At 63.4% G+C, this 57,671-nt stretch carries 47 protein-coding genes (2 of these 47 cut by a window edge); 26 read left to right on the plus strand and 21 right to left on the minus strand.

All coding sequences use genetic code 11. The annotated features are described in order from the left end of the window. The 9 genes from QUH67_RS04205 to QUH67_RS04245 all read left to right on the plus strand — a co-directional run. Positions 1–201: the 3' end of a TRAP transporter substrate-binding protein gene (locus tag QUH67_RS04205; protein WP_300945389.1), read on the plus strand. 816 nt of this gene lie to the left of the window's left edge; the window shows 201 of its 1,017 coding nt (coding positions 817–1,017); its start codon lies off the left edge, out of view; the stop codon is at positions 199–201. A 78-nt stretch (positions 202–279) separates the two neighbouring features. After that, entirely contained in the window at positions 280–789 is a 510-nt protein-coding gene (locus QUH67_RS04210; RefSeq protein WP_300945390.1) for a TRAP transporter small permease, read from the plus strand. 5 nt (positions 790–794) lie between these two features. Then, positions 795–2,111 (plus strand): TRAP transporter large permease, encoded by a 1,317-nt coding sequence (locus tag QUH67_RS04215; protein ID WP_300945391.1) that lies wholly within the window; start codon positions 795–797, stop codon positions 2,109–2,111. An 8-nt stretch (positions 2,112–2,119) separates the two neighbouring features. Next, entirely contained in the window at positions 2,120–2,581 is a 462-nt protein-coding gene (locus tag QUH67_RS04220) for a DUF3237 domain-containing protein (RefSeq protein ID WP_300945392.1), read from the plus strand. Between the two features lie 274 nt (positions 2,582–2,855). Next, a complete protein-coding gene (locus QUH67_RS04225; protein WP_300945393.1) occupies positions 2,856–3,656 on the plus strand; it encodes a crotonase/enoyl-CoA hydratase family protein in 801 nt (266 codons plus the stop codon). Between the two features lies 1 nt (position 3,657). Next, a complete protein-coding gene (locus QUH67_RS04230; RefSeq protein ID WP_300945394.1) occupies positions 3,658–5,538 on the plus strand; it encodes a feruloyl-CoA synthase in 1,881 nt (626 codons plus the stop codon). A 38-nt stretch (positions 5,539–5,576) separates the two neighbouring features. Beyond that, the gene (locus tag QUH67_RS04235) at positions 5,577–6,338 is read left to right on the plus strand and encodes an SDR family NAD(P)-dependent oxidoreductase (protein ID WP_300945395.1); all 762 of its coding nucleotides are present in this window, start codon (positions 5,577–5,579) and stop codon (positions 6,336–6,338) included. Between the two features lie 10 nt (positions 6,339–6,348). Beyond that, positions 6,349–6,768, plus strand: coding sequence for an acyl-CoA thioesterase (locus tag QUH67_RS04240; protein ID WP_300945396.1), 420 nt, complete (start codon positions 6,349–6,351; stop codon positions 6,766–6,768). 85 nt (positions 6,769–6,853) lie between these two features. Next, positions 6,854–8,005, plus strand: a complete 1,152-nt coding sequence (locus QUH67_RS04245) for an ABC transporter substrate-binding protein (protein WP_300945397.1) — start codon at positions 6,854–6,856, stop codon at positions 8,003–8,005. 67 nt (positions 8,006–8,072) lie between these two features. Here the strand turns inward: QUH67_RS04245 and QUH67_RS04250 are convergent, their stop codons facing one another. The 4 genes from QUH67_RS04250 to QUH67_RS04265 all read right to left on the minus strand — a co-directional run bounded on the left by QUH67_RS04250 (position 8,073) and on the right by QUH67_RS04265 (position 14,370). Beyond that, positions 8,073–10,646 (minus strand): EAL domain-containing protein, encoded by a 2,574-nt coding sequence (locus QUH67_RS04250; RefSeq protein WP_300945398.1) that lies wholly within the window; start codon positions 10,644–10,646, stop codon positions 8,073–8,075. A gap of 180 nt (positions 10,647–10,826) precedes the next feature. Beyond that, entirely contained in the window at positions 10,827–11,558 is a 732-nt protein-coding gene (locus tag QUH67_RS04255) for an ABC transporter ATP-binding protein (protein ID WP_300945399.1), read from the minus strand. Further along, the gene (locus tag QUH67_RS04260; RefSeq protein WP_300945400.1) at positions 11,555–13,324 is read right to left on the minus strand and encodes a branched-chain amino acid ABC transporter ATP-binding protein/permease; all 1,770 of its coding nucleotides are present in this window, start codon (positions 13,322–13,324) and stop codon (positions 11,555–11,557) included. The genes QUH67_RS04255 and QUH67_RS04260 overlap by 4 nt, the downstream gene beginning before the upstream one ends. A gap of 5 nt (positions 13,325–13,329) precedes the next feature. Next, positions 13,330–14,370 carry a branched-chain amino acid ABC transporter permease gene (locus QUH67_RS04265; RefSeq protein WP_300945401.1) on the minus strand — a complete coding sequence of 347 codons (1,041 nt, stop codon included), beginning with the start codon at positions 14,368–14,370 and terminating at the stop codon, positions 13,330–13,332. Positions 14,371–14,542: 172 nt separating this feature from the next. Here QUH67_RS04265 and QUH67_RS04270 point away from each other — a divergent pair, with 172 nt between their 5' ends. Continuing rightward, a complete protein-coding gene (locus QUH67_RS04270) occupies positions 14,543–15,061 on the plus strand; it encodes a MarR family winged helix-turn-helix transcriptional regulator (protein WP_300945402.1) in 519 nt (172 codons plus the stop codon). Here QUH67_RS04270 and QUH67_RS04275 read toward each other — a convergent pair. The 9 genes from QUH67_RS04275 to QUH67_RS04315 form a co-directional block, all read right to left on the minus strand. Further along, positions 15,058–16,347, minus strand: coding sequence for a glycerate kinase type-2 family protein (locus QUH67_RS04275; RefSeq protein ID WP_300945403.1), 1,290 nt, complete (start codon positions 16,345–16,347; stop codon positions 15,058–15,060). The genes QUH67_RS04270 and QUH67_RS04275 overlap by 4 nt on opposite strands. A 126-nt stretch (positions 16,348–16,473) precedes the next feature. Further along, positions 16,474–17,700 carry an ABC transporter substrate-binding protein gene (locus QUH67_RS04280; RefSeq protein WP_300945404.1) on the minus strand — a complete coding sequence of 409 codons (1,227 nt, stop codon included), beginning with the start codon at positions 17,698–17,700 and terminating at the stop codon, positions 16,474–16,476. A gap of 156 nt (positions 17,701–17,856) precedes the next feature. Next, complete coding sequence (locus tag QUH67_RS04285) at positions 17,857–19,086, minus strand: ABC transporter substrate-binding protein (protein WP_300945406.1); 1,230 nt, start codon at positions 19,084–19,086, stop codon at positions 17,857–17,859. Positions 19,087–19,266: 180 nt separating this feature from the next. After that, on the minus strand, positions 19,267–20,493 hold the full coding sequence (locus QUH67_RS04290; protein ID WP_300945408.1) for an ABC transporter substrate-binding protein: 1,227 nt from the start codon (positions 20,491–20,493) through the stop codon (positions 19,267–19,269). A 29-nt stretch (positions 20,494–20,522) separates the two neighbouring features. Further along, positions 20,523–21,539 carry a branched-chain amino acid ABC transporter permease gene (locus tag QUH67_RS04295; protein WP_300945411.1) on the minus strand — a complete coding sequence of 339 codons (1,017 nt, stop codon included), beginning with the start codon at positions 21,537–21,539 and terminating at the stop codon, positions 20,523–20,525. A gap of 2 nt (positions 21,540–21,541) precedes the next feature. Beyond that, a complete protein-coding gene (locus QUH67_RS04300) occupies positions 21,542–22,420 on the minus strand; it encodes a branched-chain amino acid ABC transporter permease (RefSeq protein WP_300945413.1) in 879 nt (292 codons plus the stop codon). Between the two features lie 10 nt (positions 22,421–22,430). Continuing rightward, positions 22,431–23,144 carry an ABC transporter ATP-binding protein gene (locus tag QUH67_RS04305; RefSeq protein ID WP_300945414.1) on the minus strand — a complete coding sequence of 238 codons (714 nt, stop codon included), beginning with the start codon at positions 23,142–23,144 and terminating at the stop codon, positions 22,431–22,433. Next, positions 23,141–23,938, minus strand: a complete 798-nt coding sequence (locus tag QUH67_RS04310) for an ABC transporter ATP-binding protein (protein WP_300945415.1) — start codon at positions 23,936–23,938, stop codon at positions 23,141–23,143. The genes QUH67_RS04305 and QUH67_RS04310 overlap by 4 nt, the downstream gene beginning before the upstream one ends. 69 nt (positions 23,939–24,007) lie before the next feature. Further along, positions 24,008–24,871 carry an IclR family transcriptional regulator gene (locus QUH67_RS04315; RefSeq protein ID WP_300945416.1) on the minus strand — a complete coding sequence of 288 codons (864 nt, stop codon included), beginning with the start codon at positions 24,869–24,871 and terminating at the stop codon, positions 24,008–24,010. Between the two features lie 176 nt (positions 24,872–25,047). Here QUH67_RS04315 and QUH67_RS04320 point away from each other — a divergent pair, with 176 nt between their 5' ends. The 8 genes from QUH67_RS04320 to QUH67_RS04355 all read left to right on the plus strand — a co-directional run bounded on the left by QUH67_RS04320 (position 25,048) and on the right by QUH67_RS04355 (position 35,596). Next, on the plus strand, positions 25,048–27,144 hold the full coding sequence (locus tag QUH67_RS04320; protein WP_300945417.1) for a 3-hydroxyacyl-CoA dehydrogenase NAD-binding domain-containing protein: 2,097 nt from the start codon (positions 25,048–25,050) through the stop codon (positions 27,142–27,144). A gap of 143 nt (positions 27,145–27,287) precedes the next feature. Continuing rightward, a complete protein-coding gene (pimA, locus tag QUH67_RS04325) occupies positions 27,288–28,973 on the plus strand; it encodes a dicarboxylate--CoA ligase PimA (protein WP_300945418.1) in 1,686 nt (561 codons plus the stop codon). 185 nt (positions 28,974–29,158) lie between these two features. After that, a complete protein-coding gene (gene pimC, locus QUH67_RS04330) occupies positions 29,159–30,349 on the plus strand; it encodes a pimeloyl-CoA dehydrogenase large subunit (RefSeq protein WP_300945419.1) in 1,191 nt (396 codons plus the stop codon). 213 nt (positions 30,350–30,562) lie between these two features. After that, positions 30,563–31,705: a pimeloyl-CoA dehydrogenase small subunit gene (gene pimD, locus QUH67_RS04335; protein WP_300945420.1), complete on the plus strand. Its 1,143-nt coding sequence runs from the start codon at positions 30,563–30,565 to the stop codon at positions 31,703–31,705. Between the two features lie 165 nt (positions 31,706–31,870). Then, a complete protein-coding gene (locus QUH67_RS04340) occupies positions 31,871–32,644 on the plus strand; it encodes an SDR family NAD(P)-dependent oxidoreductase (protein ID WP_300945421.1) in 774 nt (257 codons plus the stop codon). 256 nt (positions 32,645–32,900) lie between these two features. Then, on the plus strand, positions 32,901–34,412 hold the full coding sequence (gene glpK / locus QUH67_RS04345; protein ID WP_300945423.1) for a glycerol kinase GlpK: 1,512 nt from the start codon (positions 32,901–32,903) through the stop codon (positions 34,410–34,412). Then, positions 34,409–34,915, plus strand: coding sequence for a hypothetical protein (locus tag QUH67_RS04350; protein ID WP_300945424.1), 507 nt, complete (start codon positions 34,409–34,411; stop codon positions 34,913–34,915). The genes glpK and QUH67_RS04350 overlap by 4 nt, the downstream gene beginning before the upstream one ends. Before the next feature lie 87 nt (positions 34,916–35,002). Continuing rightward, the gene (locus QUH67_RS04355; protein WP_300945425.1) at positions 35,003–35,596 is read left to right on the plus strand and encodes a GNAT family N-acetyltransferase; all 594 of its coding nucleotides are present in this window, start codon (positions 35,003–35,005) and stop codon (positions 35,594–35,596) included. Positions 35,597–35,755: 159 nt separating this feature from the next. On the opposite strand, the gene QUH67_RS04360 is transcribed toward QUH67_RS04355, so the two are convergent. Continuing rightward, positions 35,756–36,172, minus strand: a complete 417-nt coding sequence (locus tag QUH67_RS04360) for a DUF6636 domain-containing protein (RefSeq protein WP_300945426.1) — start codon at positions 36,170–36,172, stop codon at positions 35,756–35,758. Between the two features lie 130 nt (positions 36,173–36,302). Between QUH67_RS04360 and QUH67_RS04365 the strand changes: the two genes are divergently transcribed. Then, positions 36,303–36,932, plus strand: coding sequence for a glutathione S-transferase family protein (locus QUH67_RS04365; protein ID WP_300945427.1), 630 nt, complete (start codon positions 36,303–36,305; stop codon positions 36,930–36,932). On the opposite strand, the gene QUH67_RS04370 is transcribed toward QUH67_RS04365, so the two are convergent. The 5 genes from QUH67_RS04370 to metF all read right to left on the minus strand — a co-directional run bounded on the left by QUH67_RS04370 (position 36,929) and on the right by metF (position 45,822). Then, entirely contained in the window at positions 36,929–39,481 is a 2,553-nt protein-coding gene (locus tag QUH67_RS04370; RefSeq protein WP_300945428.1) for an HWE histidine kinase domain-containing protein, read from the minus strand. The genes QUH67_RS04365 and QUH67_RS04370 overlap by 4 nt on opposite strands. Then, positions 39,478–40,080 (minus strand): biliverdin-producing heme oxygenase, encoded by a 603-nt coding sequence (locus QUH67_RS04375; protein ID WP_300945429.1) that lies wholly within the window; start codon positions 40,078–40,080, stop codon positions 39,478–39,480. Before QUH67_RS04375 ends, QUH67_RS04370 begins: the two co-directional genes overlap by 4 nt. A 147-nt stretch (positions 40,081–40,227) precedes the next feature. Beyond that, positions 40,228–40,890, minus strand: a complete 663-nt coding sequence (gene maiA / locus QUH67_RS04380) for a maleylacetoacetate isomerase (RefSeq protein ID WP_300945430.1) — start codon at positions 40,888–40,890, stop codon at positions 40,228–40,230. A 170-nt stretch (positions 40,891–41,060) separates the two neighbouring features. Then, the gene (metH, locus tag QUH67_RS04385) at positions 41,061–44,903 is read right to left on the minus strand and encodes a methionine synthase (protein ID WP_300945431.1); all 3,843 of its coding nucleotides are present in this window, start codon (positions 44,901–44,903) and stop codon (positions 41,061–41,063) included. A 4-nt stretch (positions 44,904–44,907) separates the two neighbouring features. Next, on the minus strand, positions 44,908–45,822 hold the full coding sequence (gene metF / locus QUH67_RS04390) for a methylenetetrahydrofolate reductase [NAD(P)H] (protein ID WP_300947936.1): 915 nt from the start codon (positions 45,820–45,822) through the stop codon (positions 44,908–44,910). A gap of 384 nt (positions 45,823–46,206) precedes the next feature. Here metF and QUH67_RS04395 point away from each other — a divergent pair, with 384 nt between their 5' ends. Together QUH67_RS04395 and QUH67_RS04400 are read left to right on the plus strand one after the other, a co-directional pair. Next, positions 46,207–47,226, plus strand: coding sequence for an LLM class flavin-dependent oxidoreductase (locus QUH67_RS04395; RefSeq protein WP_300945432.1), 1,020 nt, complete (start codon positions 46,207–46,209; stop codon positions 47,224–47,226). A 263-nt stretch (positions 47,227–47,489) separates the two neighbouring features. Next, positions 47,490–49,697 carry a HAMP domain-containing methyl-accepting chemotaxis protein gene (locus QUH67_RS04400; RefSeq protein ID WP_300945433.1) on the plus strand — a complete coding sequence of 736 codons (2,208 nt, stop codon included), beginning with the start codon at positions 47,490–47,492 and terminating at the stop codon, positions 49,695–49,697. A gap of 61 nt (positions 49,698–49,758) precedes the next feature. Here QUH67_RS04400 and QUH67_RS04405 read toward each other — a convergent pair whose 3' ends face one another. Then, positions 49,759–50,619 carry a prephenate dehydratase gene (locus QUH67_RS04405; protein WP_300945434.1) on the minus strand — a complete coding sequence of 287 codons (861 nt, stop codon included), beginning with the start codon at positions 50,617–50,619 and terminating at the stop codon, positions 49,759–49,761. Positions 50,620–50,725: 106 nt separating this feature from the next. After that, entirely contained in the window at positions 50,726–51,472 is a 747-nt protein-coding gene (locus QUH67_RS04410; RefSeq protein WP_300945435.1) for a 3-deoxy-manno-octulosonate cytidylyltransferase, read from the minus strand. 209 nt (positions 51,473–51,681) lie between these two features. Between QUH67_RS04410 and QUH67_RS04415 the strand changes: the two genes are divergently transcribed. From QUH67_RS04415 to QUH67_RS04435, 5 genes are all read left to right on the plus strand, one after another. Then, positions 51,682–52,236, plus strand: a complete 555-nt coding sequence (locus QUH67_RS04415; protein WP_300945436.1) for a c-type cytochrome — start codon at positions 51,682–51,684, stop codon at positions 52,234–52,236. Between the two features lie 288 nt (positions 52,237–52,524). Next, on the plus strand, positions 52,525–54,423 hold the full coding sequence (locus QUH67_RS04420; protein ID WP_300945437.1) for an ABC transporter substrate-binding protein: 1,899 nt from the start codon (positions 52,525–52,527) through the stop codon (positions 54,421–54,423). A 14-nt stretch (positions 54,424–54,437) separates the two neighbouring features. Then, the gene (locus QUH67_RS04425) at positions 54,438–56,318 is read left to right on the plus strand and encodes an extracellular solute-binding protein (RefSeq protein ID WP_300947937.1); all 1,881 of its coding nucleotides are present in this window, start codon (positions 54,438–54,440) and stop codon (positions 56,316–56,318) included. Then, positions 56,318–57,430 carry a microcin C ABC transporter permease YejB gene (locus QUH67_RS04430; RefSeq protein ID WP_300945438.1) on the plus strand — a complete coding sequence of 371 codons (1,113 nt, stop codon included), beginning with the start codon at positions 56,318–56,320 and terminating at the stop codon, positions 57,428–57,430. Before QUH67_RS04425 ends, QUH67_RS04430 begins: the two co-directional genes overlap by 1 nt. Next, on the plus strand, positions 57,430–57,671 hold the 5' portion of the coding sequence (locus QUH67_RS04435; RefSeq protein WP_300945439.1) for an ABC transporter permease. It continues 937 nt past the right edge of the window; only the first 242 of its 1,179 coding nucleotides appear in the window; its start codon is at positions 57,430–57,432; its stop codon lies off the right edge, out of view. The genes QUH67_RS04430 and QUH67_RS04435 overlap by 1 nt, the downstream gene beginning before the upstream one ends.

Genomic DNA, 57,671 nt, shown 5'->3' on the forward strand with positions numbered 1-57,671 from the left:
TCCGGCATCGAGAAGATCAAGGCGATGTCCGACCACGAGGTCTACAAGATCACCCCCGAGCAGACCGCGGCGTGGAAGAAAGCCTCGGAACCGCTGGTCAAGACCTGGGGCGAGGGCGTCAAGAAGAACGGCGGCGATCCGGACGCGGCGCTCTCCGAGCTCAAGGCCTCGTTGACCAAGTACAACGCGCTCGCGCAGTAACAATCAGCTGCGTGTAGCGGCGGCAGGAACGCTCCTGCCGCCGCTATCCCCAAACATTGCCAGCCGTTCGGAGCGGACATGAATCGCGCGTGGATGGATCGTTTCATCGACACCATCGAATGGATCGCCGCCGGCTTCGTCGGCATCGTGGCGCTCAACATCTTCATCGGCGTGCTGTTGCGCAACACGCTGAACTACTCGATCCCGGATTCCTTCGACATCGGGCGCATGCTGCTCGGCATCCTGATCTTCTGGGGCATCGCCGCCACCAGCTATCGCGGCGGCCACATCACGGTCGACCTGATCTGGGCCAATGTCGGCCCGAAATACCAGCGCATGATCGACGTGTTCGCGACGCTGGTGCTGCTGTTCGTGGTGTTGGTGCAGACATGGACGCTGTTCGACAAGGTGCACGGCACGTACAACGACAACGTCCTGACCTTTGACATGCGCATGCCGACATGGCCGTTCTTCGCCATTGCCTGGGCCGGCGACGCCGCCGCCGTACTGCTGATTGCAATTCGCACTTACCGGCTGATCTTCCATCCGGAAGATATCCATGATGCCAAAGTGAAGACGGTGGAGTAGGTCGCGTGGGTACAGACGCCGTCGCAGTTCTCGGATTTGTCGCACTGTTTGTGCTGATGCTGCTGCGCGTGCCCGTGGGCATGGCGATGGGGCTCGTCGGCGTCTGCGGCTTCGGCTACCTCGTCGGCTTCACGCCGGCGCTCAAGATGGTCGGTCAGACCTCGATGCGCACGGTCACCGACTATACCTTCGGCGTGATCCCGATGTTCCTGTTGATGGGGGCGTTCGTTACCAATTCCGGCATGAGCCGCGAACTGTTCCGCGCGGCCAACGGTTTTGTCGGCCATTTGCGCGGCGGGCTCGGCATTGCAACGGTCGGAGCCTGTGGCGGCTTTGCCGCTATCTGCGGGTCGTCGGTCGCGACTGCCGCGACGTTTTCCGCGGTGGCCTATCCGGAAATGCGGCGCTATGGCTATCCGCAATCCTTCGCCACTGGCGTCATAGCGGCCGGCGGCACACTGGGCGCCATGCTGCCGCCGTCGACCGTTCTCGCGGTCTACGGCATCATCACCGAGCAGGACATCGGCAAGCTGTTCATCGCCGGCATCGTCCCCGGCCTGCTCGCCATCGCCATGTACATGCTCACGATCACGCTGATCGGATGGTTCCGGCCGGACTTCCTGCCGAAGGGGCCGCATACCGAATGGCGCGAGCGTTTTGCCGGCCTGAAAAACATCTGGGCGCCGGTACTGCTGTTCGTCTTCGTCATCGGTGGGCTTTACGGCCTGCCATACCTGCCGCGCTTCACGCCGACGGAAGCCGGCGGCGTCGGCGCCACCGGCGCGTTCCTGATCGGCTTGCTCACCGGGCGGCTGGACAAGGAAAAAATCCTGGCCTCGCTGCTGCAGGCGACCCGCACGGCCGCCGCCGTCTTCACCGTGCTGATCGGCGCGCTGATCTTCGGTTACTTCCTGACGGTGACGCAGACCCCGCAGAAGGTCACGGAGCTTCTTACCGGCCTCGGCCTCGGCCCGTACGGCATCCTGGCGCTGATTATGGTGATGTATCTGGTGCTGGGCTGCCTGATGGATGCGATGGCCATGATCATCCTGACGGTGCCGATCATCTTTCCCGTGATCATCCATCTCGGCTTCGACCCGATCTGGTTCGGCGTCATCATCGTGATGACGGTGGAGCTTGGCCTCATCTCGCCGCCGATCGGCATGAACGTCTTTGTCATCAAGAGCGTCGTCAAGGACGTATCGTTCTCCACGATCTTCCGCGGGGTGATGCCCTTTGTGGTGACAGACCTGATCCGGCTGGTAATCCTGATTGCATTTCCGATGCTCGCGTTGTGGCTGCCGCAACGCATGGCGGGATAGGGCAGAACATGATCCCTCAGCTTTCGACGAAATACGTCTTCACCATCACCGCGCGGATCGGCGAGGTGACTTCGGCCGGCGAGATCGGCACCGGCGTGCGCCGGATCATTCCGATCCTGGGCGGCGAAGTGAAGGGCGAGGGCATCAACGGCAAGGTCTGTCCATTTGGCGCGGATTTTCAGATCATCCGCCCCAACGAACTGATCGAGCTCGAAGCCAAATACGCCTTCGAGACCGACGACGGCGCGGTGGTTTATGTCGAGAACAGGGGCCTGCGCTTCGGCCCGCTGGACCTGCTGCAAAAACTCAAGCGCGGCGAGCCGGTCGACCCCAAACTGATCTACTTCCGCACCGTGCCCCGGTTCGAGACCGGCGCGGAAAAATACCGCTGGCTGATGGAAAACCTCTTCATCGGCTCCGCCGCCCGCCACGCCGACCGCGTCGTGATCGACGTGCATCAGGTGTTGTGACGCCATTTCCTGCCGCGGACCGCGACGTCGCACCGCGTCGTCGTCACCCGTCTTGTGCCCAATTGCGCGCTGGGGCGGCTGACCCAATATCCCAGAGGCGGCAGTGATTGAACCGATTACGCCGCGGCGTACCGGACCCGCCTGCGCGGCGATGACAACCGCGTATGAACCTCGTGCCCGTCCAGGCCGCAGCAGGGGCGCAACCCCACCTTGACTTGCTTGCACCCAGATCGTTATAAATCATAACTATTCTGGACAGGAAACAATGTCGCCCATGGGAAACGCCACCTCCGCCGCCGCGGGTTCATCCGACCTGCTCATGATCGAGCAGAAGGGCGCGGTGCTGACCGTGGGCCTCAACCGTCCAGCCAAGCGCAATGCGCTGAACGACGGCATCATCCTCGCGATCCAGGATTGCTTTTCCAATCTGCCGGACGACGTCGGCGCGGTGGTCATCCACGGTGTCGGCGATCATTTTTCCTCCGGCCTCGATCTCTCCGAACTGACCGAGCAGGACGCCACCGAGGGCCTGCGGCACTCGCAGATGTGGCACCGGGTGTTCGACCGCATTCAATATAGCCGGGTGCCTGTCATTGCAGCGCTCAGGGGGGCCGTGATCGGCGGCGGGCTTGAGCTCGCCTGCGCGGCGCACATCCGTGTCGCCGAGCCCTCGGCCTATTTCGCCCTGCCCGAGGGCCAGCGCGGCATCTTCGTCGGCGGCGGCGGATCGGTGCGGCTGCCGCGCCTGATCGGCGTGGCGCGGATGGTCGACATGATGCTGACCGGGCGGGTCTATTCGGCGACCGAGGGGGCGGCCTACGGCTTCTCGCAGTACCTCACGGAAGCCGGCAATGCGCTGCCCAAGGCGCTGGAACTGGCGGAAAGGGTAGCTGCGAACGCGCCGTTGACCAATTTCGCGGTGCTGCAGGCATTGCCGATGATCGCAGAAGCCAATCCGCAAGCCGGCCTGCTGATGGAATCGCTGATGGCGACGGTGGCGCAGAGCGACAAGGAAGCCAAGCGCCGCATTCGCGCCTTTCTCGACCACAAGACCGCAAAGGTGAAGCCGACCTGACATGAGCGCCACGCCGTTCGCCTCATCCGACAAAGCTGCGCGCGACAATCATCCGCTGCGCCCGATTTCGTTCGGCACGCCCGCGGTGCATGTCGAACGCCGCGGCGACGGCACCGTCTATCTGCGTCCGAAAGCGCAACTGCTCGACTATCCGGTGCGCATCACCGACCGCCTGCATCACTGGGCCGCGACAGCGCCCGACCGTGTCTTCATGGCCGAGCGCAACGCCGCGCAGGGCTGGCGGCAGATCACCTATGCCGAACTGCTGGTGTCATCGCGGCACATCGCGTCCGCGCTGCTGGCGCGCGGCCTTTCCGCCGAAAAGCCGGTCGTCATTCTCTCCGGCAATTCGATCGACCATGCGCTCGTCGCGTTCGGCGCGCTCTATGCCGGCATTCCCTTTTGCCCGGTATCGCCGGCCTATTCGCTGGTGTCGCGCGATTACGGCAAGCTCAGCTACCTGATGAAGCTGCTGACGCCGGGCCTGGTCTTTGTCGATGACGCCGGCAAGTTCGCTGATCCACTGGCAGCCAACGTATCCCCAGGAGTCGAGATCGCCGCGTCGTTCGGCGCGATGCCGGGACGTGAGGTCACGACGCTCGCCGATCTGATGGCGACGCCATTGCATCCGAGCCTCGACGCCATCCATGCGGCCATCGGCCCCGACACGATCGCAAAGTTCCTGTGCACCTCCGGCTCGACCGGCAGCCCCAAGGCGGTCATCAACACCCAGCGCATGATCTGCGCCAACCAGGTGATGCTGCGCGAGACGCTCGCGTTCCTGAAGGACGAGCCGCCCGTCATCGTCGACTGGCTGCCGTGGAATCACACGTTCGGCGGCAACCACAATATCGGGCTGACGCTGTTCAATGGCGGCTCGATGTATCTCGACGAGGGCAAGCCGATGCCCGGTGGCATCGAGGAAACCGTACGCAATCTCCAGGAGATTTCGCCCACCGTCTATTTCAACGTGCCCAAGGGCTATGAATCGCTGCTGCCCTATCTGCGCGACGACTCAGCCTTGCGCAGAAAGTTCTTCGCGCGCCTCCACGCGATGTTCTTCTCGGGTGCTGCGCTGTCGGCCTTCGTCTGGAACAGTCTTGACGAGCTTTCGGTGCGGGAGACCGGCTACCGGGTGCCGATGCTGACCGGTCTCGGCGCCACCGAGACCTCGCCGTTCTTCATGTCGGTCAATCCGTTCACCAGCCGGTCGGGCCATGTCGGCCTGCCGGTCGCGGGCAACGACGCCAAGCTGGTGCCCAACAACGGCAAGCTCGAGGTTCGCGCCAAAGGGCCGAACGTGATGCCGGGCTACTGGCGTCAGCCTGACATGACCGCGAAGGCGTTTGACGAAGAAGGCTTCTACAAGTTCGGCGATGCGCTGAAGCCGGCCGATCCCGACAATTTCGATGCCGGCTTCGATTTCGACGGCCGCATCGGCGAGGATTTCAAGCTTGCCAGCGGCACTTGGGTCAGCGTCGGCCCGCTGCGCGCGCGCTTCGTTGCGGCCTGCGCGCCCTTGGTACGCGACGTCGTCATCGCCGGCATCAACCGCGACGAGATATCGGCGCTGGTCGTGCTCGACCTCGATGGCTGCCGGCTGATCAATCCGACGCTGCCATCCGGCGATATCGCCGCGGCGGCTTCCGACCCGCTGATCCGGGACGCTTTTCGCGAACGCTTCCAGAAGCTGATGGAAAACGCCACGGGCTCGTCGACCCGGATCGTGCGCGCGGTGCTGCTCGATACGCCGCTGTCGATCGATCGCGGCGAGGTCACCGACAAGGGTTCGATCAACCAGCGCGCGGTTCTGGACAACCGCAGCGCGCTGATCGAGGAGATCTATTCACCCGTGCCACTCGCGCATGTGATTACGCCGTAGCCGAATAATTTATAACCAAGCCTGTCAGGGAGAACGCCATGCAGTTGAAGGACCAGGCCGCCATCGTCACCGGCGGCGCATCGGGACTGGGCGCGGCGACCGCGCGCCGCCTCGCCGCGCAGGGCGCCAAGGTCGCCGTCTGCGATCTCAACGAAAAGCTTGCCGAGAGCGTTGCCGCGGAGATCGGCGGCGTCGCCGTGATATGCGATGTCTCCGATGGAGCGTCGGCGGAAGCGGCGGTCGCCAAGGCCGCGGCGGCGCACGGCCCGGCGCGCGTACTGGTGAACTGTGCCGGCATCGGCGTCGCCAAGCGCGTCATCGGCAAGGAAGGCCCGATGGCGCTCGGCGACTTCGACAAGGTGATCAAGGTCAATCTGATCGGCTCGTTCAACATGCTGCGGCTGGCGACGGCGGCGATGTCGAAACTGGAGCCGCTTTCGACCGGCGAGCGCGGTGTGGTGATTTCCACCGCGTCCGTCGCGGCCTATGACGGCCAGATCGGTCAGTCGGCCTATTCGGCCTCCAAGGGCGGCATCGTCGCCATGACGCTGCCGATCGCGCGCGAGCTGGCGCAGTTCGGCATCCGTGTGCTGACGATCGCGCCCGGCCTTTTCCTCACGCCGCTGCTCGCCAACCTGCCGCAGGAGGCGCAGGACTCGCTGGCCGCCGCGATCCCGTTCCCGCGCCGGCTCGGCCACGCCGACGAGTTTGCCTCGCTGGCGCTGCACATGATCGACAACCCCTATCTCAATGGCGAGGTGGTTCGGCTCGATGCCGCGCTTCGTATGGCGCCGCGATAGGATCATTGTCATGTTCGTCAACAAGCGTGACGTGCAGATCCAGTGGGGCGACTGCGACCCCGCCAACATCGTCTATTACCCGCGCTATTTTGCGATGTTCGACGATTCGACCTCGATCATGTTCGAAGCCGCCGGTTTTTCGAAGCAGGACATCGTTCACAAATACGGCCTGGTCGGCATCCCCATGGTGGATACGCGGGCGAAATTCCACATCCCGTCGACCCATGGCGACTGGATCAGGATCGAGAGCCGGATCGAGAGTTTCAAGCGGTCCAGCTTCGAGGTGCTCCACAACGTGTTCAAGGGCGAGGCGCTGGCGATTGAGGCGTTCGAGACCAGGGTGCTGGTCGGCAGGCATCCCGACGACCCCGAAAAGCTGAAATCGGCGCCGATGCCGGCGGAGATCATTGAGCGGTTCATGCGGGGCTGACACGCGTCCCCGCATCACCTAAAGAAGGGGCTGAATTGAGCGCAGGTTCTGCTTAAAACCATAAATAGAAATCAGGGAGGAATGAATGAAGAAGGTTTTTCTGTCCGCCGCAGCCGTTGCCGCGGCTCTCGCGTTGCCGGGTTCGCCCGCGCTCGCGCAGACCAACGAAATCACGATCGGCATTTCCGTCACCACGACGGGGCCGGCGGCAGCGCTCGGCATTCCCGAGCGCAACGCGCTGGACTTCGTGCCGAAGGAGATCGGCGGCGTGCCGCTGAAGCTCATCGTGCTCGATGACGGTGGCGATCCGACGGCTGCAACCACCAATGCGCGGCGCTTCGTGACGGAATCCAAGGCCGACATCATCATGGGCTCGTCGACGACGCCGCCCACGGTCGCGGTGTCCACCGTGGCGAACGAAGCCGGCATTCCGCATTTCGGCCTTGCGCCGTTCCCGATCAATGATGCGCGCATGAAGTGGTCGGTGGCGATGCCGCAACCGATCCCGATCATGGGCAAGGTGCTGTACGAACACATGAAGGCGCACGGCATCAAGACGGTGGGCTATATCGGCTACTCCGATTCCTATGGCGACCTCTGGGTCAACGACTTCAAGGCGCAGGCCATTCCGATGGGCCTGACCATGGTGACCGAGGAGCGCTTTGCCCGACCCGATACGTCCGTCGCCGGACAGGTGCTGAAGCTCGTCGCCGCCAATCCGGACGCCGTTCTGGTCGGCGCTTCCGGCACTGCGGCGGCACTGCCGCAGACCACGCTGCGCGAGCGCGGCTACAAGGGGCTGATCTACCAGACCCATGGCGCCGCCAGCATGGACTTCATCCGGATCGCGGGACCAGCGGCAGAAGGCGTGATCATGGCCTCGGGCCCGGTGATGTCGCCGGAAACCCAGCCCGACAGCGCGCTGACCAAGAAGCCTGGCCTGGCGCTCAACACCGCCTACGAGGCAAAATACGGCGTCAACAGCCGCAGCCAGTTCGCCGGACACTCCTATGACGCGTTCGAAGTGCTGAAGCGGATCGTTCCGGTGGCGCTGAAGACGGCGAAGCCCGGCACGCCGGAATTCCGCGATGCGCTGCGTCGGGCCATGACGACGGAAAAGGATATCGCGGCAAGCCAGGGCGTCTACAACTTCACGGAAAAGGATCGCTACGGTCTCGACGACCGCTCGCGCATCATTCTGACCGTGAAGGACGGCAAATACGTTCCGGCGAAGTAGAGGGCTTGGGGTCGTAGGGTGGGCATGGCGTAAGCGCGCCTTCGCCCACCCTACTTTTTTGAACTTCCTAACCGCCGGTCGAAGCCATAGATTGCGACGGTGCCGTTTGCGGGCGGGCCTGCTCGATGCGCTCGCGCATCGCCCGCGCCTGACCTGCTACATGGTCGAGCAACCATCGTTCGAACGCTTCGGGCGGCATCGCGGGTGCGTACAGATAACCCTGCACGACATCGCAGCCGAGTCCGGCCAGCAACTGGCGCTGCCCCTCTGTTTCGACGCCCTCGGCGACCACAGTCATCTTCAGGCTTTGGCCGACCCGGACGACGGCGGTGGTGATGGCGAGCGCGCTGGCGTCGCGCTCGATGTCGCGCATAAAGCTGCGATCGATCTTCAATTCGCGGATCGGCAGGTGGGCGAGCCGGCTCAGGCTCGAATAGCCGGTGCCGAAATCGTCCAGCGACAGGCCGACGCCGAGTGTGCGGATCGCGTTCATCGTTGCGATCGCCGCCGATCTCTCGTTCACGAGCACGCCTTCGGTGATCTCAAGCATCAAAGCTTCGGCCGGCAGGCCGTTGGCCGCAATGGTCTCCTCGACCACGGTGGCGAGTTTTGTATTCTGGAAATTCAGCGGCGACAGGTTAACTGCCACGCAGGGGATATCCAGTCCGGCGCGGCGCCACGCGGCCATTTGCCGGCACGCCTCGCGGATCGACCACAGGCCGATCTGCTCGATCAGGCCGACTTCCTCCGCCAGCGGGATGAATTTCGAGGGCGGCACCTCGCCGAGGTCGGGGTCATGCCACCGCGCCAGCGCCTCGACGCCGTACAGCGCGCCATCGACGGTCCGGGTCTGAGGCTGATAGAAAAGCTTCAGCCGGTCGTCGGCGATGGCGTGACGCAGCGCAGCGCTCAAGACGAGACGCTGTTCGGCAAGGCGGTTCATGTCGGCACTGAAGAAGCGGTGGGTGGAACGGCCCGCCTGCTTGGCCTTGTACATCGCGGCATCGGCCTGCTGTATCAGGGCATCGAGATCGGTGGCGTTGTCGGGGTAAATGCTGATGCCAATACTGGCGGAAATCGGTACCTGCCTGTTGTCGATCCACAGCGGCGATGCCAACGCTTCGGTGATGTGGGAGGCAACCCGCGAGGCGCGGGCCGGATCGCAGTCCGGCAACATGATAACGAACTCGTCGCCGCTCAGGCGTCCCAGCAGGTCGGACGGCTGAATACAGGCGCGCAGCCGCTTGGCAAATTCGATCAGCAATGTGTCTCCGGCCGAGTGTCCGAGGGTGTCGTTGACGTCCTTGAAATGATCGAGATCGAGGAACAGAAGTGCGAGCTGCCCGCCCCTGCAATCCTCGATCGCCTGGTCGACCAGATATCGAAGCTGTGTGCGGTTCGGCAGCCCGGTCAGCATGTCGTGGAAGGCGAGCCGGGCGATCTGCGCCCGCGCTTCCTTGCGCTCGATCGCCAGCGCACCGAGATGAACGCAGGCGTCGACGATGTGCTTATGCCAGCGGCTTGGCGCGCGCGGTTCCCTGAAATAGAAGGCGAAGGTTGCGATTACCCGGCCGTCGTTCGCCTTGATCGGCGTCGACCAGCAGGCCTTGAGTCCGGCGGCAAGCGGCATCGCCTTGAAGGGCTGCCAGCGTGGGTCGTTGTCGATGTCGGACGCCAGCACCGGCTCGCCGTAATACGCCGCCGATCCGCACGAGCCGACATCAGGCCCGATGGCGACACCGTCGAGCGCACGGGAGTAGGCTTCGGGCAGGCTCGGTCCGCCCAGCGGATGAATTCGGCCGTCGGCATCGATATGCAGCAGCGAGCAGACGACGTCGGGAGCGATCACCTCGACACGCCGGCAGAGTTGCGCTGCAATCTCGGTAAGCGGCAATTCGTCTGCCAGTGCGTTCGTGATGAGTTGCTGCAGCGACCTCAACTGCTTGTTCTCGGTGATGTCGGTCAGCAGGGCGAACACGGACTTGATCCGCCCGCGCTTGTTGCGGAACGGCCTGACGGACGCCGAGATCCAGACCTCATCGCCGTTCTTGTCGTAGGTGAGAATTTCCTCCTCGTCATCGCTTCCCGTGCAGAGATGCCGCAGCAGGCGCCTCCGGGTCTTGCCGTCGGTGTAGCGGCCCGCAAGTAAATGGTCCGCACGCCGCCCCAGCACATCCGCGGGCGAGTATCCGTATATTCCGGAGAACGCGGCGTTAGTGTAGATGATCCGCATGCGGCGGTCAGTGATGACGACGGCGCGGCTGGTCTTGTCGGCCACCAGGTTCATCATCGCCAATCGCTCGCGGCGTTCGACTTCCGTGCTGATGTCCCGGACAAACGCCAGATAGCTGCTTCGGCCGTCGACCTCGACGCGCGACACCGACTGCGCGGCCCGCAGCCGGCTGCCGTCGCCACGCTGCAGCGTGATCTCCGAATGCGGCCCGAGATCAATGATGCCGAGAAGGTTGGCGTGAAGCCCGAGCACTTCCTCGCGGGGAACGCCCCAGATCTGCTCGGCCGCGGCGTTGAAATGAGCGATGTGCAGATCACTGTCGATGAGGATAACGGCTTCACTGGCCTGCTCGAGCGCCGCCAGTAAAAATCCGGAAGTCTCAACCGTCGTACGATCGAAAACGCGCATCACCCCGTCCTGAAGTACCTTTCAGCCGCCTTCGGCGGCCCGGCGCCGGGAAAAGGGACTGCATTCGCAAAAATGATAGGAGGGGTGGGTATTCAGGAAGTTCTACACCCCCCAACAGGGCGTTGTGCATCCCGACATGCTCAAGGAAGCGTTAAGCGCAATCGACGGGGGATGGCCAGGCTAGCTCTCGCTGGCGCCTTCGTGCTGGAACCCGAGATAGCTCGCCGCGACGCGCTGGTTGCCGGCGATCTCGCCGGCCGACCCGGACAGGATGAATTCGCCGAGTTCCATGACGTAGGCGCGGTCGGCGATCTGCAGGGCGGCTTTTGCATTCTGTTCGACCAGCAGCACCGACACGCCGGCGGCACGCAGTTCGCCGATGGTGCGGAAGATGTCGGCGACGATGATCGGCGCCAGTCCGAGGCTCGGTTCGTCCAGCATCAGCAGTTTCGGCGCGCCCATCAGCGCGCGGCCCATCGCCAGCATCTGCTGCTCGCCGCCGGATAGCGTGCCGGCCAGTTGCTTGCGCCGTTCCTTCAGCCGCGGAAACAGCGTGTAGACCCTTTCGAACGATTGGCCGGCGGCAGACTTTGGAATCCGGAATGCGCCGAGCAGGAGGTTGTCCTCGACATTCATGGTGCCGAACAGCTCGCGATGCTCGGGCACGAGGCTGAGGCCGGCCGCGACGCGGTCCTCGATGTCGAGTGTCGCCACGTCGCTGCCGGAGAAGACGGCTGCGCCCTTCAGCGGCAATACGCCCATGATGGCGTTGAGCAGCGTGCTCTTGCCGGCGCCGTTGGCGCCGATGATGGTGACGATTTCGTTGTCGGCGACGTCGAGCGATACTGAACGAACGGCTTCGACTTTGCCGTAGGAAACGTGAATGTCGGAGACCGAAAGCAGCGCGCTCATGCGGTGGCTCCGAGATAGGCCTTGATCACGTCGGGATTGGTCTTGATTGCGGCCGGTGTGCCCTCGGCGATCTTGGTGCCGAAATCCAGCACCACGATGCGGTCGGCGAGATCCATCACAAAACCCATGTCGTGCTCGACCAGCAGCACCGACATGCCGCCGTCGCGCAATTGACGAAGCAGCGCCGCGAGCCGCTGCTTCTCCATGTGACGCAAGCCCGCCGCCGGCTCGTCGAGCAGCAACAGCAGCGGATCGGCGCACAGCGCCCGCGCAATCTCGACGATGCGCTGCTGGCCGAGCGACAGGCTGCCCGCGAGCTGGTCGATCTGCTCGCCGAGGCCGACGCGCTCGATCTGGCGGGCGGCTTCCGCCAGCAGCTTCGCCTCGTCGGCGCGGTCGAGCCGGAACATGCTCGATATCGCGCCCGAAAACCCGCGCAGATGCGTGCCGATCGCGACGTTCTCCAGCACGGTCATGTCCGGAACCAGCTTGACGTGCTGGAAGGTGCGCGCGACGCCGAGCTTGACGACCTCCTGCGGCGGGGCGTTGTCGACCTTGTGGCCGAGCACCGAGATGCTGCCGCCGGTGGTCGTCAGCACGCCGGTGATCAGGTTGAAGGTGGTGCTCTTGCCGGCGCCATTGGGCCCGATCAGGGCCACGATCTCGCGCGCTCCGACCTCGAACGAGACGTCGTTGACGGCGATCACACCGCCGAATTGTTTGCGCGCCTTTTCGATCTGCAGCAATGCGGCGGCAGAGGCCGGCGCGCGCTCGCGCCTGGCGAGAGGAAGCGATGTGTCGGGCACCTTGCGACCCGGCTTTAGCGGTAGCCGCGCCATCAGCCACGGCCAGACGCCGGTCGGCGCCAGTTGTAGCAACACGACCAGCAGGATGCCGAACACGATGGTCTCGAGCTGGCTCTGGCCGCCAAAGACATAGGGCAGGTAGCTCTGCAGGATTTCCTTCAGGATCACGACGATGCCGGCGCCCAGCACCGCGCCCCAGACATAGCCGGCGCCGCCGACCACGGCGATGAACAGATATTCGATGCCGGCATGTGCGCCGAACGGGGTCGGGTTGGCCGCGCGCTGGAAATGCGCATAGAGCCAGCCGGACAGGCCGGCGAGAACAGCCGCGTAAACGAACACCAGCAGCTTTGCGCGCGGGGTCTGCACGCCGAACGCTTCGCCGGCGATATGACCGCGCCGCAGCGCGCGGATGGCGCGGCCGGTGCGGGAGTCCAGCAGGTTCATGGTCAGCAGGGCCGAGATCAATACTCCGATCCAGATCGCGTAGTAGATCGTGCCGGGATCGAGCATCTTGAAAGTGCCGACCGAGAGCGGCGGAATGCCCGAGATGCCGTCGTTGCGGCCGAGAAATTCCAGCTTGCTGAACAGATAGAACAGCCCGATGCCCCAGGCGATGGTGCCGAGCGGCAGGTAATGGCCGGATAGTCGCACGGTGACGATGCCGAGCAGCACCGCGGCGATGCCGGAGACCAGGAGCGATAGCGGCAGCGTCAGCCACGGCGAAAAGCCGTAGGCCGTCGTCAGCACCGCCGTGGTATAGGCGCCGAAGCCGCAGAACGCGGCCTGGCCGAAGGAAGTGAGGCCGCCGACGCCGGTCAGCAGCACCAGCCCCATCGCCACCAGCGCGGCGAGGCCGATATTGTTGAGCAGCACGATCCAGAACGGCGGGATGCCCGGGATGAACGGGATCGCCGCCATGACGAGTGCGAAGATGAGGACGGGAAGCCGCTGATGCATCGCCGTCAGTCCTTTTCTTCCTCGACCGCGGGCGCTGCGAGCGAGCGCAGCACCAGCACGGGGAGGATCAGCGTGAAGACGATGACCTCCTTGAAATTACTGGCGTAGAACGAGGAGAAGGCCTCGACGCTGCCGACGATCAGGGCCGCGACCGCGGTCAGCGGATAGCTCACGAGACCGCCGATGATCGCGGCGATAAAGCCTTTCAGACCGATCAGGAAGCCGGTGTCGTAGTAGAGCGTCGTGATCGGCACGATCAGGATGCCGGAAATGGCGCCGATCAAGGACGCCAGCAGGAACGCAATCTGCCCCGACAGCGTGGTGCGGATGCCGACGAGGCGGGCGCCGAGCCGGTTGACGGCGGTGGCGCGCAGCGCCTTGCCCATCACGGTGAAGCCGAAGAACAGCCACAGCGCGATGATGAAGGCGATCGTCAGCCCGTACACCGCAAGGCTCTGGCCGGTAAAGCGCAACGGACCGACCGTGAGCGCCGCATTCGACAGCGCCGGGCCGCGCAGGCCCTCGGCGCCGAAGAAAACGAGCCCAAGACCCTGCAAGGCCAGGTGCGAACCGACGGAAGCGATCAGCAGCACCAGTACCGAGGTGTGCGCGAGCGGCTGGAAGGCGATGCGATAGAGAAACAGGCCGATCGCCGCCACGATCAACAGCGACAGCGCGATGTTGACCGCGATCGGCGTTTTCGGACCGGCCAGACCGAAGGTCAGGGCCAGGATGGCGGCGGGCAGCACGATGTTGATGGCGAGGGAACGCAATATGCGCCCGAGCCGAAGCGATCGCCGCGCGTCGAAGAGGTCGAGGGCAAAGGCGACCAGACCCATTGCCAACGCGAGCCACGCTGTGCCCGGCACCTTGCCGGTCGCCAGCACCGCATAGCTCAGCGCGCCGTAGGTGACGAATTCGCCCTGCGGAATCAAAATGACGCGCGTGACGGCAAATACCAGCACCAGCGCCAGCCCGAGCAGCGCGTAGATCGCGCCGTTGGTAATGCCGTCCTGCAACAGGAACAGCATGATCGTGGTATTCAAGACTGGCGCTCCCCCTCAAGCGTCGCCGGCCCGGCGTCGCGCGGACCCCGGACATGCCGTGTCTCGGCAGTTGAAAGCCGCCGATAATTTGATATGTTCAATAACAATTATCAAATATAACATCAAGGCCGGCCATCGGCTGGGCCTCCGTTTCGGGTGCGAGCCTCACGCGATGACAGTTTCCAAGGCAGCGACCGATCCCGTCAAGCCGTCGCGCAGCACCGGCCGGGAGATCGCCGACGGCGCCGCCGACCATGCCGGTTTGCACCTCGGCGAACTGGCTGAGCTGCTCGGTTATTCGCTCAAGCGCGCGCAGCTCAAGGTGTTCGAGGATTTTTTGCGCTGCGTCGCGCCGTTGCAGCTGACGCCGGCGCAATTCTCGGTGCTGTTGCTGCTCGACCGGAATCCCGGCCGCAACCAGACCGAAATTGCCAACACGTTGGGCATTCTCAGGCCGAATTTCGTATCGATGCTGGATGCGCTGGAAAGCCGCGGCCTGTGCGCCCGGATGCGCTCGACCAACGACCGCCGCTCGCACATCCTGGCCCTGACCGACAAGGGCAGGGCGGTGCTGGCGCGCGCCAAGAAGCTGGTCGCCACCAAGCACGAGGCGCGGCTCAACGAACTGCTGGGCCCGGCCAATCGCGTCGCGTTGCTGGAAATGCTGACCAAGATCGCGGCTGAGTTCTAGCCGCGGTCCACCAGGACCACCCTGACGTCGTTGACGTTGGTGAGCGTCGGGCCCGTCAGCAGCAGATCGCCGGTAGCAGAAAAGAACCCGGTGGCGTCGTTGTTGGCGAGATAGGCCGCGGGCGAGAGGCCGAGCGACTTCATTTTTGCAAAGGTGCTTTGGTCGATCACGGCGCCGGCCGGATCGGTGGCGCTGCCGGCGCCACCATCGGCGCCGTCGGTGTCGGCGGCGAGCGCCGCGATGCCGGGACTGTCCTTCAGCAGGTCCGCCAGCGCCAGCGCGTATTCCTGGTTCGGCCCGCCACGGCCGTTGCCGCGTACGGTCACCGTCAGTTCGCCGCCCGAAAGGATCGCGACCCGCTTGCCTTCGCTGCGCGCCTGCAACGCCATGCGCGCATGCTCGGCCGCGACATCGCGCGCCTCGCCTTCGAGATCAGCGCCGAGGCCGATGACTTCGTATCCGGCGTCCTTCGCAACCTTGATCGCCGCGTCGAGCGAGGCCTTGGGTTTTGCGATCATCTCGAATTGCGCGCGGGCAAACGCGGCGTCGCCCGGCTTGCAGCTCTCGTTGTCAGGATTTTCCAGGGCGCGCCTGACGGCGTCGTCGATTGCCAGATCATACCGCGCCACCAGCGCGCGGGCGTCCGCCAGCGTGCTCGGATCGGGCACCGTCGGCCCCGATGCGATCGCGGAGGGATCATCATGCGGCACGTCCGAGATCGCCAGCGTCACGATCTCTGCGGCGCGCTGCCCGGCGCGGGCGAGCCGGCCGCCCTTGATCCGCGACAGGTGCTTGCGGACGACGTTCATCTCGCCGATCGGCGCGCCTGACCGTAGCAGCGCGCGGTTCACCTGCTGCTTCTGCGCGAATGAAACGCCATCGGCCGGCGCAATCCAGTTCGCCGAGCCGCCGCCGGACAGCAGCACCAGCAACAGATCGTCAGCGGTTGCATCGGCGGCGAGGCGCAGCGTTTCGTCGGCCGCCTTCAGTCCGGCCTCGTCCGGCACGGGATGGCCGGCCTCGATCACCCTGATCCGCCGTGTCGGCACGCCGTGGCCGTGGCGCGTGGTGGCAAGGCCGGTCAGCCGTGCGGGATCAAGGCCGAGCGCGTCGAGATAGTGCCGCTCGGCGGCAGCCGCCATGGCCCCTGCGCCCTTTCCGGCGGCAAGGCAGATCACGCGGCCTTTCGGTGCGGGCCGCAGATGGGCTGCGAGCATGACGTCGGGATGCGCTGCCGCGACAGCCGCATCAAAGATCGCACGCAAGAGGGGACGTCGGTCGGTCATGGTTGCACGGATGCTGCATGGGACGGGGTCTGGTTATCCATCCAATCGCCAAAAAAGAAAACCCCCGCGGCTGGCCGCGGGGGGATGCTTCAGACCCGCAAATGGGCCGATCGGAATGCGAAATGACTATCCGCCGACGTCGCCGCTCATGATCTCACCGAACAGCTCCCAGGCTTCGCCCTTGAACTTCTGCAGTTGGACCTGCGAGATCGGAGCGAAGTCGGTCGGTGAGGTGTTGACCTTGATGCCGGGCAACAGGCCACCGAGCTCGAGCCCCTTGATGTTGGCGGCCTGCTTCATGACGTTTTCACGCGTCAGATCATCGCCGCACGCCTTGAGGACCTGAACAAGCCCCTGGGCTGCGGTGTAACCATACATCACATTTGCATCGATCCGGTTACCTTCCGGGAAATACTTCGTCAGGAACTCATCGAAGGCCTTCATGCCGGCGTCGTCCTTCCACTGCGGGTCGGACGTGTCCTTCAGGTAGGCGGAGGAGATGATACCTTGACCGGCTTCAAAGCCGGCGGGCTTCATGACGGCGCCGATCGAGGCCGAGACGTTGTTGAGGAAGTGCGTGGGCTTCCAGCCGATCTCGGCGTTTTTCTTGATCGCCTGTGCCGCGAACTTCGGTGTGGTGATGTTGATGAACACGTCGGCGCCGGTCGACTTCAGCTTGACGATGTGGGAGTCGATCGTCGGCTCGGAGACTTCGTAGCTCTCCTCCATGACGATCATCGAGGCGGCCTTCGCACCGAGTCCGTCCTTGAAGCCCTTCAGGTAGTCCTTGCCGTAGTCGTCGTTCTGGTAGAGTACGCCGATCTTGGCATTCGGAAGATTCTTCAGGATGTACTTGGCGTAGATGATGGTTTCGCTCTGGTAGTTGGGCTGCCAGCCCATGGTCCACGGAAAGGCCTTCGGATCGTTCCACTTGGTGGCGCCGGTCGCGACGAACAGTTGCGGGACTTTCTTGCTGTTCAGGTACTTCTGGATCGCCGTGTTCGGGGGCGTGCCGAGCGGATTGAAGACCAGCAGGACTTCATCGCTTTCTACCAGCTTGCGCGCCTGCTCGACCGTCTTCGGCGGGCTATAGGCGTCGTCATAGCTGATGAAGTTGATCTTGCGGCCGTTGATGCCGCCCTCCGCATTGACCTTCTTGAAGTAGGCCTCTTCGGTCTTGCCGATCACGCCATAGGCCGAGGCAGGGCCGCTGTAGGGCATGATGTTGCCGATCTTGATTTCGGTATCGCTTGCGCCGGGATCGTATTTCTTCTGTGCCAGGACGCCGCTCGACGATGCTGCAAGCAATCCAGCCGCCGCCGATAGAACCGCCAGTTTTTTGATTGTGGACATTTCTGTCTCTCCCTTTTCATTTAAAACAACGTTAGTCGTCCGGCCCCTTGAACGAAGCTCTATTAGTGTCGCGTGCTTACCATCTTGGCGAAAACGTCACAACAAGAAGCCCCTGCGGCATAGCCGCAGGGGCTGCTGCTTTAGTAGGCTGCGCAACTAGCCGCCGACGTCGCCGGAGAGGATTTCGCCGAAGCGCTCCCAGGTGTCGCCTTTGAACCTCATCAGTTGCACCTGCGAGATCGGCGCGAAGTCCGTCGCCGAGGTGTTTACCTTAATGCCGGGCAGCAGACCGCCGAGTTCGAGGTCCTTGATGCTGGCCGCCTGCTTCATGATGTTGGCCCGCGTCAGGTCGTCGCCGCATGCTTTCAGCACATGCACGAGACCCTGTGCGACGGTATAGGCGTACATCAGCGAGGCGTCCGCACGGTTGCCTTCCGGGTAATACTTATCCAGGAACTGGTTCCAGGCGATCATCCCGGCATCCTTTTCCCACTGCTTGTCGGTGGGGTCCTTGAGGTATGCGGAGGAGATGATGTCCTGGGCATTCTCGAAACCGGCCGGCTTGATGACGCTGCCGATCGAGGCCGAGACGTTGTTGAGGAAGTGCAGCGGCTTCCAGCCGATTTCGGCGTTCTTCTTGATCGCCTGCGCCGCGAATTTCGGCGTGGTGATGTTGATGAACACGTCGGCGCCGCTCGACTTCAGCTTGACGATGTGGGAGTCGATCGTTGGCTGGGAGACTTCGTAGCTTTCTTCCAGGACGATCATCGAGGCCGCCTTGGCGCCCAGGCCGTCCTTGAAGCCCTTCAGGTAATCCTTACCGTAGTCGTCGTTTTGATACAGGATGCCGATCTTGGCGTTCGGCTTCTCCTTGAGAATGTACTTCGCATAGATCTGCGTTTCGCTCTGGTAGTTGGGCTGCCAGCCCATCGTCCACGGGAAATCCTTCGGATCGTTCCATTTGGTGGCGCCGGTGGCAACGAACAGCTGCGGCACCTTCTTCGTATTCAAGTATTTCTGGATCGCCGAGTTTGGTGGGGTGCCCAGCGGATTGAACACGACCAGCACTTCGTCGCTTTCGACCAGCTTGCGTGCCTGCTCGACCGTCTTCGGCGGGCTGTAGGCGTCATCGTAGCTGATGAAGTTGATTTTCCGCCCGTTGATGCCGCCCTCGGCGTTGATCTTTCTGAAATAGGCTTCTTCGGTTTTGCCGATGACGCCGTAGGCGGAAGCGGGTCCGCTGTAGGGCATGATGTTGCCGATCTTGATTTCGGTATCGCTGGCGCCGGTGTCGTATTTCTTTTGTGCCAATGCGCCGCTGCTGGATGCGGCAAGCAATGCGAGGGCAGCCGCGAAGGCTCCCGGTCGCAAATTGAGAACGGACATTTTGATCTCCCTAGGATCAGGATGAATGTGTCATCGTTTTTTGATAGGAGCACTTGGCGGCTCTTGGACTCGCATTGAATACCTTTCGGTTGCGCCCAGCAACAAAAAGCCCCGCGCAACGGCGTTGCGCGGGGCGGTATTTGGTTCGGCGCGATGGGAAGCTGCCCGTCGGGCGGAATATTAATGATTGCCGGTTTCGCCGCTGATGACGTCGCCGAACAGGTCCCACTTCTCGCCCTTAAAGCGCATCATCTGAAGTTGCTCGATCGGCGCGAAGTCGGTGGCCGAGGTGTTGATCTTGACGCCTGGCAACAGCGTGTCCGGCGTGAAGTCCTTCAGGTTCGCGGCCTGCTTCATGATGTTGGCGCGGGTCAGATCGTCGCCGCACATCTCCAGGATTTTCGTGAGGGTTTGCGCGGCGCCATAGCCGTACACCACCGAGCTGTTGAGCCTGTCGGCCTCGGGATAATATTTGTCGAGCAGGGCGAAGAACCTCTTCATCCCGGCGTCGTCATTCCACTGCGGGTCGGCGGCGTCCTTGGCGTAGGCCGCGGACAGCAGGCCTTGCGCGTTCTCGTAGCCCGCGGGCTTGATCACGCTGCCGACCGAGGCCGAGACATTGGCCACGATCTGGAGCGCCTTCCAGTCGATCTCGGCCATCTTCTTGATGGTCTGCGCCGCGAATTTCGGCGTCGTGATGCTGATCAGGACGTCAGCGCCGGTGGCTTTCAGCTTGACGATATGGCTATCGATCGTCGGTTCCGAGATCTCGTAGCTTTCCTCGGCGACGATGGAAGATGACTTGGCGCCGAAACCGTCCTTCAGGCCCTTGAGGTAGTCCTTGCCGAAATCGTCGTTCTGGTAGAGCACGGCGACCCTGGCATTCGGCTTTTCCTTCATCAGGTATTTCGCGTAGATCAGCCCTTCGCTTTGATAGCTGGGCTGCCATCCGATGGTCCATGGAAAATGCTTCGGATCGTTCCACTTGGTGGCGCCGGTTGCGACGAACAATTGCGGCACCTTCTTGGCGTTCAGATATTTCTGAACGGCGGTGTTGGACGGCGTGCCGAGCGGATTGAATACCACCAGTACCTCGTCGCTCTCGACGAGCTTGCGCACCTGTTCGACGGCCTTCGGCGGACTGTAGGCGTCGTCGTAGGAGACGAACTTGATCTTGCGTCCGTTGATGCCGCCGTTTTCGTTGACCATCTTGAAGTAGGCTTCTTCGGTCTTGCCGATGACGCCATAGGCGGAGGCGGGGCCGCTGTAGGGCACGATGTGACCGACCTTGATCTCGGTATCGGTCGCACCGGTGTCATATTTCTTTTGGGCGAGGGCGCTACCGGAAGCGAAAACGAATGCAGAGACCGCCGCCCCGAGGGCGGCAGTCCGAAGTAGTGCAGGCATAGTGTCTCCTGAGTTTGTTCTTTAGTTTCTTAGTTCTTCTTGAGTTTACCGAGCATTTGCTGGGCAACCATTGCCACCTGCCTTGCGCCATGCGGCACAAGGAAGATGACGAGGAACAGAAGCACGCCGAATACGGCGCCGGAGAGACCTTTGGAGATCCCTTCGGCGATATTCGGCACGAAGATGATGAAGGCGGAACCTACGATCGAGCCCGGCAGCCAGCCGACACCGCCGACCACCATGCCGAGGAACAGCGAGATTGCCAGCGTGATGGTGTAACCGTCGGGGGCCACGAACTGCACCGCGATGGCGCCGAGGCCGCCGGCGACGCCGGTGATACCGGCCGAGACGCCGAACGCCAGCGTCTTGTACAGCGCGACGTCGACGCCCATCGCGGACGCCGCGATCTCGTTGTCGCGGATCGCCATGAAGGCGCGGCCCGAGCGCGAGCGCAGCAGGTTCACCGAGGCGATATAGATCCCGATCCCGATCGCGAGCGTGAAGTAATACAGCCACATGTCCTGCGACATCGGCAGGCCGAACGGCGCGTCGGGCTTGGTCACGACCAGGCCCTGCACGCCGCCGGTCCAGTGCTCGAAGAAGCCGAGCTTGAGCAGTTGCGGCATGGCGACCGCGAGCGCAAAGGTCGCCAGCGCCAAATAGACGCCGGAGAGCCGCAGCGCCGGCTGGCCGAACACGAAACCGAACGCAAAGCAGATGATGCCCGCGATCGGCAGCGTCAGCGCGTAGTTCATCCCGACATGTTCCATCAGGATCGCCGACGTATACGCGCCGACCGCGTAGAACGCGCTCTGGCCGAGCGAGAACTGCCCGCTTCCGCCGGTCAGGATGTTCAGCGCCAGCACGGCAAGGGCGTAGATCAGGAGCATCGTCATCTGGAAGATGATGAAGTTCTTGACGAACAGCGGGGCGATGACCAGCGCGGCCAGCACCACCAGCGAGGTGCCCAGCCCGAGCGTCATCGCCCGTTTCGGAGCGGCCTCGACGGCCGGTGCTTCTGTGACGATTTCCTCGGCAGCGCTCATGATCAAACTCGCTTCACGATGGGCCGGCCGAGCAGGCCTGCCGGTTTGACGACCAGGACGGTGATGATCAGCGCAAGCGCGATCGGCAGTTTCAACTCGTTACCGACGCCGGGAATGTAGGTTCCGGCGAGATTCTCAAACACACCGACCAGGAAGCCGCCGAGCACGGCGCCGAGCGGCGAAGTCAGCCCGCCGAGGACGGCCGCGGCAAATCCGTAGATCAGCACGCCGCCCATCATGTTCGGCTCCAGGAACACCACGGGTGCGATCAGGATCCCCGCAATCGCGCCGATGGCCGAAGCCATGCCCCAGCCCAGCGCGATCATCCACGAGGTGTTGATGCCGACCAGGCGGGCCGATTCCGGCATGGCGGCAGCGGCGCGCATCGCAAGCCCGATCCGGGTGAACTGGAAGAAGAAGTAAAGCGCGATCAGCAGCCCCAGCGTCACGCCGATCATGCCGGCCTGATGGGTCGAGATCAGCTGACTGCCGAGGAAGGGCGAGGATCCGAACGGCGACGGATACTGCTTGATGGTGAAGTCCCAGATCAGGCCGGCCACCGAGTTGACGATCGCAAACAAGGCGATGAAACCCGCGACATTAGTCAGGACCGGCGCCTTGGCCAGCGGCTTGAACAGCAGCCGCTCGATGGCGATGCCGCCGACAAAGGAGATGATCAGCGTGGCCAGGAAGGCCCACCAGTAGGGAAGGCCCCACTGCATCAATTGCCAGGAAATGAAGGTCGAGAACATCGCCATTTCGCCCTGGGCGAAATTCAGATGGTCGATCGCCTGGTAGATCATCACGACCGCGAGCGCCATACAGGCGTAGATCGCGCCCGTGGCGATGCCGGCCAGGACTTGGTTGGTAAACAGCTCCATGGCCTGCTCCTCAGTAGCCGAGATAGGATTTGCGGACGTCTTCGTTGTTCGCGATGTCCTTGGCGTTGCCCGACATCACGATCTTCCCGGTTTCGATCACATAGGCCTGATCGGCGAGTTCCAGCGCCAGCTGCGCGTTCTGCTCGACCACCAGGATGGTGACCTTGTCCTCGCGGTTGATCTTGCCGAGGATCTTGAACAGCTCGCGCACGATCAGCGGCGCAAGGCCGAACGACGGCTCGTCCAGCAGCATCAGCCTCGGCCGCAGCATCAGCGCGCGCGCGACCGCGAGCATCTGCTGTTCGCCGCCCGACAGCGTGCCGGCCTGCTGCGTGTGCCGCTCCTTCAGCACCGGGAAGTGCTGGTACATCCGTTCGATGTCGGCAACCACGCCCTTCTTGTCGCTGCGAGTGATGGCGCCGAGTTGCAGGTTCTCCTCCACCGTCATGGTGGTGAAGGTGCCGCGGCCCTGCGGCACATGCGCGATGCCGAGACGGACGACGTTCTCGGTCGATTTTCCCGAGAGTGCCTTGCCCTCGAACTCGATTGCGCCGGTGGAACGCACCATGTTGCAGATCGCGCGCAGCGTGGTGGTCTTGCCGGCGCCGTTGGCGCCGAGCAGCGTGGTCAGAGAGCCCTCGTTGAGCGAGAAGCTGAGGCCATGAAGCGCCTGGACCTGGCCGTAATAGGCGCGCAGATCCTTGATGTTGAGCATCGCGGTCATTGGTCCTTGCTCCCGAGATAGGCCTTGATGACATCCGGGTCGGCCTGGACCTGGGCCGGCGTTCCCTCAGCGAGCTTGCGACCGAAGTTGAGGGCGACGACGTGGTCGGCGATCGACATCACGAGGCCCATGTGATGCTCGACCAGCAGCACCGTCATGTGACGCTCGTCGCGGATCCGTCGGATCAGATCGCCGAGCACGTAGACTTCCTCATGGTTGAGGCCGCCGGCTGGCTCGTCGAGCAGCAGGATTTTCGGGTCGGCGGCGAGCGCGCGCGCCAGTTCCACGCGCTTCTGGGTGCCAAACGGCAGGCCCGACACCACGGTGTGGGCGACGCTTTCGAGATCGAGATAGGCGAGGATTTCCTGCACCTTCTTGTTGATCGCGGCCTCGCTGCGGCGGACCCAGGCCAACCTCAGCGAATCCGAAATGATGTCGCTCGAGGTGCGCGCGTGGCAGCCGATGCGGACGTTGTCCATCACCGAAAGGTTGGGGAACAGCGCGACGTTCTGAAACGTGCGGCCGATGCCGATCTCGGCGATCTTGTGCGCCGGGCGAGTCAGGATGCTCGCGCCTTCCATCAGGATATCGCCGGAGGACGGCTGATAGAGCCGGGAGAGACAGTTGAACAGCGTGGTCTTGCCGGCGCCGTTCGGCCCGATCAGGCCGAGGATGGCACCCTTGTGCATGTCGAAGGACACGCCATTCAGCGCGATGATGCCGCCGAACACGACGCTGACGTCGCGAACCGCGAGCAGGGGAGCGTGTCCCTGCGCGAGCTGTGCTTGCGTCATCGCGTCCCGCCCGCCCTGAGCACGGCGGGGGAATGACCGGCCGAAGGTTTTCGCCGGTCATGGTGAACGCTATCTGATCCCCTCGGACAAACGTGCAACTCTTCCTCCTGCTTTCACTTTTTTGTTGTCTGCTTTTTTTGATTGCGGCGCTGCGCCGCCGAGCGCTGCCTCGATGTTCCTTACCATCGTCACCAGGCGCGGTCCAATGTCGTTGATCAGGCGATCTTCCGTGAAGCGGAAGGCGGGTGCTCCGCAATTGAAGGCATAGGGTCCGGTTCCGTCGCTCAGCTTCAACGACACACCTACCGCGTGCACATCGTCTTGCCATTCGCCCGCGGAGATCGTGAATCCCTGACGCGCGACCATTTCGCCCGCGCGTTCGATGCCGTCGCGCATTCGCGACCAACGGCTGCCATAATGGTCGCGCAGTTCGCGCAACAAGGAGGCGCGCTCGTCGTCGGGCAGTGCCCAGATATAGGCGCGTCCCATCGCCGTGGTCGCGATCGGTACCCGCGAACCGACGTCGAGTTGCACGCCGAGCAACCCGTTACGGCTCTGCCCGAAATAGATCATGCTGTGACGATCGCGTCCGCCGACCGCGACGGCGCCGCCGGTCTCGCGCATCAGTTCTTCACGATAAGGTTCGGACAAATGCCGAACGCCAAGATTGGCCAGCGCGGCATACCCCAGCGCCATGGCTGATGGCGCGAGTTGATACTTCTCGAAGCGCGGAACGGGTGTAAGATAACCGAGCTTGGTCAGGGTGTAGGTCAGGCGGGAAATGGTCGGCTTCGGCAGATTGGTACGGGCGGCGAGTTCTTGATTGCCGAGAAGGCCATCGTTGGGATGAAATGCGCGCAAGACATCCAGTCCGCGGGAAAGCGCGACGACGAAGCTGCGATCGGTCGCCACTTTTTTCCCTGGACGCTTCATTACCCGTTACTGCTGATGAGCTCGTTGACAACGGACGTGCTTCAAAATAACCCTCCGTGTCAAGATGTGGAATTAAATTTCGCAGTGCGAAATTGGCTAAACGTAGCCACTCAACGCAAGTTGCGTGGCGTCCAATAACAAACGATCCAGAGAACAAACTGAACAGGGAGAGTGCCGTGAGTGAAGTGGTAAAACTCGAGCGTCACGACATCGTCGCCATCGTCACGGTCGACAGCCCTCCGGTAAATGCGCTGAGCGCTGCGGTGCGCGGTGGCATTTTCGAATGCATGAAGAGCGCGATCGCGGACCCCGAGGTGAAGGCCATCGTGCTGACCTGTGGCGGCCGCACCTTCATCGCCGGCGCCGACATCACCGAATTCGGCAAGCCGCCGAAGCCGCCCGGCCTTGCCGAGGTGCTCGAGCTCATGGAGAAGTCGCCGAAGCCGATCGTTGCCGCCATCCACGGCACCGCGCTCGGCGGTGGCCTCGAAGTCGCGCTGGCATGCCACTATCGCGTCGCCGTCAAGGAGGCGCGGCTCGGCCTGCCCGAGGTGAAGCTTGGATTGCTGCCCGGCGCCGGCGGAACGCAACGTTTGCCGCGCGCGGTCGGCCCCGAACTCGCGGTCAAGATGATTGTCGGCGGCGAACCCATCAGCGCGGCGGAAGCGCTCAAGAGCGGCCTGATCGAGGAGATCGTCGAAGACAGGGTCTCGGGCGGCGAGGCGTTTGCCCGCAAGCTGGTCGCCGAAAAGCGTCCGCTGCGAAAACTGCGCGACGACGATTCCAAGCTGGCGGCGGCGAAGGCCGATATTTCGATCTTCACCAACGCGGTTGCCGCGATGACCAAGAAGGCGCGCGGGCTCGAAGCGCCGTTCGCCGCCGCGGACGCCGTTCGCGCCGCCATCGAACTGCCGTTCGATGAGGGCCTGAAGAAGGAGCGCGAAGGTTTCCTCAAGCTGGTTTCCAGCGACCAGTCCAAGGCGCAGCGCTATGCGTTCTTCGCCGAGCGCGAAGCCTCGAAGATCGCGGGTGTCCCTGACGGCACCAAGCCGCGCAAGGTCGACCGCGTCGCCGTCATCGGCGCCGGCACCATGGGCGGCGGCATCGCGATGTCGTTTGCCAATGCCGGTATTCCGGTCACGCTGATCGAAACCACCGACGAAGCGCTCAAGCGCGGCATGGGCATCATGCAGAAGAACTGGGAAAACACCGCGGCGCGCGGCGGCATCCCGGCGGATGCGCCCGCCAAGCGCATGGCGCTGATCGACGGCAAGGTCGGCCTGGAGAACGTCAAGGATGCCGACCTCGTGATCGAGGCCGTGTTCGAGACCATGGCGGTGAAGAAGGAAGTGTTCGGCAAGCTCGACCAGTTCGCCAAGCCGGGCGCGGTGCTCGCCTCCAACACTTCGTATTTGAACATCGACGAAATCGCGAAGGAGACCAAGCGTCCGCAGGACGTGCTCGGCATGCACTTCTTCTCGCCGGCCAACGTCATGAAGCTGTGCGAGATCGTCCGCGCCGAGAAGACCGCCCCGGACGCGCTCACCACTGCGGTGTCGATCTCGCGCAAGATCGCCAAGGTGCCGGCCGTTGTCGGCGTCTGCGACGGTTTTGTAGGCAACCGCATGCTGGCCCAGCGTGGCAAGCAGTCGGAAAAACTGTTGTTCGAAGGCGCATTGCCTCAGCAGGTCGACGCTGTGGTGACAAAATTCGGCATGCCGATGGGACCGTTCGCGATGAGCGATCTCGCCGGCCTCGACATCGGCTGGCGCTCGCGCAAGGACCGCGGCATCAAGTCGGAGATCGCTGACGCACTCTGTGAAGCCGGCCGCTTCGGCCAGAAGACCGGCAAGGGTTACTACAAGTATGAAGGCGGCTCGCGCTCGCCGCTGCCCGATCCCGATGTCGAGAAGGTGATCGACGAGACCTTGCAGAAGCTCGGCAAGAAGCGCCGCACCGTCAGCGACGAGGAAATCCTCGAGCGCATGATGTACCCGATGATCAACGAGGGTGCGCGCATCCTCGAGGAAGGCATCGCAGCGCGGCCGAGCGATATCGACGTGATCTGGCTCTATGGCTATGGCTGGCCGATCTACCGCGGCGGCCCGATGTTCTGGGCCGATTCCGTCGGCCTGAAGCACATCGCCGATCGGCTCTCGCATTACGCCAAGGAGACCAACGATCCCTCGCTTGAACCGGCGCCGCTGCTCAAGCGCCTCGCCGCGGAAGGCAAGACGTTCGCGTCGCTGGCCGAGAAATCAAAGGCGGCTTGATGTACAGCCACGTCATTCCGGGGCATCGCGAAGCGATGAACCCGGAATCCATCTTGCCGCTGAGAATGTGGCCCAATGGATTCCGGGCCTGTCCCTTCGGGCCATCCCGGAATGACGACCTCTAGAGTTTGCATACCCGCGCCATGACCCATCCCGGCGAGCAGTTCTATCCGCAAGGCGTCCGTTGGGACGATGCGATCGCGCGCGGAACGTTGCCGGACCTGTTGTCGACGGCTGCGGCCGAGTTCGGCGCGCGTCCCGCCCTCGAATTCCGCGACCGGCCGATCAGCTACGGCGAACTCGAAGCGCTGGTGGAGACCGCGGCCAGCGCCTTTCTGCGCGCCGGCTACGGCCGGAACAGTTCGGTCGCGCTGTTCCTCGGCAATTCGCCCGATCATCCCGTCAATTTCTTCGGCGCATTGAAGGCCGGCGCCCGAATCGTGCACTTGTCGCCGCTCGACGGTGAGATCGCGCTGTCGCACAAGCTGTCCGATTCCGGTGCGCGCGTGCTGGTGACCAGTAACCTCTCGGCCCTGCTGCCGACTGCGCTGAAGTTCCTCGACAAGGGGCTGCTGGATCGCCTGATCGTCTGCGAGGACGATCATTGGGGCAAGGTCGGAACGCCGCAGACGGCGCTGCCGGACAACCCCAAGATCATCACTCACCGCCAGTTCACCGAGGGCACGCAAAAGCCTTCGCAGTGGCCCGCGATCTCGGCCGACGACGTCGCCCTGTTGCAATACACCGGCGGCACGACGGGCCTGCCGAAGGGCGCGATGCTTAGCCATGGCAATCTGACCTCGGCGGTTTCGGTCTATGACGTTTGGGGCAAGCCGTCGCGGCTGGAGCGCAACGCGATCGAGCGCGTGATCTGCGTGCTGCCGCTGTTTCATATCTATGCGCTGACGGTGGTGCTGCTGTCGTCGATCCGGCGCGGCAATCTGATTTCGCTGCACCAGCGTTTCGATGTCGACGCCGTGATGCGGGACATCGAGGTCAAGCGCGCCACGTCTTTTCCCGGTGTGCCGACGATGTGGATCGCGATCGCGGCGTTGCCCGATCTCGACAAGCGCGACCTGTCGTCGCTGGTCAGCGTCGGCTCTGGCGGCGCGCCGCTGCCGGTCGAGGTCGCGCGGATCCTGGAGAGCCGGGTCGGCATGAAGCTGAAGAGCGGCTGGGGCATGACCGAGACCTGCTCGCCCGGCACCGCGCATCCGAAGGAGGGGCCGGACAAGCCCGGCTCGATCGGCTTGATGCTGCCGGGCATCGAGATGGACGTGGTGTCGCTGGAAGACCCGACGAAGTTGATGCCGGTGGGAGAAGTCGGTGAAATCAGAATTCGCGGGCCGAATGTGACGAAAGGCTACTGGAACCGGCCGCAGGAAACCGCGAAGGCCTTTGTCGGTGACCGGTTCCTCACCGGCGACATCGGCTACATGGACAGCGACGGTTACTTCTATTTGGTCGACCGCAAGACGGATATGATCATCTCCGGCGGCTTCAACGTCTATCCGCAGATGATCGAGCAGGCGATCTATACACATCCCGCCGTGCAGGAAGTGATCGTGATCGGCATTCCCGACGATTACCGCGGCGAGGCGGCCAAGGCCTTTATCAGGCTGCGCGATGGCGCGAAACCTTTCACGCTGGACGAACTGCGCACTTTTCTCACGGGCAAGCTCGGCAAGCACGAATTTCCGGCCGCGGTCGATTTCGTTGACGAACTGCCGCGCACGCCGGTCGGGAAACTGTCGCGCCATGAATTGCGGATGCGGCAACAGCCAGCCGCAGCACCAAACCAACAAACCGCATCAGGAGGTCGTTCCTAAACTCCGCCGTCGTCCCGGCCTTGAGCCGGGACCCATACGCCGCGGCCTTGGTTTGGGGCAGATGGGAAGACGGCCTTTGTAACATAGACGACGGTGGTTATGGATCCCGGCTCAAGGCCGGGACGACGAGAGACCAGAGTTCACGCTACTACGGATGTCATTCATTCGCTCACAGGAGGGTCCAGATGGATCTCGCTTTCAGCAAGGAAGAAATTGCGTTTCGTGAGGAAGTTCGCAGCTTCTTCCAGAACAACGTGCCGCCGGAAACGCGGCGCAAGATGATCGAAGGCCGCCATCTCTCCAAGGACGAGATGGTCGCCTGGTGGCGTATCCTCAACAAGAAGGGCTGGGGCTGCTCGCACTGGCCGAAGGAATATGGCGGCACCGGCTGGACCTCGGTGCAGCACTACATCTTCAATGAAGAGCTGCAGATGCACCCGGCGCCGGCGCCGCTCGCCTTCGGTGTCAGCATGGTCGGCCCGGTCATCTACACCTTCGGGAACGAGAAGCAGAAGCAGCAGTATCTGCCGCGCATCGCCAATGTCGACGACTGGTGGTGCCAGGGTTTTTCGGAGCCCGGCTCCGGATCGGACCTCGCCTCGCTCAAGACCAAGGCCGAGCGCAAGGGCGACAAGTACATCATCAACGGCCAGAAGACCTGGACCACGCTGGCCCAGCACGCCGACATGATCTTCTGCCTGTGCCGCACCGATAATAACGCGAAGAAGCAGATGGGCATCTCCTTCATCGTATTCAGCATGAAGTCGAAGGGCGTCACCGTTCGCCCGATCGAGACCATCGACGGCGGCCACGAGGTCAACGAGGTGTTCTTCGACGACGTCGAGGTGCCGGTCGAGAATCTGATCGGCGAGGAGAACAAGGGCTGGGATTACGCCAAATTCCTGCTCGGCAACGAACGCACCGGAATCGCCCGCGTCGGCGTCTCCAAGGAGCGGCTGCGCCGCATCAGGGATCTCGCCTCCAAGGTCGAAGCGAACGGCAAGCCGGTGCTGGAAGACCAGGGTTTCCGCGAAAAGCTCGCCGCCTGCGAGATCGAGCTCAAGGCGCTCGAACTCACGCAGCTGCGCGTCGTCGCCGACGAAGGCAAGCACGGTAAGGGTAAGCCCAATCCGGCGTCCTCGGTGCTCAAGATCAAGGGCTCGGAAATCCAGCAGACCACCACCGAGCTTCTGATGGAAGTGATCGGCCCGTTCGCCGCGCCCTACGACGTGCATGGCGATGACGGCACCAACGAAACCATGGACTGGACCGCCCAGATCGCGCCGAGCTATTTCAACAACCGCAAGGTCTCGATCTACGGCGGCTCCAACGAGATCCAGCGGAATATCATCACCAAGGCGGTGCTGGGGCTCTGATCTTCTTCTCCCTCGCCCCGCTCTTCGCGGGGAGAGGGTCGGGGTGAGGGGCTCTCTCCCAGCAAAGACTGTCGAGAGACCTGTACCCCCTCACCCGGATCGCATCTTGCGATGCGATCCGACCTCTCCCCGCAAGCGGGGCGAGGTTAAGAAGAACCCGGCGCCTGGCAACGACCACGATTGAAGCGACGACGTGTAGTCAAGGAAAACAACATGGATTTTGATTTGTCCGAGGAGCAGCGCCTTCTCAAGGAAAGCATCGACGGTCTGCTGACCGACTCCTACGATTTCGATGCGCGCAAGAAATACCAAAAGGAAAGGGGCGGCTGGAGCAAGACCGTCTGGAACAAGCTGGCCGAGCAGGGCTTGCTGGGTCTGCCGTTCGCGGAAGCCGACGGCGGTTTCGGCGCCGGCGCGGTCGAGACCATGATCGTGATGGAGGCGCTCGGCAAGGCGCTGGTGCTGGAGCCGTATCTGGCGACCGTCGTGATCGGCGGCGGTTTCCTGCGCCATGGCGCATCGGCCGAGCAGAAGGCCGCGCATGTCCCCGGCATCATCGACGGCAGCAAGACCTTTGCCTTCGCCCAGCTCGAGAAGAACTCGCGCTATGACCTCGGCGATGTCAGCACGACCGCCAAGAAGAAAGGGTCAGGCTGGGTGATCGACGGCGAAAAGTTCGTCGTGCTCAACGGCGAGAACGCCGACACCCTGATCGTGACCGCGCGCACCAAGGGCAACCGCACCGACAAGTCGGGCATCGGCGTGTTCCTGGTGCCGGCGGACGCCAAGGGCGTCACCCGCAAGGGCTATCCGACCCAGGACGGCCTGCACGCCGCCGACATCACCTTCACCGGCGTCGAGATCGGTGCTGACGCTGCGATCGGCGATCCCGAGAACGGCCTGCCGCTGATCGAGCGCGTGGTCGACGAAGCCCGCACCGCGATGTGCGCGGAAGCGGTCGGCGCGATGGATGAGTCGCTGAAGTCGACGGTCGAATATCTCAAGACCCGAAAGCAGTTCGGCGTGCCGATCGGCAGCTTCCAGACGCTGCAGCATCGCGCCGCCGACATGTTCGTGGCGCTCGAACAGGCCCGCAGCATGTCGATGTTCGCGACCATGGCGGCCGATTTCGAAAGCGCCAAGGAGCGCGCCACGGCCGTGGCCGCCGCCAAGGTGCAGATCGGCAAGTCCGGAAAATTCATCGGACAGCAGTCGATCCAGCTCCACGGCGGCGTCGGCATGACCCAGGAATACAAGATCGGTCACTACTTCAAGCGGCTGACCATGATCGAGAACACCTTTGGCGATACCGACTACCACCTCCGCCGCGTCACCGACGCAGGGGGATTGGTGTAACGGCCACTCTCCGTCATTCCGGGGCATCGCGCAGCGATGAACCCGGAATCCAACTCACAGCTTGCGCTGCCGCCCAATGGATTCTCTGATGTGCAATTGCACATCATAGTTCGATGCTGCGCATCGCCCCGGAATGACGGGGCGAGAGTCAGGGAACCAACAACAATGAAAAACACCCCGTTCGATCTCACCGGAAAAGTCGCCGTCATCACCGGCTCCAGCCGCGGCATCGGCCGGTCCTCCGCCGAACTGCTCGCCCGGCTCGGCGCAAAAGTCGTGATCTCCAGCCGCAAGGCCGATGCCTGTCACGAAGTGGCCGAAGGCATCAGGAAGGACGGCGGCGACGCCCATGTCATTCCCTGCAACATCTCGCGCCGCGAGGAAGTCGAGGGGCTGATCACGGGCACGACAGAACATTACGGCAAGGTCGACATCCTCGTCTGCAACGCCGCGGTGAACCCGTATTACGGCCCGCTGCTCGACATCAAGGACGAAGCCTTCGACAAGATCATGAACTCCAACGTCAAGAGCAACATCTGGCTCTGCGCGCTGGCGATCCCGCAGATGGCCGAGCGCGGCAACGGCTCGGTGGTGATCATCTCCTCCATCGGTGGCCTGCGCGGTTCCACCGTGATCGGCGCCTACGGCATTTCGAAAGCGGCGGAGTTCGCGCTGTGTCGCAGCCTCGCCGGCGAATGGGGACCGAAGGGCGTCCGCGTCAATTGCGTTGCGCCCGGTTTGGTCAAGACCGATTTCGCCCGCGCGCTGTGGGAAGACCCGGACAATTTGAAGCGCCGCACGGCAAGCTCCCCACTGCGCCGCATCGGCGAGCCCGAAGAAATCGCCGGCGCCGTGGCGTATCTGGCGTCGGACGCCTCGACTTTCATGACCGGACAGACCATCGTCGTCGATGGCGGCGTGACCACAGCCGCGACGTGACTTTTCTTACCCGCCCCTTGAGGGGGCGGGTCGGCTCACATGGAGCGCAGCGTAATGTGAGACGGGGCGGGGTGACAGCCTATCCACGCATGCTCTGTTGGACGTGGAGAGACCGTCACCCCACCTCGGTTCGCATTCCATGCGAACCGATCCTCCCCCTCCAGGGGAGGATGTAGTGAACAGCTCACCTGCTTGACCTCCGTCTCCCAATCCGCTTGCCTCTCCACAACCAAAACCTTCCCGGGGAAGCAACGTCATGTCCTTCGTTCTGGCCATCGATCAGGGCACCACATCCTCGCGTGCGATCGTGTTCCGCAGCGATATTTCCATCGCCGCCACAGCACAGCAGGAATTCCCGCAGCATTTTCCGGCCTCGGGCTGGGTCGAGCACGAGCCGGAGGACATCTGGAACTCGACGGTCGCGGTCTGCCACGAAGCGCTGGAAAAGGCCGGGCTGAAAGCCAAGGACATCGCCGCGATCGGTATCACCAACCAGCGTGAAACCACCGTGGTGTGGGACCGCGCCACCGGCAAGGCCGTGCACCGCGCCATCGTCTGGCAGGACCGCCGCACCGCCGATACTTGCGCGAAGCTGAAAGCCGACGGCCATGAGCCGACGATCACCGCCAAGACCGGCCTGATCATCGACCCGTATTTCTCCGGAACAAAAGTCGCGTGGATCCTCGATCACGTCCCGGGCGCGCGCGAACGCGCCGGCCGGGGCGAATTGATGTTCGGCACCGTCGATTGCTATCTGCTGTGGCAGCTGACCGCTGGCCGTGTGCACGCCACCGACGCCACCAACGCCTCGCGCACGCTGCTGTTCAACATCCACACCGGCGAGTGGGACGAGGATCTCCTGAAGCTGTTGCGCGTGCCGCGCTCGATGCTGCCTGAAGTGAAGGACTCGTCCGCCAAATTCGGCGACAGCGATGAAAGCCTGTTCGGCGGCGCGATCGCCATCTCCGGCATCGCCGGCGACCAGCAGGCCGCCACCATCGGCCAGGCCTGCTTCACACCCGGCATGATCAAGTCGACCTACGGCACCGGCTGTTTTGCCCTGCTCAACACCGGCACCACGCCGGTCGCGTCGAACAACAAGCTGCTCACCACCATCGCCTATCAGCTCGGCGGCAAGCGCACCTACGCGCTCGAAGGCTCGATCTTCGTCGCAGGCTCCGCCGTGCAATGGCTGCGCGACGGCCTCGGTATCATCAAGCAGGCGTCGGAGACCGGACCGCTCGCCGACCAATCCGATTCCACCCAGAGCGTCTATCTGGTGCCGGCCTTCGTCGGCCTCGGCGCGCCCTACTGGAATCCGCGCGTGCGCGGCGCGCTGTTCGGCCTCACCCGCAACACCGGCCCCGCCGAACTGGCGCATGCGGCGCTGGAAAGCGTCTGCTACCAGACCTTCGATCTCTGGGCCGCGATGCGCGCCGACTGGCCGGATGCCACGGCCGCCAACATCGTGCTCCGCGTCGACGGCGGCATGACCGCGTCCGACTGGACCATGCAGCGCCTCGCCGACCTGCTCGACGCGCCCGTCGATCGCCCGATGATCCAGGAAACCACCGCGCTCGGCGCCGCCTATCTCGCGGGACTTCAGGCCGGTGTCTATCCCGAGCCTTCAAGGTTCGCCGACAACTGGCGGCTCGAACACCGCTTCAAGCCGGCGATGAGCAAGGCCACGCGCGGGCGTAAGCTGGCGGGCTGGGCGCGGGCGGTGAAGGGCGTGCTGGCGAGCGATGAGGGGGAGGGCAACCCGTGAAGTACGGTTCGCATGGAAAGCTACCGCGCGTTTCCGATCGCTTGAAGACCTTGGTGATTGCTGTGGCCGGACTATTGGCGTTGAGCGTACCGGCGGCGGGCCAGGAGCGCATGGTGCTGGGACCGCGCCAGTTCGAGTTCGACAAGACCGGAAATGGTGCCGTTCTGTGCGCTTGGTCGATGTACCTGTCTGTCCAGGCCAAAACGGCGGCGTGTGGGTTGCAGCGGCGACCGACCGACGATGCGATGGACGAAGCAATTGCCGCGATCGATCAATTCATTCTGGCGAATTCATCGTTGCACCCGACGCGCCCGATGCTGGAAGAATTCAAGCGCAGTGCCGCGGAATCGGATCTCGCGGTTGCGCGCAAACAAGGGCTCGAGAAAGCCTGCACCAGCCGCGATCTGGAGCATTTTCGCAGTATCAGCCCGGATCAAATCAGGGGCTCGGTGAAGAAGCTTCTCGAGGCTCCGCGCGAACCGGTCATAAACCCTTGTCTTTGAGCGGCTGGACCTTCAAAGCGCATAGGCGAATGACGCGTTGCGAGCGAATATGTTTCGTACCTGCCGCCGCATAGGAGAAAGCGATCGATGATTTTGCCCGACGGCTATTCCGACGTTCCCGCCGGCAAGATCGCCGCTGTCACCACGCACCTGGAAATGACCGCGCGCCCGGCGCCGCTTCCTGATCCCGCCGGCGCCTGGACGATACGGCACGTCAATGCCCCCGCGCTCGACTGGTACCGCGATCTCTATGGCCGCGTCGGCCGGCCGTGGCTGTGGGTCTCGCGGATAAAGATGCCCGATGCCGAGCTGGCTGCGACCATTCAATCGCTTTCGATGGAGATTCATGCGCTCGTCCATGAGGGCCGCGACGAGGGCCTGCTCGAGATGGATTTTCGCGAGCCCGGGCACTGCGAGATCGTCTCCTTCGGGCTCACCGAAAAATGCCTCGGCACCGGCGCCGGCCGCTGGCTGATGAACCGCGCGCAAGAGATTGCATGGTCGCATCCGATCAAGCGCCTCTGGCTGCATACTTGCACGTTCGACCATCCCTCGGCGCTCGCCTTCTACCAGCGCTCGGGCTTTCGCCCGTTCCGGCGGCAGGTCGAAGTGGTCAACGATCCACGGCTTGACGGGACAGTGCCGCGCGATGTGGCGCGGCATGTGCCGGTGATTGAGTGAGACACTCAAGCTTCCTCACCCTCCGCCGTCATCCCCGCGGACGCGGGGATCCAGTATCCCAGAGCAGTTTTGATAGAATCGCGACGCCGCGGCGTACTGGATACCCCGCCTTCGCGGAGTATGACGACCTGTTATTGAGGCAGCGCCGAACGTCATTCCTCAGAAAACCTCCTGCTTCCCCCGAGACAGCGAAAATCCGCGTCGCTCCGCATTGAAGCACGTCACGCCCGTCTGCTCCGATGTGCAGGTAAATCCGCCGCGCTGCCACACCTCGCCGTAGCCCAGCACGGGCAGGCGCGGGTCCATCACGGTGTCGCCGTGGCAGAGGCGGGCGGCGGGGCCCTTGGTGTTCATCTGGAAGGCGCCGCCATAGTCGAGCTCGCAATCGGCGGGGCGGCGCGGCTTTATTTCCATCGCAGCGATATCACAGCGGAGCGCGTTCTGCTTGTCGTCGGCAAAATACTGGCAGGTGATGTTTTTTGACGGCGACTGGAAGCCGGTCGGGGCGGATTGGGCATGGGCCGTGGCTGCAGGCATAAGCAGCACGAGCAGGCCGAATAGCAGAGGTGACCACATGTCGTTTTCCCGATCTCAGAATGTCATGCCCGGACTTGATCCGGGCATCCATCTACCTCCAATATGATCACTTCAAGGTAGATGGATGGCCGGGTCAAGCCCGGCCATGACGAATGGAGAGCAGTGCCCCATGTTCCTGATCGGCCAATACGACTCCCCCTTTGTCCGCCGCGTCGCCATCGCGATGCGGCTCTATGGCATCGCCTACGAGCACAAGCCGTGGTCGACCTTCGGCGATGCCGACAAGATCGCGCCCTACAATCCGCTGCGGCGGGTGCCGACGCTGGTGCTGGACGACGGCGAGGCACTGATCGAGAGCGCGATGATTCTGGATTATCTCGACGACCGCGTCGGACCCGACAAGGCGATGATCGCGCGCAGCGGCGCCGCCCGGCGGCATCATTTGCGGATTGCCGCGCTGGCGTCGGGCCTCGGCGACAAGGGCGTCAGCCTCTTGTACGAGCGCGTGCTGCGCAAGGATCGCCAGCTTGAGCTTTGGATCGACCGCTGCACGGCGCAGATATCAGGCGTGCTCGAGATGCTGGAAAAGGAGCGCGCCGCAGTCACGACGCCGTATTGGTTCGGCGAAAACATCGGCCACGCCGATATCGCGGTCGGCTGCGTGCTGCGCTTCGTCGGCGAGGCGCATCCGGCGCTGTTCGACGCGCGCTATCCCGCGTTGAAGGCGCATGCGGCGCGCTGCGAGGCGCTGCCGCCGTTCCAGGAGATCGTGCAGGCGCTGGATCCGCCGAAGAATTAGCCCTTCGCCGGGACCGCCTCCCGCAGCCTGACCAGCGCCGCTTCGACGACCTCGCGGGTGTACGGCTTCTGCACCACGGGAGCGGCGGCCAGTGCGGCCGGGATCGGTGCCCGCTCGCCGTAACCCGTGGCGAACATGTAGGGCACCTTCAATTCGGTCAGCCTGGTGGCGACCGGGATGCTGTTCTCGCTGCCGAGGTTGAGGTCGAGCAGCGCGAAATCCGGCTTCTCGCGATCGATCGCCGCCAGCGCCTGGCTGACGGACGCGGCCGTCCCGACGTGGCGCGCGCCGAGTTCGAGCAGAATCACTTCGGCCGCCATCGCGATGATCAGATTGTCTTCGACGATCAGCGCCGTGCCGGACAGGCGCGGCGGCGCCGCCTTGTCGGTCTCCACCTTGCTTGCAATGCCCGTCATGGCGGTCACCATCTCCACATAATTGGCGGGAATGACGAAGTGCGCGTGTACGCCGAGCAGGTCGAAACGCAGCTCGGCGTCACCCTTGAGGTCGAACGGGATTGAGCGCTCGATGATCGTGGTGCCGAAGCCGCGTCGTGACGGCGGCTGCACCGGCGGGCCGCCGCTCTCCTTCCAGTCGATCACCAGACTTGAACTCTGGTCGAGCTTCCAGGCGATCTCGACCTTGCCGGTGGAATCCGCGAGCGCGCCATATTTGGCGGAGTTGGTCATCATCTCGTGGACGACCAGCGCCAGCGTCGCGAACGCCTTGGGGTCGAGCGCCACTTCCGGTCCGGTCATTTCGATGCGGTCGGCGCGCGCGCCGAGATAGGCGCCGGCTTCCGATTCCACCAGCGCCTTCAGCGCCACCGGCGCCCAGTTCAGGCTGGTGATCTGGTCATGCGCGCGTGCCAGCGCCTGGATGCGTCCGCCCAGCACGCCGGCGAATTCCTCGATGCTGGCGGCGGTGCTCTTGCTTTGGGTCACAAGGCCGCGCACCAGGCTGAGGATGTTGCGGACGCGGTGGTTGAGCTCGGCGATCATCAACTCCTGCCGCTCCTGCGCGCTCTTGCGCTCGCGGGCGGCGAGATCGGCGAGCTGCAAGATCACCTCGAGCAGCGTGATGCGCAGCCCTTCCGCGATCTGCAGTTCGGCATTGGTCCACGGCGCGGACTGGCCGTGCACCGTCTCCTGCCACAGCTCAAAGCTCTTGCGCGGGGTGAGACGGGGGCCGAGCGGGCCGGAAGCATAGACCTTGCCGGGCGCGCCCGCCCAGTTCACCTTGCGCAGGATTTCGCGGCGGAAAAAGATCAGGCAGTCGCGCGGCGTGCGCGAGATCGGGATCGCCAGGAAGCCAGCGGCGCGGTCGCGGAAGGATTCGCCCGCGGCGTAGATCTTGCCGATCTCGGCGCTGGCGCAGATCTTTCCCGGCGAAGTGCGGTTGATGAAGCCGACGAGGTCCTTCACCTCCCGCTCCGTCGGGGTTTCCCCGGACAGCGTGATTTCGTCATTGGACCAGATCGCGATGCCGTCACATTCGATCATCTTGCGATAGTCGCCGATGAAGTCGGCGACGGCGCGCTGGCTGTGTTCGTGGCCGGCGGCGGCCTCGATCAGCCGCTCCTGGATCTGGTGCGCGCGCGTTTCATAGGCCATCGTCGCCTCGCGCTCGCGGGTTTCCAGCACCCAGGAAAACATCTGACCGAAAAGTTCGGCGGCGGTGCGCCGCTCGAACGAGACGTGTCGCGGCGAGTAGTGGTGACAGGCGAACAGGCCCCACAATTTGCCGTCGCGCAGGATCGACACCGACATCGAGGCGGCGACGCCCATGTTCCGCAGATATTCGATGTGGATCGGCGACACCGACCGCAGCGTCGAGGTCGACAGATCGAGCAGCGCCGCGCTGTGGGTCGCCGTTGAGGCCAGCGGCACGGGCGTGGCGTTGATGTCGGCGATGATGCGCAGCCAGTTGCGGGTGTAGAGCGTGCGCGCCTGCGCCGGGATGTCGGAGGCCGGGTAATGCAGTCCGAGGAAAGGCTCCAGCCCCGACGTCGCGACCTCGGCGATTACCTCGCCCGATCCGTCCGGGTGGAAGCGATAGACCATCACGCGGTCGAACCCGTTCAGCACTTTGAGCTGGCGTGCGGCTTCCTGCGCCAGTTCGGTCACGCCCCTGGTCTTGCGGATTCGGCTCACCATCAGACGGACCATCTCACCGGAATTGGCGTCGTGCTCGATCACCGAGGGCTCAGCCTCGATGATCAGGTACACGCCGGAGAAATGGATGGAGATGTCGAACGGCCTGCCGCCATCCTGCAGGGGCGCCCCAAAAATCCGTTCGCTGGCGTCCGGACTAGATAAATAGTCGACGCGGGCGCGGATGGCGTCGACCGCCGCTTTCGAAAGTACTTCGGTGACGGGGCGCTGGAAGACGTCGGTGTAGTCGCGGCCGAGATAGTCAGCGACGTTTTCGGAAGCCATGCAGACGGTGAAATCGGATTGCAGGCCGAGCAGGAATCCGAACGGCTGGATGCTGCCGGGAATGTGAATCGGCTCGCGGTCGCAATTTGTGAGGTCGACCTGCGGCTTCATGACAGCGCCTCCGCGCGTGCGAACAGGTCGAAGGCGGACCGCGCTGCGCGGACCACATCGTCCTCGGAAAGGTCGTCGGCATAGCCTTCGAGCGCGGCGAGATATTGCGGCCAGAACTGCCGGCCCGCGCCATGGCCGAGGAAGGCGGTCGTGCCTGAAATCAGCGGGTCGCTGCACTGCTTCACCGTCCTCAGCAGATAGGCCGCGCCGAGACGTGATCCTTCCAGCACATACAGCGTGCCGAGCATGGCGGAGCGATCGGTCAACTCGGGCGCATCCAGGCGGCTGGGCCTTCCGCCCAGCCGGGCGAGGTCGGCCAGGATAACACCCGTCCGCGCGCGATCGTCCCAATCCGGCAGCATGGCGCGCACGCCGGCTCTTTCCAGCGACCGCTCGAGCGGCAACAGCGCCGCAGCGTTGATTTCCAGAAAACAGCGATAGCCGGCAACTGTGCAGAGCGCCAGCGCACCTAGCTTTGCATCAAGCCGCGCATGATCTGCCGCGGTGGCGTCCCTCAAAATGCTTCGAAGATGGGATTTTTGGCGGGAAGAGAGGCTGCGATCAACGAGATGCGGCGTCGGAATTGCGATTTCCGGCATCCGAAATCCTTCTTGTAGGGAGCTGCTTGGCAGTCAGGTCACAGGATAACCCGATGCAAACGCGGCAAGAAACCCCGGGTTCCCTGCGCGATATGGCGATTTTGCCGATTGGCCATGCGGCCGGTCGACCCGGCAGCTGGGGAGGGCCTATCGCTTTACCCGCATCGCCTCGGGCGTATCCGGCTGAGCCAGCGGATGCGCTTTGGCGAACTCCGGCAGCGCCATTGCGGTCTCGAAGATCCGCTGCACCGTCGGCCAAACCGCAAGATCGATCTGCTGCGTCACCGCTGCGGTGACGTGGCCTACCATGCAGATATCGGCCAGCGTCGGTTGATCGCCGTGACAATACCGGCCCGTGTCCTTGTGACCGGCCAGGTGTCCTTCCAGCGCCGCCAGCGTCTCCACGGTCCAGTGCCGCCGCCACGCCGCCTGCTGCGGGTCGCGCAGATTGAGTTCGTGGTCGAGATAGCGCCGCACCCGCGGCGTCAGCAGCGGATGGCCCTCGCAGGCCACCATCAGCGCCAGCGCGCGCACGCGGGCGCGGCCGTTGAGATCGGCCGGCAGCAGCGGCGGCGAGGGATATTTCTCGTCGAGATATTCGAGGATGGCGAGCGACTGGAACAGCGTGGTGCCGTCATCCACGACCAGCGCCGGCAACGCCATCTGCGGGTTGATCTGGCGATATCCGGCTTCGCGATGGGCGTCGGCGTCAATGTCGACGAACACGACCTTGACCGGGAGGTTTTTCAGATTGAGCGCGATCCGTACGCGAAAACTCGCCAGCGATCGCCAGAACGAAAAGAATTTCATGGGAGGCTCCGCACTCTCTTCCCCTCTCCCCTTGTGGGAGAGGGTGGCTTCGCGAAGCGAAGACGGGTGAGGGGTTCTTTCCACAAGCACAGAACGGTGGGTGCGGAGAGCACCCCTCATCCGGCGCTTCGCGCCACCTTCTCCCACAAGGGGAGAAGGGAAGAAAGAGGCTACGCCCCCACCGCCTTCTTCCGCCAGGTCAGATGCACGGCGCAGGTGCACCCCGGGGGATGTGAGGCGACATCATTGGCCGGGACGATCTCCGCCGCAGCCGTTTTCGTGGCTTCCTGCGAGGGAATGTAGTTCAGCACCGGCGCCAGCCAGCGCTCGGCCTCGGCGACGCTCATGCCCTTGCGCGCGGCGTAATCCTCAACCTGGTCGCGCTCGATCTTGCCGACGCCGAAATAGAAGCTTTCGGGATGAGAGAAATAAAGCCCCGATACCGACGAGCCCGGCCACATCGCAAAGCTCTCGGTCAGTTTCACGCCGGCGGTGTTCTCGGCATCGAGCAGTCGGAACAGCGTTGCCTTCTCGGTGTGATCGGGTTGCGCGGGATAACCGGGCGCCGGGCGGATGCCGGCATATTGTTCGAGGATCAGCTGATCGGGAGCAAATGTTTCGTCCGGCGCGTAACCCCAGAATTCCTTGCGGACGCGCTGGTGCATCCGTTCGGCAAAGGCCTCGGCGAGGCGATCGGCCAGAGCCTTGCACAGGATGGAAGAGTAATCATCATTGGCGTTCTTGAAGCGGTCGGCGACCGCATCCTCGCCGATCCCGGCGGTGACCACGAAGGCGCCGATGTAATCAGGCACACCGGAGGACGCGGGTGCGATGAAGTCCGACAGCGCGGCGTTGAAGCGGCCTTCGCGCTTCTCCAGTTGCTGGCGCAGCGTGTGGAAGGTCGCGATCTTTTTCATGCGGCTGTCGTCGGCATAGACGGCGATATCGTCGCCATCGGCATTGGCCGGCCAGAAGCCGATCGTGGCACGCGCCGTGAACCATTTCTCCTCGACGATGAGATCGAGCATCTTGCGTGCGTCGTCGTAGAGCGAGCGGGCGACTTCGCCGATCTTGGGATCGTCGAGGATCGCCGGAAAGCGCCCGGCCAGTTCCCAGGTCTGGAAGAACGGCGTCCAGTCGATGTACTCGGCCAGCTCCGCCAGGTCGTAGGCGTCGAAACTTTTGATGCCCAGAAACGCCGGCTTCTTCGGCGGCGTTCTCGCAAAATCGGCCTTCACTGCGTTGGCGCGGGCATCCGCCAGTTTCAGCCGCTTCTTGTCGGCCTGCGCGCGGAAATGCGCCGCGGAGATTTTTGCGTATTCGGCGCGGATGTCGGCGGCGTAGGCCTCGCGGCGCTCGGGCGACAGCAGCGATGACGCGACGCCCACCGCGCGGCTGGCGTCGTTGACGTGCACCACCGGCCCGCCCTTGTAGTTCGGGTCGATCTTGACGGCGGTGTGGACGCGGCTCGTCGTCGCGCCGCCGATCAGCAGCGGCATCTTCATGCCCTGCCGCTCCATTTCGCCGGCCAGAAAACTCATCTCGTCGAGTGACGGCGTGATCAGGCCTGACAGCCCGATGATATCGGCGTCCTCGGCTTTGGCGGTTTCGATGATCTTGCTGGCCGGCACCATGACGCCGAGGTCGATCACTTCAAAGTTGTTACACTGCAGCACGATGCCGACGATGTTCTTGCCGATGTCGTGGACGTCGCCCTTGACGGTGGCGAGCACGATCTTGCCGGCGGCGTTGCGGCCGTCGGTCGCCGTACCATTGGCAAGGTTGCGCGCCTTTTCTTCTTCCATGAACGGCATCAGATAGGCGACCGCCTGCTTCATCACCCGCGCCGACTTCACCACCTGCGGCAGGAACATTTTTCCGTCGCCGAAGAGGTCGCCGACGATATTCATGCCGGCCATCAGCGGGCCTTCGATCACGTTCAGCGGCCGCTCCACCGTCAGCCGCACGGCCTCGGTGTCGGCCTCGATGAACTCGGTGATGCCGTGCACCAGCGCGTGGGAGAGCCGTTTTTCGACCGGCCATTCGCGCCAGGCCAGGTCCTGCTCCCTGGTCTGCTTCTCCTTGCCGCGGAATTTTTCCGCCAGCGCCAGCAGCCGCTCGGACGCGCCGGGGTCGCGGTTGAGGATGACGTCCTCGCAAGTTTGGCGCAGTTCGGGATCGATGTCGTCATAGACGATCATCTGCCCGGCATTGACGATGCCCATGTCCATGCCGGCCTTGATGGCGTGATACAGGAACACCGAATGCATCGCCTCGCGCACCGGCTCGTTGCCGCGGAACGAGAACGACAGGTTCGAGACGCCGCCGGAAATATGCGCATGCGGCAGGTTCGCCCGGATCCAGCGCGTCGCCTCGATGAAGTCGACGCCGTAATTGTTGTGTTCTTCAAGTCCCGTGGCGATCGCAAAGATATTGGGATCGAAGATGATGTCCTCGGGGGGAAAGCCAACCTCGTCGACGAGGATGTCGTAGGCGCGCTTGCAGATCTCGGTCTTGCGGGCAAACGTATCCGCCTGGCCGGCTTCGTCGAACGCCATCACCACCACGGCCGCGCCATGGCGGCGCGCGATCCGGGCCTCGTGGATGAACTTCTCCACGCCTTCCTTCATCGAGATCGAGTTCACGACAGGCTTACCCTGAACGCATTTCAGGCCGGCTTCGATCACGTTGAATTTCGAGGAGTCGACCATCACGGGCACGCGCGCGATGTCAGGCTCGGCAGCGACGAGGTTGAGGAAGGTCACCATTGCGGCTTCCGAGTCCAGCAGACCTTCGTCCATGTTCACGTCGATGATCTGCGCGCCGTTCTCGACCTGGTCACGCGCCACCTGCAACGCCGCGGTGTAGTCGCCCGCCGTGATCAGCTTGCGGAATTTGGCGGATCCCGTGACGTTGGTACGCTCGCCGACGTTCACGAAGGGAATCGCGGACGTCAGGGCGAACGGCTCGAGTCCCGAAAGCCGCAGCCGTGGTTCGATCTCGGGAACAGCGCGGGGCTTGTGCGGCGCGACGGCGGCAGCGATCGCCGCGATATGGTCCGGCGTGGTGCCGCAGCAACCGCCGACGATATTGACGAGGCCGGCCTCGGCGAACTCGCCGATCAGGCGAGCCATGTATTCCGGGCTCTCATCGTACTGGCCAAACTCGTTGGGCAGCCCGGCGTTCGGATAAGCGCACACCAGCGTATCGGCGACGCGGCCGATGTCGGCGATATGGGCGCGCAGGTCTTCGGCGCCGAGCGCGCAGTTGAAGCCGATGGTGATCGGTTTGGCGTGCCTCACCGAATTCCAGAACGCTTCCGGCAGTTGACCCGACAGCAGCCGGCCCGACTTGTCGGTAATGGTGCCGGAGATCATCACGGGCACGTCGATGCCGCGTTCCTCGGCGATCTCCGAGATCGCGTAGAGCGCCGCCTTGGCGTTCAGCGTATCGAAGATGGTTTCGACCAGCAGCAGGTCGGCGCCGCCGTCGAGCAGGCCGTTGATCTGTTCGCCATAGGCCTGGCGCAGATCGTCGAAGGTGACGGCGCGATAGCCGGGGTTGGATACGTCGGGAGAGATCGATGCGGTGCGGTTGGTCGGGCCCAGCGCGCCGGCCACGAAACGCGGCTTGCCGTCTTCCGCCGTGACGCGTTCGGCCGCGTTGCGGCAAAGCCGTGCGCCTTCGCGATTCAGTTCGTAGGCGAGGTCCGACATGTCGTAGTCGGCCTGCGCGATCGAAGTCGAGGAAAAGGTGTTGGTGGCGACGATGTCGGCGCCGGCACGCAAATAATCAGCGTGGATGTCCTCGATCGCTTGCGGCTGCGTCAGGATCAACAGATCGTTGTTGCCCCTGACATCGCGATGGAAGTCCGCAAAGCGCGCGCCGCGAAACGCGGCTTCGTCGTATTGCAGGCCCTGGATCATCGTGCCCATGGCGCCGTCGAGCACCAGGATGCGTTCGCGCGCGGCAGCGAGCAGCGCGGCTCTCTTCGGGGAAGCGGCTACACTCATCGGATCACGCGGCTTTCTGTGCGCCATTGGGGCGAATGCCCAGGAGATGGCTGATCGCGAACACCAGGTCCGCGCGATTCATGGTGTAGAAATGGAAGGTGTCGACGCCGTGCTTGGCGAGTTTCTGCACCTGGCCGGCCGCCACGGTGGCGGCCACCAGCTTGCGCGTCTCGGCGTCGTCGTCGAGGCCTTCGAATTTTTCCGCGAGCCAGTCCGGCACTGTTGTGCCGGTGCGCGTTACGAAATTCCGCGCCTGCTTGAAATTGTGCATCGGCATGATGCCTGGGACGACGGGGATATCGATGCCGCGGGCGCGCACGCGTTCCAGGTAGCGGAAGTAAAGGTCGTTATCGAAGAACACCTGCGTGATGGCGCGGGCTGCACCGGCATCGACCTTGGCCTTCAGCGTGTCGATGTCGGCGTCGATGGTCGGGCTCTCCGGATGTTTTTCCGGGTAAGCCGACACCGAAACCTCGATATCGGGATAACGCTTCTTGATGCCTTCGATCAGGTCCGGCGAGCTCTGGTAGCCGTCCGGGTGCGCCCGATAGGCGGTGCCGATGCCGGTGGTTGGATCGCCGCGCAGCGCCACGATGTGGCGAACGCCGATCTCGTGATAGCGCGCCACCACGTCGTCGATCTCGCCCTTTGGCGCGCCGACGCAGGTCAGATGCGCGGCCGGGGTCAGGCTGGTCTCTTTCAGGATGCGGGCAATGGTCGCGTGCGTGCGTTCACGGGTCGATCCGCCCGCGCCGTAGGTCACCGACACGAAGTTGGGGGTGAGTGGCGCCAGCCGGTTGATGGATTCCCACAGGCTCCGCTCCATCTCGTCCGTCTTGGGTGGAAAGAACTCGAACGAGATCTTTGGCGAGTGCAGCGCGCGAGGGCCATCGAAAGTGGCGGGCGTGGTCTCGGTCATGGCACTCACAAGCTCTCCGGAAGGGTGGAAGGACATCGGGTCTAGCTCTGATGAGCTAAAATAGGACGAATGGGGTTGGCCCAACAGCCCATTTGAGGTGGGAAATAGCCCAATACGTTCAGGAAAATGCCACAGAGGCGAGGGTGGGGGTGAGAATTGGGCAACGAAAATACTGAGATTTGCAGAATATATAGCTGTAAATGGCAAAAATATCACTCCAACAACGCTTCTGTACCAGTGGGCCAGTTGATATATTCACGAGAATGTAACATTTTCTCCCACTCGACGATGTGGTGCGGGGCTCTCTTTTTTCCCCACAGGCGCGGGCCTGCTCTGCGCCGTCAGGGCCTTTGTCGTCCTCACCTGCCGCACTAGTTTACCGCGATGATCCCGCTTTCAGTCCTCGACCTCTCCGTCGTCACCACCGGCACCCGTCCGGCCCACGCGCTGCAGAACAGCATCGACCTGGCGCGCCACGTCGATGGGCTGGGCTATGTCCGTTACTGGCTTGCCGAACATCACAACCTGGCTTCGGTGGCGAGCCCCGCGCCCGATCTGATGATCGGGCAGATCGCCGCGGTGACCAAAAACATCCGCGTCGGTTCCGGCGGCGTGATGCTGCCCAACCACGCGCCGCTGGTGGTGGCCGAGCGCTTCAAGATGCTGGAGGCGCTGTTTCCCGGTCGCATCGATCTCGGCCTCGGCCGCGCGCCCGGCACGGATGGCGCCACGGCGCACGCGCTGCGCAGCCGGCTGGATCGCCGCGAGGGCGACGATTTTCTCGAACGCTTAAGTGAACTGGTGCTGTGGGAGACCCGCGATTTCCCGCAGGGACATCCCTACCACAATGTGGTGGCGATGCCGGATGACACGCCGCTGCCGCCGATCTGGCTGCTCGGCTCGAGCGACTATTCCTCGGAGCTGGCTGCGCAGGTCGGCATGGGATTTGCGTTCGCGCATCATTTTGCCTCCTATGACGCGGTCGCGGCGATGACCAATTACCGCAGCCACTTCAAGCCGTCGGGCTGGCGCGAAGGCCCGCATGGCATCCTCGCCGTTGCCGCGATCGCCGCGGAAACCGATGCGGAAGCCGAAACGCTGGCCTCCTCGATGGACCTCAACCGGCTGCGCCGCGACCGCGGCCAATATCTGCCGTTGCCGAGCGTCGAGGAAGCGCAGGCCTATCAATATTCGGACGCCGAGCGCGCCTCGGTCATGCGCAACCGCTCGCGGCTGTCCGTCGGCAGCCCGGCCACGGTCATGGCGAAGCTGCAGCCGATGATCGCGGCAAGCCAACCGGATGAACTGATGATCATCACGGCGGTGTACGATCACGACGCGCGCAAGAAGTCGTATAGTTTGCTGGCCGATGCGTTCGGCCTCGCGAACAAGGCGGCGGCGTAAGAAAAGCTGTCGTCCCTGAAAATTGCAAGCTTTGGTCGGTGGCGCTGAAGCGGTTCGGTCAGGCCAGCTTTGTCTCGGGTTCCGGGCGCCGCTGCCGTTACGGGTCTCGGACCGTGTTTGCACGGGGAATTAACTTCATTTTTGCTTAAGCCGTTAGCGCAATGCTAACCATACATTGCATTCCGTTCGGATCGCGCCGCTGTCGAGATGCCGTGCTGAATTTGCGTGCTTTTTTCGCAGCGCTTCGGCTGGGGCATATTCCGATGTCGTTATTCAGCTTTGGCATCCAGGGCAGGTTGCTTGCAGGTTTTGGTGCGACCTGCGTGCTGCTCGCCGCGACCGTCGCCTATACGGCTTATGCGATATCCGACATATCCGATCGCTTCAAACGCGTCGTCGATCTGCGCGCACCGGTTGCGATTGCGAGCACCCGGCTTGTCGGCAATCTCTATTCGACGCTGTCAACGGTGCGTGACCATCTGCTCACCGGCGATCCGCAGGGCAAGCAGGACCGCGCCGCGACCTGGGCCGAACTCGACCGCACCAGTGCTGAGTTCGACCGTCTGGCCGCAGGCTTTACCGATCCCGAGAACAAAAAGATCTGGGCCGAGGCCAAAACCCTGATCGGCGAGTTGCGCGCCGCGCAGGCCAGAGCCGAGAGCGTGGCCTTCACGCCCGATGCCTATCCCGCCACCAAGCTGCTCTCGACCGAGGCCGCGCCTTTGATCGCCGCCATGTTTGGCCAGATCACCCGGATGATCGACGAAGAGGAACAGCTCGAGGCCAGCCCCGAACGCAAGCGTCTCCTGAAGACGATGGCCGATGTGCGCGGCAATCTGGCGGCGGCGGGTTCCCAGCTACGGCTTTATGTCGCGTCGGGAGAAGCGGCGGATCGCGAGAAGTTCGGAGCACCGTTGTCTAACTTCAGGACGGCGCTCGCGCTGCTCAAGACCAACGAAGAGCTGCTGACCGCGACACAGAAGAGCTCATTCGAAGCGATTGCAAAGGCCGACGCCGCGTTCGCGCCGCTGCCGGGCCGAATCTTTGCACTTCGACAATCGCCGGAGTGGAACGCGCCGGTCTTTATTCTCACCAGTGAAGCGGCGTCCCGTGCGGCCAGGATACTGGACCTGCTCGACGGCAAGAAGGACGCCAGCGGCATTCGCTCGGGCGGCATCAAGACCAACCAGCAGGCCATTCTCGCCCAAGACACAACAAAGATTGCCGGCCGCGTGGAGAGTCTGCTGCTGTCGCAGTGGATTATGCTCGCGCTCGGGCTCGGCATCGGCATCGTGACGGGATGTCTGGTCGCGCGCTCCATCACCGGGCCGATCGCGCAACTGGTGGCGGATTCTGCCCGGCTCTCCGGCGGCGACACCGCGGTGGAGTTCAAGACCGCGGCGCGCCGCGACGAAATCGGCCTGGTGGCCGGCGCCGTTGCCAAATTCCGGGATACCGTCATTGCGCAACAGGAATCCGCGAAGAATTTTGCGAAGGAAGTCGAGGCGCGGGACGCGATGAACCGCAACATGGAAAAGGCGGTCGAGGATTTCCGCGGCAAGTCGACGGAATTGCTGGCGATGGTGGGCGAGAATGCCGTGGCCATGAAGCAGACCGCCGCGGCCCTGACCAGAATCGCCAGCGAGGCCACGAACCAGGCGGCCTCGGCGGCCTCGGCCTCCGAACAGACGGCGGGCAACGTCCAGACCGTTGCCGCCGCGGCCGAAGAACTCACCAGTTCGATCCACGAGATCGGCCGTCAGATCGAACTGTCGAATTCGACGGTGCGCTCGGCAAGCACCGTCACGCAGCGCTCGGAAAGCCAGATCGAAGGCTTGGCCGAAGCGGCGCAAAGCATTTCTTCGGTGGTGGATCTGATTCAGGCCATTGCCGCGCAGACCAACCTGCTGGCGCTCAACGCGACCATCGAGGCCGCGCGGGCCGGCGAGGCGGGCCGTGGCTTCGCTGTGGTCGCCCAGGAGGTCAAGTCGCTGGCCGAGCAGACCGCCAGGGCGACGCAGGAGATCTCACGGCACGTTTCCGGTATCCAGGCCTCGACCGGCAGCGCCGTGTCCTCGGTCAAGGAAGTCGGCGAAGCGATGCGCCGGATCGACGAAGTGACCACCGCGATCGCCCGCGCCGTAGAGCAGCAGGGCGCCGCGACCCGCGAGATCTCGCACAACGTCCAGATGGCGGCTTCCGGTTCGAAGACCCTGGCGTCGAGCATTTCGACGGTCAACGATGCGATCGGCGAGACCAGCCGTTCCGCCGATCACGTGCTGGAAACGTCCGACAGCGTCTCCAGTGCGGCCGAGCGCCTTGCGAACGAGGTTCGCGAATTTTTCCTCAAATTGCGTACCGGCGCCTTGAATCGTCGCATGGAGAACGATTCGAATTATCGGGGTCCTGAGCGGCGCAGCCGCGGGGGACAGTCGGCGTCACGCCGGTCCGACGACAGGAAAGTGGCCTGAGGGGGCGGCCTGCCGCAAGCGTGCAAATAGCCACCGTTGTCCGGCGGCCGCAAGGCTGACTTCAACCCGCCTTCTCGCTGAACGTCGCGCGGAACGGCTGCGCGGGATAGACGCCGACTATGCGGAATTCACGCGAGAAGAATTTCAGTTCCTCCAGCGCAAAGGCCAGTCCCTTGTCCTCGGGATGGCCGTCGACGTCGGCGTAGAACTGCGTCGCGAAGAATTCACCGTCGACCATGTAGCTTTCCAGCTTGGTCATGTTGACGCCGTTGGTGGCGAAGCCGCCGAGCGCCTTGTAGAGCGCGGCGGGCAGGTTGCGCACCCGGAAGACAAAAGTGGTCACCAGCGGGCCGGATCCCTGTTCGGCCCATTTCTCCTCGCGCGCCAGCACCACGAAGCGCGTGGTGTTGTGGGTCTCGTCCTCGACGTCCTCGGCCAGGATGTCCAGGCCGTAGATGTCGGCGGCGAGCCGGGAAGCGATCGAGGCGCAATGTTTGTCGCCGCGCTCGGCGACGATGCGGGCGCTGCCGGCGGTGTCGCCCGAGACGATCGGCTTGATGCCGAGCTTGCGGATGATGCGACGGCACTGGCCAAGCGCGTGGACGTGGCTCTCGACGGTCTTGATGTCGGCGAGCTTGGCGCCGCGCGGCGCCATCAACTGGTGGTGGATCGGCAGAAACCATTCGCCGACGATGAACAGGCCGGAGTGCGGCAGCAGGTGATGGATGTCGGCGACCCGGCCGGCGACCGAATTCTCGATAGGGATCATGCCGAGGTCGGCCTCGCCCGATGATATCGCGGCCAGTGCGTCCTCGAAGGTCGGGCACGGCAACGGCTCGGCGTCCGGATAGGCCCCGACGATGGCGATATGGGAATTGGCGCCAGGCTCGCCCTGGAATGCGATTTTGAGCTTTTTGATCATGCGGGGCTTTTAGGCAGCCGGTCAGGCTTTGGCTATAGCGTTTTCAAGCGAATTGGATACCGGTTCGCGCCAGGAAAACGCGTCAAAACAAAAGCAAAAGTCTCGTTCAAGCAGAACGAGGCTTTAGTATTTTACGGGCGGTTTCGAGGTCGGCCGGGGTGTCGACGCCGCGTGGGACGCTGTCGACGAGGGTGATGTCGATCCGCATCCCGGCCTCCAGCGCGCGCAGTTGCTCCAGTTTCTCCTGTTGCTCCAGCGGCGACGGCGGCAGCGCCACGAACCGCTCCAGCGCGGCGCGCCGGTAGGCATAGAGGCCGATGTGGTGGTAGCGCGGGCCGTCGCCATAGGGGGCGGTGGCGCGGGTGAAATAGAGCGCGCGGAGCCGGTTGGCCCCGCTCGGCGAGCCGACCGCCTTCACCACGCTGGGGGCCTGGTCCTCCTCCTCGGTATGGATCTGCGAGGCCAGTGTCGCGATGTCGACCGCGGGATCGTCGAGCGGCGGCAGCGCTGCGCGGATGGTCGCCGGGTCGATCGTTGGAAAATCGCCCTGCAGGTTGACCACGATCTCGGCCTCACCGTGGGGATCGATCGTCCGCATCGCCTCATGGATCCGGTCCGAGCCGGAGGGATGGTCGGCACGGGTCATCACCACCTCGCCGCCGGCGGCCTTCACGGCGGCGGCGATCTCGGGGGTGTCGGTGGCGACGGCCACCCGGCCGATTTGGGCCTCCTCGGCCCGCCGCAGCACGTGAACGATCATCGGCTGGCCGCCGATATCGAGCAGCGGTTTGCCGGGCAGGCGGGTCGCCGCCATGCGGGCGGGAATCAGCACCAGAATGCGGGTTTGGGTCATGCGGAACGCGGTCGGCCGGCCTCTGAGAACAGGCCGGAAATAATGGGGGACTGGCGGAAAGTCGGGGCGTTTATACGGGTTGCCAGAGCCGGGGCAAACCGATATCTCCACCGTGCTGAGGGTGCGGCGCGAAAGCTGATTCCTGACGCGCATCCGCGGCCGTTCTGCCGGCCTTCAGTCGAACTTTCCGGCCTGGAGCCTGATCCGTTATGGACTCCTTCGAACTCAACAAGATTCTCGGCGCCATCCTCGCCACGTGCCTTCTCGTTCTGGTGACGAGCTTCGCCGCCCATGCGATTTTCGCGCCGGTGAAGCCGGAAAAGCCGGGCTTCGAGATCGCCGTGAAGGAAGACGCTGCGCAGGGAGCCGGATCCAAGGACGCCGCGGCGCCCGCCGAGCCGATCGAAAAGCTGCTGCAGACCGCCTCCGTCGAGAAGGGCGCTGGCGCCGCCAAGAAGTGCGCGGCCTGCCACACCTTCGAGAAGGGCGGCCCCAACCGCGTCGGTCCCAACCTCTATAGCGTCATCAACGAGCCGAAGGGCGCCGGCCGCGGCGGGTTCAACTTCTCGGCCGCCCTGAAGGGCAAAGGCGGGACCTGGACCTTCGACGACCTCAACAAGTTTCTCGCCAACCCCAAGGCCTACGTTCCCGGCACCGCGATGGGCTTTGCCGGCATCCAAAAGGACAGCGAGCGCGCCGACATCATCGCCTACCTGAACTCGCTGTCGGAAAAGCCGGCGCCGCTGCCGACCGCGGCGAAGTAACATTTCGCCAGTCCGGCATGGACTTGTGCGCGACATCACGGCCAGGCATTGCCTGGCCGTTTGCGTATGAGGGATCGCGCCGCCGTTGCCATAGTCGTTACCGGGACTTTTCGCCGCAGCGGCGGTGTTCCCAAGCTGCTATCATGAGGAAAAAGCAACGTAATACGTCGAAACCTTGCCTTATATTGGGTCCTCAATAACCCCGCCTCTTGTTTGCGTGGTTCGCGTCTGGGACCGCCGCAGACTTCGAAAGCACGGATACTGGCGTCAGCAACAGGAATTCTGCATTTGGCAATTACCCGACGACATCTTCTCCAGGGCGGCGCGGTCGCCGCTATGGCCCCTGCGCTGGGATTGACCCCGGGCGCCCCTGGCATTTCGCCGGCCCAGGCACAAGCGGCCGAACCGGCGTGGCGGCATGCGCTATCGCTGTTTGGCGAGGTCAAATACCCGGCCAACTTCAAGCGCTTCGACTACGTCAATCCGGACGCGCCCAAGGGCGGCGTGGTCCGCCAGATCCTGGTCGGCACATTCGACAATTTCAATCACGTCGTCGCGGGAGTTAAGGGGCAACTCGCATCGGCGGTGCAGCTCATCTACGAACCCCTGATGATACCATCGCTGGATGAGGTCTCGACCGAATACGGCGCCTTGGCCGAGTCGGTTAGCCATCCCGATGATTTCTCGTACGTCATCTACCGCCTGAGGCCGCAGGCGAAATGGCACGACGGAAAGCCAGTGACGCCGGAGGACGTGATCTTCTCGCTGGATTCCTACAAGAAGCATCATCCGTTCTACTCGGCCTATTACCGCCACGTCGTGAAGGCGGAGAAGAGCGGCGAGCGCGACGTCAAATTCACCTTCGATGCGCCCGGCAATCGCGAGCTGCCGCAAATCGTCGGCCAGCTTGCAATTCTGCCCAAGCACTGGTGGGAAGGTACCGATAGCGAAGGCCGCAAGCGCGACATTTCCGGGACCACGCTGGAAAAGCCGCTTGGCTCCGCTCCCTATCGCATCAAGGAGTTCGTTCCCGGCCGGACGGTGACGCTGGAGCGGGTCCAGGAATACTGGGGCCGCGATCTCGCCTTTGCCATCGGGCGCAACAATTTCGACGAACTGCGCTACGAATATTTCCGCGACAGTCAGGTGGCCCTTGAAGCCTTCAAAGGCGATCAGGTCGATTGGCGCACTGAAAACAGCGCCAAGAACTGGGCGACGGCTTATGACTTCCCGGCTGTTGGCGACAAGCGTGTGCTGCTCGAGGAATTCCCCAACCGCAGCTCCGGAAGCATGCAGGCGTTTGCGCCGAATCTCCGTCGCGCCAAATTCAGCGATCCTCGTGTGCGTCGTGCTCTCAACTACGCGTTCGATTTCGAGGAGATGAACAAGCAGATCTTCTTCGGTCAGTACAAACGCATCAGCAGCTACTTTGATGGTATCGAAGAACTGATGGCGACCGGTTTGCCGCAGGGAAGAGAGCTGGAGATTCTCGAAACCGTCCGCGCGGAAGTCCCCGCCGAGGTTTTCACCAAGCCGTACACCAACCCGGTTGGTGGCAATCCGGAAGCCGTGCGCGAGAATCTGCGCGAGGGGCTGCGGCTGATGAAAGAGGCCGGTTACGAGGTACGGGATCGCAAGCTGGTCGACAGCAAGACGGGAGCGCAGTTTACGGTCGAATTGCTGACCCAACAGCCTGACTTCGAAAGGGTCATGCTGTTTTACAAGCCTTCGCTGGAGCGGCTCGGAATCACCGTCAGTGTACGTACGATCGATCCGACACAGTATCAAAACCGCCTTCGGAGCTGGGATTTCGACATCATTACTGCGTCTTGGGGGCAGTCCTTGTCGCCGGGCAACGAGCAGCGCGAAGACTGGGGTTCCCAGGCGGCTGACATGGCGGGCTCGGACAATGTTGTCGGCATCAAGAATCCGGCGATCGACAAGCTTATCGAGCGTGTCATCTTTGCCAAAGATCGAGCCGACCTCGTGGCGGCGACCAAAGCGCTCGATCGGGTGCTGTTGTGGAATCACTATGTGGTGCCGCAGTGGAATTACCCCAAGGTCCGTACCGCGCGCTGGGATCGCTTCGGCCGGCCGGCCGAACTACCCAAATACGGCCAGTCGGGCTTCCCCGCGTTGTGGTGGTTCGACGCCGACAGGGCGGCGCGGATCGGAAAACGCTCTTGAAGGACATCATGCGCATGGCGCAGTTCTCCCGCCGGCACGTCCTCGGCCTCGGCGCAGGCGCGCTGGGCGCTCTCGGGTTTGAGCCCGTTCGCGCCGCCGAGGAGAATGGCGAGGTGCACGGCATCTCGGCATTCGGCGATCTAAAATATCCCGCCGACTTCAAGAATTTCGACTACGTGAACGTCGCAGCGCCAAAGGGCGGGATGTTCTCGACCATTCCCTCGACACGCGCCTATAATCAGTCCTACCAGACTTTCAATTCGCTCAACGCCTACATCCTCAAGGGCGAGGGCGCACAGGGCATGGACCTGACTTTCTCGGCGCTGATGGTGCGCGCCGGCGACGAGCCGGATGCGATGTACGGGCTCGTCGCAAAGTCGGTGCGAATTTCGCCGGACAAGCTGACCTATCGCTTCACGCTGCGACCGGAAGCAAAATTCCACGACGGCTCGACAATTACGGCGCATGACGTTGCTTGGTCGATCAACACGCTGAAGGCCAAGGGCCATCCGCTGATTCAGGTGCAGATGCGCGATGTAAAGGGCGCCGAGGCAGTCGACGATGCGACCGTGATCGTCACCTTCGTCGAGAAGCGCGCCCGCGACGTGCCGCTCTATGTTGCGGGCCTGCCGATCTTCGCGAAGAAATACTATGCGACACGGGTCTTCGAGGAATCGACGCTCGATGCGCCGCTGGGTTCGGGGCCGTACAAGGTCGGCCGGTTCGAGGTCAACCGCTTCATCGAGTACGACCGCGTCAAGGACTGGTGGGGTGCGGACCTTCCGGTCTGCCGTGGCTACTACAATTATGACGTTGTCCGCTACGAATTCTACCGCGACCGCGACGTCGCTTTTGAAGGCTTTACCGGCAAGAATTATCTGTTCCGCGAGGAATTCACCGCGCGCCTCTGGGCGACACGCTATGACTTCCCGGCCATCAAGGACGGCCGCGTCAAGCGCGAGCAGGTGCCGGACGAAAGGCCGTCGGGTGCGCAGGGCTGGTTCATCAACAATCGCCGCGACAAGTTCAGGGATCCCCGCGTGCGCGAGGCGCTGATCAACGCCTTCGATTTCGAATGGACCAACAAGACCATCATGTACGACGCCTACGCGCGTACGCATTCGCCGTTCCAGAATTCGGACATGATGGCGAAGGGGCCGCCTTCGGCGGAGGAATTGAAGCTGCTCGAGCCATTCCGCGGCCAGGTGCCCGACGAGGTGTTCGGCCAGCCCTACGTGCCCCCGGTTTCGGATGGCTCGGGGCAGGACCGCAACATGCTGCGCAAGGCGCAGCAATTGCTTAACGAGGCCGGCTTCGTCGTCAAGGACGGCAAGCGGATGACGCCGGGTGGCGAAGTCTTCCGCATTGAATTCCTGTACGATGAGTCCTCGCTGAATGCGCATCACGCGCCCTACATCAAGAACCTGGGCACGCTCGGAATCGAGGCAAGTCCGCGCCTGGTCGACGCCGTGCAGTACCGCGCCAGGGTGGAAGATTTCGATTTCGACATGACGATCACGCGCTTCTCGATGTCGACGACGCCGGGCGACTCCATGCGCGCCTATTTCTCCTCGCAGGCCGCCAAAACCAAGGGCTCGTACAATCTCGCGGGGATCGAAAGTCCCGCCATCGACGCGCTGATCGAAAAGATCATCGCCGCCGCGAGCCGCGCCGAGTTGACCGTCGCCTGCCATGCGTTCGACCGTGTTTTCCGCGCCGGGCGCTACTGGGTGCCGCAGTGGTACAACAAGACCCACCGGCTGGCTTATTGGGACATGTTCGACCGCCCGAAGGACCTGCCGCGTTATCAGATCGATGCATCGGGATCGGGCGAGCGCGTGATCTGGTGGCATGACGCCGCGAAGGCCGGCAAACTCGAGCAGGCAAAGCCATAATGTCGGCCTATATCGCCCGCCGCATCCTCTTGATGTTTCCGACCCTGCTCGGCATCCTGTTCGTCTCCTTTGTTGTGGTGCAGTTTGCGCCGGGTGGCCCGGTCGACCGCGTCATCGCGCAGCTCTCCGGCGCCGACACCGGTGGCTCCTCGCGCATTTCAGGCTCCGCCACCGGCGATTTCGCCGGGCAGAGGCCGCAGGCCGGCGCCTCGGCCGATGCCGTCAATTCAAAATACCGCGGTGCCCAAGGACTTGACCCGGATTTCATCAAGAGCCTGGAAAAGCAGTTCGGTTTCGACAAGCCGGCGCCGGAGCGCTTTGCGCTGATGGTATGGAATTTTGCCCGCTTCGATTTCGGCAAGAGCTTTTTTCGCGACACCAGCGTGATCCAGCTGGTCAAGGAGAAGCTGCCGGTCTCGATTTCGCTCGGCCTGTGGCTGACGCTACTGACCTACCTGATCTCGATCCCGCTCGGCATCCGCAAGGCGGTGGCGGACGGAACGCGCTTCGATACCTGGACCTCGGCGATTGTCATCGTGGGTTTTGCGATCCCCGGGTTCCTGTTCGCCATCCTGCTCATCATCCTGTTTGCCGGCGGCTCGTTCTTCAACTGGTTCCCGCTGCGCGGCCTGACCTCCGACGGCTGGTCGCAATTCCCCTGGTACTGGAAGATCATCGACTATTTCTGGCACCTCACGCTGCCCTTGATCGCCATGGGCCTCGGTGCATTCGCCACCATGACGCTGTTGACCAAGAACTCCTTCCTCGATGAGATCAGAAAGCAGTACGTCATGACCGCGCGCGCCAAAGGCTGCAGCGAGCGCCAGGTGCTTTATGGCCATATCTTCCGCAACGCCATGCTGATCGTGATCGCAGGCTTTCCCGGTGCGTTCATTGGCGCATTCTTCTCCGGCTCGCTGCTGATCGAGACCATCTTCTCGCTCGATGGGCTCGGGCTGCTCGGCTTCGAGAGCGTGCTCAACCGCGATTATCCGGTCGTGTTCGGCACGCTGTTCATCTTCTCCCTCGTGGGCCTCGTGGTGGGTCTGATCTCCGACCTTGCCTACATGTGGATCGATCCCCGGATTGATTTCGAGGCGAGGGAGGTCTGATGACGATGCTCGCCCCGCAGCCGACCGAGACCTCGACGCCGTCGCCGATCGGTGCCGCCGCGCCGGCCACGCGTCATCCCTTTGCGTTGTCGCCGCTCAACCGCCGGCGCTGGCAGAATTTCAAGGCCAACCGCCGTGGCTACTGGTCGCTCTGGATATTCCTGATCCTGTTCGTGGTATCGCTGTTCGCCGAATTGATCGCCAACGACCGGCCGTTCCTGGTCAAATTTGACGGAAAGCT

Source organism: Bradyrhizobium roseum (genome assembly GCF_030413175.1).
Taxonomy (GTDB): domain Bacteria; phylum Pseudomonadota; class Alphaproteobacteria; order Rhizobiales; family Xanthobacteraceae; genus Bradyrhizobium; species Bradyrhizobium roseum.

Bases quoted from the DNA above. Each gene is read 5' to 3' on its own strand.
- QUH67_RS04235 (WP_300945395.1), top strand. From the start codon at position 5,577: ATGCAGTTGAAGGACCAGGCCGCCATCGTCACCGGCGGCGCATCGGGA.
- QUH67_RS04230 (WP_300945394.1), top strand. From the start codon at position 3,658: ATGAGCGCCACGCCGTTCGCCTCATCCGACAAAGCTGCGCGCGACAAT.
- QUH67_RS04415 (WP_300945436.1), top strand. From the start codon at position 51,682: ATGGACTCCTTCGAACTCAACAAGATTCTCGGCGCCATCCTCGCCACG.
- QUH67_RS04340 (WP_300945421.1), top strand. From the start codon at position 31,871: ATGAAAAACACCCCGTTCGATCTCACCGGAAAAGTCGCCGTCATCACC.
- maiA (WP_300945430.1), bottom strand. From the start codon at position 40,890: ATGAAATTCTTTTCGTTCTGGCGATCGCTGGCGAGTTTTCGCGTACGG.
- QUH67_RS04300 (WP_300945413.1), bottom strand. From the start codon at position 22,420: ATGGAGCTGTTTACCAACCAAGTCCTGGCCGGCATCGCCACGGGCGCG.
- QUH67_RS04430 (WP_300945438.1), top strand. From the start codon at position 56,318: ATGTCGGCCTATATCGCCCGCCGCATCCTCTTGATGTTTCCGACCCTG.
- QUH67_RS04365 (WP_300945427.1), top strand. From the start codon at position 36,303: ATGTTCCTGATCGGCCAATACGACTCCCCCTTTGTCCGCCGCGTCGCC.
- QUH67_RS04370 (WP_300945428.1), bottom strand. From the start codon at position 39,481: ATGAAGCCGCAGGTCGACCTCACAAATTGCGACCGCGAGCCGATTCAC.
- QUH67_RS04270 (WP_300945402.1), top strand. From the start codon at position 14,543: ATGACAGTTTCCAAGGCAGCGACCGATCCCGTCAAGCCGTCGCGCAGC.
- QUH67_RS04260 (WP_300945400.1), bottom strand. From the start codon at position 13,324: ATGCATCAGCGGCTTCCCGTCCTCATCTTCGCACTCGTCATGGCGGCG.
- QUH67_RS04290 (WP_300945408.1), bottom strand. From the start codon at position 20,493: ATGCCTGCACTACTTCGGACTGCCGCCCTCGGGGCGGCGGTCTCTGCA.
- QUH67_RS04210 (WP_300945390.1), top strand. From the start codon at position 280: ATGAATCGCGCGTGGATGGATCGTTTCATCGACACCATCGAATGGATC.
- QUH67_RS04405 (WP_300945434.1), bottom strand. From the start codon at position 50,619: ATGATCAAAAAGCTCAAAATCGCATTCCAGGGCGAGCCTGGCGCCAAT.
- metH (WP_300945431.1), bottom strand. From the start codon at position 44,903: ATGAGTGTAGCCGCTTCCCCGAAGAGAGCCGCGCTGCTCGCTGCCGCG.
- QUH67_RS04375 (WP_300945429.1), bottom strand. From the start codon at position 40,080: ATGCCGGAAATCGCAATTCCGACGCCGCATCTCGTTGATCGCAGCCTC.
- QUH67_RS04425 (WP_300947937.1), top strand. From the start codon at position 54,438: ATGGCGCAGTTCTCCCGCCGGCACGTCCTCGGCCTCGGCGCAGGCGCG.
- QUH67_RS04255 (WP_300945399.1), bottom strand. From the start codon at position 11,558: ATGAGCGCGCTGCTTTCGGTCTCCGACATTCACGTTTCCTACGGCAAA.
- QUH67_RS04305 (WP_300945414.1), bottom strand. From the start codon at position 23,144: ATGACCGCGATGCTCAACATCAAGGATCTGCGCGCCTATTACGGCCAG.
- QUH67_RS04245 (WP_300945397.1), top strand. From the start codon at position 6,854: ATGAAGAAGGTTTTTCTGTCCGCCGCAGCCGTTGCCGCGGCTCTCGCG.
- QUH67_RS04310 (WP_300945415.1), bottom strand. From the start codon at position 23,938: ATGACGCAAGCACAGCTCGCGCAGGGACACGCTCCCCTGCTCGCGGTT.
- QUH67_RS04360 (WP_300945426.1), bottom strand. From the start codon at position 36,172: ATGTGGTCACCTCTGCTATTCGGCCTGCTCGTGCTGCTTATGCCTGCA.
- pimD (WP_300945420.1), top strand. From the start codon at position 30,563: ATGGATTTTGATTTGTCCGAGGAGCAGCGCCTTCTCAAGGAAAGCATC.
- QUH67_RS04280 (WP_300945404.1), bottom strand. From the start codon at position 17,700: ATGTCCACAATCAAAAAACTGGCGGTTCTATCGGCGGCGGCTGGATTG.
- QUH67_RS04355 (WP_300945425.1), top strand. From the start codon at position 35,003: ATGATTTTGCCCGACGGCTATTCCGACGTTCCCGCCGGCAAGATCGCC.
- QUH67_RS04250 (WP_300945398.1), bottom strand. From the start codon at position 10,646: ATGCGCGTTTTCGATCGTACGACGGTTGAGACTTCCGGATTTTTACTG.
- QUH67_RS04410 (WP_300945435.1), bottom strand. From the start codon at position 51,472: ATGACCCAAACCCGCATTCTGGTGCTGATTCCCGCCCGCATGGCGGCG.
- QUH67_RS04295 (WP_300945411.1), bottom strand. From the start codon at position 21,539: ATGAGCGCTGCCGAGGAAATCGTCACAGAAGCACCGGCCGTCGAGGCC.
- QUH67_RS04395 (WP_300945432.1), top strand. From the start codon at position 46,207: ATGATCCCGCTTTCAGTCCTCGACCTCTCCGTCGTCACCACCGGCACC.
- QUH67_RS04285 (WP_300945406.1), bottom strand. From the start codon at position 19,086: ATGTCCGTTCTCAATTTGCGACCGGGAGCCTTCGCGGCTGCCCTCGCA.
- QUH67_RS04240 (WP_300945396.1), top strand. From the start codon at position 6,349: ATGTTCGTCAACAAGCGTGACGTGCAGATCCAGTGGGGCGACTGCGAC.
- QUH67_RS04315 (WP_300945416.1), bottom strand. From the start codon at position 24,871: ATGAAGCGTCCAGGGAAAAAAGTGGCGACCGATCGCAGCTTCGTCGTC.
- QUH67_RS04220 (WP_300945392.1), top strand. From the start codon at position 2,120: ATGATCCCTCAGCTTTCGACGAAATACGTCTTCACCATCACCGCGCGG.
- QUH67_RS04275 (WP_300945403.1), bottom strand. From the start codon at position 16,347: ATGACCGACCGACGTCCCCTCTTGCGTGCGATCTTTGATGCGGCTGTC.
- pimA (WP_300945418.1), top strand. From the start codon at position 27,288: ATGACCCATCCCGGCGAGCAGTTCTATCCGCAAGGCGTCCGTTGGGAC.
- metF (WP_300947936.1), bottom strand. From the start codon at position 45,822: ATGACCGAGACCACGCCCGCCACTTTCGATGGCCCTCGCGCGCTGCAC.
- pimC (WP_300945419.1), top strand. From the start codon at position 29,159: ATGGATCTCGCTTTCAGCAAGGAAGAAATTGCGTTTCGTGAGGAAGTT.
- glpK (WP_300945423.1), top strand. From the start codon at position 32,901: ATGTCCTTCGTTCTGGCCATCGATCAGGGCACCACATCCTCGCGTGCG.
- QUH67_RS04400 (WP_300945433.1), top strand. From the start codon at position 47,490: ATGTCGTTATTCAGCTTTGGCATCCAGGGCAGGTTGCTTGCAGGTTTT.
- QUH67_RS04225 (WP_300945393.1), top strand. From the start codon at position 2,856: ATGGGAAACGCCACCTCCGCCGCCGCGGGTTCATCCGACCTGCTCATG.